Raw genomic sequence first — 47,939 nt, forward strand, 5'->3', positions numbered from 1 at the left:
ATCAGGATCGACTTGCCGGCGCCGGTTTCGCCGGAGAAAACGGTAAAGCCGCTGTCGAACTCTAGGTCGAGCGCGGCGACGATGACGAAGTCGCGTATCGAGAGGTGGCGAAGCATGGAAGTCGTCTGTGAGCTGGGTGTTCGGGTTTCACGTACGCGGGTTGCACGAGCGGCGCCGGGTTGCGGCGTCCCGCCGGTCAGGGCTTGGCGTCTTCCTCGTGCGACGGGTATTCGTTCCAGTGAAGCTTCTTGCGCAGCGTGGCGTAATAGCTGTAGCCGACCGGATGCAGCATCGGCACCGTATGGCGCGAGCGGCGCACCTCGATCGCGTCGCCGAGTTCGAGCGAGGTGAACGACTGCATGTCGAAATTGACGTTGACCTCGCGCCCGGACACGATCTGGATGCTGACCTTGGAGTCGTCCGGCAGCACGATGGGGCGGTTCGACAGCGCATGCGGGGCGATCGGCACGAGCACGATGCCCTGCAATTGCGGATGCAGAATCGGCCCCTGCGACGACAGCGCGTAAGCGGTCGAGCCGGTCGGCGTGGCAACGATCAGCCCGTCGGAGCGCTGGTTGTACATGAAGCGGCCGTCCACGGAAACATGCAGTTCCGCCATGCCCGAAAAGCCGCTGCGGTTGACCACGACGTCGTTGAATGCCAGAGCATGGTAGATCGGGTTGCCCTGGCGCATGATGCGCGCCTCGAGCAGCACCCGCTCCTCCCGCTCGAAATTGCCCGACAGCATTTGCGGCACGATCTCACTCATGTGCGAAATCGGGATGTCGGTAATGAAGCCCAGACGGCCGTGGTTGATGCCGATAAGCGGCGTGCGGTACGGCGCGAGTTGCCGGCCGATGCCGAGCATCGTGCCGTCGCCGCCGAGCACGATCGCCACGTCGGCACGCGCGCCGATCTCCGCCGGGCGCAGCGCCGGATAGTCGGTCACGCCGATTTCCGCCGCGGTGTCGGCTTCGAAAACGACTTCGAAGCCGCGCTTCGCGATGCACGAGGCGAGCGCGGTCAGCGGCTCGCCGATGCCCGGCGTATTGTTGCGCCCGACGAGCGCGACGGTCTTGAACTGGCTGGTTACTTGCATGCCGGCATTACACCATAGGTAGGGCCTGAAAAGAACCGCGCCCGGACCTTGCGGGTGGCCGGTCGCGGCAGGCCATGAGCGCAGTCCGGGATTATCGTTAGAATGGTGAAGCCTTGATGACATGCGCGCCGGGCAAACTGCACGGGCGCGCTGCCGGGCGGGCCGCCGGAAACAGGGCAGACGGCGCGCCGGACGAATTGCTGCGCGTGGCCCTGAAACGGGCGCAAGGCGCGGTCCCGCCGGACGGCCGGAATGCGGGCGGCGAGGGGCGCGCTGGGCGCTCGCGGTAGTCGCATCATTGAGCTAAAATTTTTCGCCATGCTAGATCCTCGTGCACAAACCCTCCTGAAAACCCTGATCGAGCGCTACATTGCCGAAGGTCAGCCGGTCGGCTCGCGCACGCTGTCGCGCTATTCCGGCCTGGAGCTGAGCCCGGCAACCATCCGCAACGTCATGTCGGATCTCGAGGATCTGGGGCTCGTGATCAGTCCGCACACTTCCGCCGGCCGCATTCCCACGCCGCGCGGCTACCGCCTTTTCGTCGACACGATGCTGACGGTCGAATCGTCCGCAGACGAGGAGGCGGTGACCCGTACCGTCAAGACTACGCTGCAGGCAGGCGAGCCGCAGAAAATCGTCGCGGCCGCGGCGAGCGTGCTCTCGAATCTGTCGCAGTTCGCCGGTGTGGTGCTCACGCCGCGGCGCAGCCACGTGTTCAAGCAGATCGAGTTCATGCGCCTGTCCGACAAGCGCATTCTGCTCATCATCGTGACGCCGGAAGGCGACGTGCAGAACCGTATGATGGCGACGCAGCGCGATTTTTCGCCGTCGGAACTGGTCGAGGCATCCAACTACATTAACGCCCACTTCGCAGGTCTGTCTTTCGACGAAGTGCGGCGCCGCCTGCGCGAAGAAATCGACCAGCTGCGCGGCGACATGACGACGCTGATGCACGCGGCCGTCACCGCGAGCACGGACGAATCGGACACCGGCGAGACGGTGCTGATTTCCGGCGAGCGTAATCTGCTGGAAGTGGCGGATCTTTCCTCCGACATGGCGCGCTTGCGCAAGCTGTTCGATGTGTTCGACCAAAAAACGAGCCTCCTTCAGTTGCTGGATGTGTCGAGCCATGCCGCGGGCGTGCAGATCTTCATAGGCGGCGAGTCCAACCTCGTGCCGATCGAAGAAATGAGCGTGGTCACCGCGCCGTACGAAGTGAACGGCAAGATCGTCGGCACGCTCGGCGTGATTGGCCCCACGCGCATGGCCTACAACCGCGTCATCCCGATTGTGGACATCACGGCGAGACTGCTGTCTCTCACGCTCAGTCAACAATGAGCCAGCCGTAGCGCGTGACTGCCGCCGCGGTCGATGCGGCACATCATGCGCGAGCGCGCGCCGCGTGCCAATCAGCCGAACGGCCAGGGGCGCTTCGGGCGCCCCGCGCAAGGGCGCGCCGCTATAATGAATTCCACCTTGTTCCACTGCCCGCCCCGAGCGGTTACTCCTGCCAGCCTATGCGCTTCGACCTCGAGCGGCCTTCGCAGAACGCCGCGTCGCACCGTGTTGCCGTGCTGCTGATCAATCTCGGCACGCCCGACGCGCCAACGCCGCGCGCGGTTCGCCGCTATCTCGCCCAGTTCCTGTCCGATCCGCGGGTGGTGGAGATTCCGGCGCTTTTGTGGCAGGTCATTCTGCGGCTGCTGATCTTGCCGTTCAGGGGGCGGGCGTCCGCGAGAAAATATGCGGCGGTGTGGATGCCGGAGGGCTCGCCGCTGCGCGTCTACACGGAAAAGCAGGTGGAGGGCTTGCGTCATCTGCTGCAGCTGAACGACTACACGGTGCTTGTCGACTACGCGATGCGTTACGGCACGCCCGGCATTCCCGCCATGCTGAATCAACTGAAGCTCGCGGGCGCCGAGCGCGTGCTGCTCATGCCCATGTACCCGCAATACTCGTCGTCGACCACGGCAACTGCTTTCGACGACGCCTTTTCCGCGCTCAAGCGCATGCGCAACCAGCCGGAAATCCGCACGGTGCGTCAATACGCCGATCATCCCGCGTACATTTCGGCACTTGCCGCGCAGGTGCATCAATACTGGCACCTCCACGGCAGGCCGGATTTTGCGGCGGGCGACAAGCTGATCTTGAGCTTTCATGGCGTGCCGAAGCGCACGCTCGATCTCGGCGACCCTTACCACGACCAATGCCAGAGCACGGGCGCACTGCTCATGCAGGCGCTTGGATTGACGCCGGTGGAATGCCGCATTACCTTCCAGTCGCGTTTCGGAAAGGCCGAATGGCTACAGCCCTATACGGCGCCCACGCTGAAGGAACTGGGTGCGGCAGGCGTACGGCGTGCTGATGTGTTTTGTCCGGGCTTTACTGCCGACTGCCTGGAGACAATTGAAGAAATCGGCATCGAAGTGCGCGACGAGTTCCTGCACGCCGGCGGCAAGGAGTTCCACCGCATTCCTTGCCTGAACGCGTCGCAGGCGTGGATTGCCGCGCTCGGCGAAATCGTCGCGCAAAACCTGCAAGGCTGGCCGGTGCAAGCGGTCCCCGTACCGCATAACACAGCGGCTTGACGAGACTGATGAATTACAGGATTTCAACCGAACCGGGCGCGAAGCTGCGCATCGACAAATGGCTCTGGGCGGCGCGCTTTTTCAAGACGCGCTCGCTCGCCGCGGATGCCGTCGAAAAAGGCCGGGTGCGCATCGGCGGGGCGAGTGTGAAGCCGGCCAAGGACGTGCGGGTCGGCGACCTCGTCGAAATCGAGATCGAGCGCCTGGTGTGGCAGGTGCAGGTACTGGGCGTGTGCGACGTGCGCGGCCCGGCGACCGTGGCGCAGACGCTCTATGCGGAAACCGCCGAAAGCCGCGCGAAGCGCGAAGCCGAACACGAGCGCCGCAAGACGTATCGCGAGCCGGCCGAGGCGCTGCACGGCCGGCCGACCAAGCGCGACCGCCGCATTATCGACAGATTTTCAGGTGGGGATTGAACAGTTGTTCGATGGTCGCGTTCACGCCGCCGTATTCGGTGGTGTGATCGTTGACCGCCCCGGACATACAGATGGTCGTGGTGCCCGCAACGAGTACCAGTGCGACCACCGAGATTGCAAAGGTCAGCTTCACGGTACCCCCTTTTTGGGATGGTGCAGAAAAGGAACGAGCTAGCCGGGTGGAAATTGCAAAGGGGCGGAAAGGATTACGTCAGATTAGGGTTAACGAGGTTTTTCCGCGCGTAACTGGAGCATAGGTCACTTGTTTGCTGCGCTCAATCTGAATCTGATTGCGTCGCGCTAATGGTTGTAACCGTGCATTTCCGCCAGCGGGCCGCCGCTTTGAAAATTTCTGGGGAGGCGCTTGAAACGGGCGTCCGCGGCCCCATCTGCCGTTCCAATACGTGGTGGCGCGTCTGAACTTCTGTCGCGATTTTGCAACGCACAAATCGCCTGCAGGCTCATGCTTCGCCGCCACCGTTGGCTTTTAAATTTTTAACGACTTTCAGCGACATGGAAAACACGCAAGAGAACCCGACGAGCCAGAATCCCACGCCCGCGGACGAGACCGCGCGCCCGGCCGCCGAGGCGGCCACGCCCGAGCAGGAAGCCGCAGCGAGCGTCGCCACGGACGCGCCGGCAGCGGGTGCCGAAGCTGCGTTGGCCGAAGCGGAGGCGAAGATCGCCGAATTGCAGGAGAGCTTCCTGCGCGCCAAAGCCGAGACCGAAAACGTGCGCCGTCGCGCGCAGGAAGACGTCGCGAAAGCGCATAAGTTCGCAATCGAGAGCTTCGCGGAACATCTGCTGCCGGTGGTCGACAGTCTGGAAGCTGCCGTTGCCCATTCTTCGGACGACCTCGTGAAAGTGCGCGAAGGCGTCGAACTCACGCTGCGCCAACTGACCGGCGCGCTGGAAAAGGGCCGCGTCGTCGCACTGAATCCGGTTGGCGAGAAGTTCGACCCGCACCGCCATCAGGCTATTTCGATGGTGCCGGCGGACCAGGAGCCCAACACCGTGGTCGCCGTCTTGCAAAAAGGCTTTGTGATCGCCGACCGCGTGCTGCGTCCGGCGCTCGTGACGGTGGCCGCGCCGAAGTAAGTTTGCAAACCCGTCAGGCTCGCCGCAGGCGTTCCGCCGTCAGATAGCAGCTGGGACTCCGTCAGCAGGTGAACACCGTCATGGCCAATGTTCCCGTCGACGCGACTGCGTTTTCGGTATTCGACATGAAGGAGCTGAGCGCCGAATCGTTCGACGCCGGCCTCGCCGAGGCTGGCGACGCGCTAGCGGTCGTGTTTTTCTGGGGCGTCGACTGCTTCAACTGCGAGGTCGCCAAGAAAGCCATGCTGGCGCAGCCGGAGGCGATTCGCGCGCTGGACCTGCGGTGGTTTCACAGCAATGTCTACGAGCACCGCGAGCTGGGCCGGCGCTTCATGCTTCACGGCGTGCCCACGTGGTTCTTCTTTTATCGCGGCAAACGGCTTGGCCGGGCGACCGGCTGGCATGGTCTGGGGCAGTTCGAGGCTGCGGTGGCCGCGGCGCGGGAGAAGATCCGGGCCGGCGCGACGCCCGGCGGCGTGTCTGGCAACGGCGCGCAGGCAGGCGGCGCGGCTCCGGCCAGGACTTCGGGCAAGGCTTCGGCTAAGACTTCGGGCGAGGGCTCGGCCGATTGAAAAAAATTAAAGACCGCATCGTAAAAGAGGTCTTGAAAACGATGCGGACGCACTTATGTTGAGTGCAGGTATGAATTCAGGGCGGATCGCCTTGCCGCCGAACCGGCAAACAGGGCGCTTCCCGCAGCGATCAAAGTCAGGAGATTAGTAAAAATGGGCAAAATCATCGGTATCGACCTCGGCACGACCAACTCGTGCGTGGCGATCATGGAAGGCAACACGACCAAGGTGATCGAGAACTCGGAAGGTGCGCGCACCACGCCGTCGATCATTGCTTACATGGAAGACGGCGAGATTCTCGTCGGCGCGCCTGCCAAGCGTCAGTCGGTCACCAACCCGAAGAACACGCTGTACGCGGTGAAGCGCCTGATCGGCCGCCGCTTTGAAGAAAAAGAAGTGCAGAAAGACATCGGTCTGATGCCGTATAAGATCATGAAGGCCGACAACGGCGACGCATGGATCGAAGTGCGCGACCAGAAGCTCGCTCCGCCGCAAATCTCGGCGGAAGTGCTGCGCAAGATGAAGAAGACCGCTGAAGACTACCTCGGCGAGCCGGTCACGGAAGCGGTGATCACGGTTCCCGCGTACTTCAATGACAGCCAGCGTCAGGCCACCAAAGATGCCGGCCGCATCGCCGGTCTGGAAGTGAAGCGCATCATCAACGAGCCGACCGCAGCGGCTCTGGCGTTCGGCCTCGACAAGAATGAGAAGGGCGACCGCAAGATCGCGGTGTATGACTTGGGCGGCGGTACGTTCGACATCTCGATCATCGAAATCGCGGACGTCGACGGCGAAAAGCAGTTCGAAGTGCTGTCCACGAACGGTGACACGTTCCTTGGCGGCGAAGACTTCGACCAGCGCATCATCGACTACATCATCGGCGAGTTCAAGAAAGAGCAGGGCGTCGATCTGTCGAAAGACGTGCTCGCGCTGCAGCGCCTGAAGGAATCGGCTGAAAAGGCCAAGATCGAGCTGTCGTCGAGCCAGCAGACCGAAATCAACCTGCCTTACATCACGGCTGACGCGTCGGGTCCGAAGCACCTGAACCTGAAAATCACGCGCGCCAAGCTGGAAGCGCTGGTTGAGGACCTGATCGAACGCACGATCGAACCGTGCCGCATGGCGATCAAGGACGCGGGCGTGAAGGTCGGCGAAATCGACGACGTGATTCTGGTCGGCGGTATGACCCGTATGCCGAAGGTGCAGGAGAAGGTGAAGGAATTCTTCGGCAAGGACCCGCGCCGCGACGTGAACCCGGACGAAGCCGTGGCGGTTGGCGCCGCGATTCAAGGTCAGGTCCTGTCGGGCGACCGCAAGGACGTTCTGCTGCTCGACGTGACCCCGCTGTCGCTCGGCATCGAAACGCTCGGCGGCGTGATGACGAAGATGATCAACAAGAACACCACGATCCCGACCAAGCACTCGCAGGTCTACTCGACGGCTGACGACAATCAGAGCGCCGTGACGATCAAGGTGTATCAGGGCGAACGCGAAATGGCAGCGGGCAACAAGCTGCTCGGCGAGTTCAACCTGGAAGGCATTCCGCCCGCACCGCGCGGCACGCCGCAGATCGAGGTGAGCTTCGACATCGACGCGAACGGCATTCTGCACGTCGGCGCGAAGGACAAGGCGACCGGCAAGGAAAACCGCATCACGATCAAGGCGAACTCGGGTCTGTCCGAAGCCGAAATCGAGAAGATGGTGAAGGACGCCGAAGCGAACGCGGAAGAAGATCATAAGCTGCGTGAGCTGGCCGACGCCCGCAATCAGGGTGACGCGCTCGTCCACAGCACGAAGAAGGCGCTCACGGAATACGGCGACAAGCTGGAAGCCGGCGAGAAGGAAAAGATCGAAACCGCGCTGAAGGAGCTGGAAGACACGCTCAAGAGCGGTTCGGCGGACAAGGCCGCGATCGAAGCGAAGATCGAAGCAGTCGCCACCGCCTCGCAGAAGATGGGCGAGAAGATGTACGCCGACATGCAGGCTTCGCAAGGCGCCGAAGCTGCGGCAGCAGGGGCGGCGGGCGCGAGCGCGGGTGCCTCGGCGGGTGGCGCGAGCCAGCAGCAGGACGACGTGGTCGACGCCGAGTTCAAGGAAGTCAAGAAAGACTAAAGCCAGGTCGCATTCCGACCGTAAAGCCGCACACGGATCATGTGTGCGGCCCGGCTGCACAAGGGACCGCGACCTTCCGGACGCGGGAACGTGCAAGAGCGGTTATCACGCCTGGCGAGCCTTTTAGGCTCTCCGGGCACATTTGTTTTATGGAGGGCGTTGTTTTTAGCCGCATTCAGGCGGCATGAGCAGCGGCCGGACGAGTCGTGAGACTCCAGCATTCAAGAGGAGCCACCGCGCGGCACTCTCGCGGGGGGCGTTGAACCGATATGGCGAAACGGGATTACTACGAGGTTCTGGGCGTCGCAAAGAACGCAAGCGACGACGAAATCAAGAAGGCTTATCGCAAGCTGGCGATGAAGCACCACCCCGACCGCAATCCGGGCAACAAGGATGCGGAAGAGCATTTCAAGGAGGTGAAGGAAGCCTACGAAATGCTCTCGGACTCGCAAAAGCGTGCCGCGTACGACCAGTATGGTCACGCGGGCGTCGATCCGAACATGGGCGGCGCCGGCGCGCAGGGCTTCGGCGGTTTTGCCGATGCCTTCGGCGATATTTTCGGCGACATCTTCGGTCAGGCGGCCGGCGGCGCGGCGCGCGGCGGCGGCCGTGCGGGCCCGCAGGTGTATCGCGGCGCGGACTTGCGCTACAGCATGGAAATCACGCTGGAACAGGCGGCGCATGGTTACGACACGCAGATCCGCGTGCCGAGCTGGGTGTCGTGCGAAGTCTGTCACGGGTCGGGCGCGAAGCCAGGCACCAAGCCGGAAACCTGTCCGACCTGCAGCGGCTCGGGCGCGGTGCGCATGTCGCAAGGCTTTTTCAGCATTCAGCAAACCTGTCCGAAGTGCCACGGCACCGGCACCTATATTCCTGAGCCGTGCGGCCACTGCCACGGCGCGGGCAAGGTGAAGGAAACCAAGACGCTCGAAGTCAAGATTCCGGCAGGTATCGACGACGGCATGCGCATCCGTTCCGCCGGCAATGGCGAGCCGGGCATCAACGGCGGGCCGTCGGGCGATCTGTACGTCGAGATTCACATCAAGCAGCACGCGGTGTTCGAGCGCGACGGCGACGACCTGCATTGCCAGATGCCCATTCCGTTCACCACGGCGGCTTTGGGCGGCGAAATCGAAGTACCGACGCTGGCGGGCCGCGCGAGCTTCACGGTGCCCGAAGGCACGCAGTCGGGCAAGACGTTCCGGCTGCGCGGCAAGGGCATCAAGGGACTGCGCTCGAGCATTGCCGGCGATCTGTACGTACACGTGCAGGTGGAAACGCCGGTCAAGCTCACCGAGTCGCAGCGCGACCTGCTCAAGCAGTTCGAGAAAGCACTGGTGGAAGGCGGCGCGCGGCATAGCCCGCAAAGCAAGAGCTGGTTCGACCGGGTGAAGAGCTTCTTCGATTAACGGCGGTTTGAAGTCGGCGGTAAGCATGACGGCAGAGGGGCGCGGCGCGGTGTTTGCATTGCTCGATGACTGCGACGCGTCCGCGGCGCGCCGCTTAAGCCGTCTTTACACGGGCTTCGTGCATGAGCGCGTGTGCGCGGACGCCGCGCAACTGGAAGCGGTTTGCGAAGCAGCGGCCGCCGACATGCAGGCGGGCCTCTATGCCATCGTGCTCGCCGACTACGAGCTCGGCCGGCATCTTCTCGACGGAGCATCGGCGCCGTCTTTCAAAACGCAGCATGGCGATGCCACGCTGCGCTTTTTATTGTTCGAACGCTGTGAAAAGCTTTCGCGCGATGAGGTCGAGACGTGGCTCGTGAGGCAGGACGGCGGACTCGCTGAGCCGTCGGTGGCGGGCACGGCCAATGTGCGTGAAAGCGTCGAGGCTGAAGAATTCAATGCGGCCATCGGCGCAATTCATGCCGCGTTGCGCGCAGGCGATTCCTATCAGGTCAATTACACCTACCGGCTCGGTTTCGACGTGTTCGGCTCGCCTGTCGCACTGTACCGGCGGCTGCGGGCCCGTCAGCCGGTTCGCTACGGCGCGCTGATCGCGCTGCCGGGCGGCGCGTGGGTGCTGTCGTGTTCGCCGGAGCTCTTCGTCGAGAAACACGGTGCTATGTTGCGCGCGCGTCCGATGAAAGGCACGGCGCCGCGCTCGGCGGATTCCGCAACCGACCGCGCCGCGGCCGAATTCCTCGGCAGCGATCCGAAAAATCGCGCCGAAAACGTGATGATCGTCGATCTGCTGCGCAACGACCTGTCACGCGTCGCGCAGACGGGATCGGTCAAGGTGCCGGCGTTGTTTTCCGTCGAGCCGTACGCCTCCGTTTGGCAGATGACCTCGACGGTCGAGGCGGCTTTGCGGCCCGGCACGTCATTCGCTGGCATACTGCGCGCGCTCTTTCCGTGCGGCTCGATCACCGGCGCGCCGAAGCATCGCACGATGCAGTTGATCGACGAACTGGAAAGCACGCCGCGCGGGCTGTACACGGGCGCGATCGGCTGGCTGGACGCGGCTTGCGAGCCGGCGGGCGCCGATCAGAATGCCGGCGGCGACTTCTGCATGTCCGTGGCCATCCGCACGCTGACGCTGAAACCGTCGGCGCAAGCGGACGTGTTGTGCGGCACGATGGGTGTGGGCGCGGGCATCGTGCTCGACAGCGTCGCGCAGGATGAACACGCCGAGTGTCGATTGAAAGCGCGCTTTCTGACGGGCGCGGAGCCCGGCTTCGAGCTCTTCGAAACCCTCTATGCGACGCGTGAAGAGGGCGTGCGCCATCTGCCGCGCCATCTCGCGAGACTGTCAGCGAGCGCCGCCACACTTGGTTTTCCATTCGATGCAAAAGCCATCGGCGCGCAGATTGCGGCACAGTGCGCGTCCTTGCCCGCGCAAACTGCCCACCGCATGCGTCTCGCGTTAGCCAAAAGCGGCGCGACGCAGATCACAACGGCGGTCCTGACGCCGCTGGCCGAGCCGACGGTCGGCGTGCTGCTTGCAAGCGACCATGATTTCGCGACCATGCAAGCCGGCGATCCGCTCTTGCGCCACAAGACCACGCGCCGCGCCGAGTACGACCGCGGCTGGCGCGAGGCGGAGGCGAAGGGCGCTTTCGATATGCTCTTCTTCAACGAACGCGGCGAGTTGACGGAAGGCGGCCGGTCGAATGTGTTCGTGAGGCTGGCGGGACGCTGGTGGACGCCGCCGCTTAGCTCCGGCGTGTTGCCGGGCGTGATGCGAGGGGTGTTGCTCGAGGAAGACACGAGCCTGCACGCGGCCGAGAGAGTGTTGACGCGGGCGGACGTAATGAATGCCGAAGCGCTGATGATCTGCAATGCGCTACGTGGGGCGCTGCCCGCGCGGGTTATTCGGTAGGGCACGGGTTATTCGGTAGGGCACGGGCCCATGCCTCCCGCGCCCGCTGGAAGCTCGAGGAATTCGACAACGCGCCCACAAGCCATCTCGGCGCCTCATTCTCAAAACGTGTGCTCAGGCCCAGGAAACGTCCCATCCTTCACCGCGCGCACATAAGCTTCCACCGCCGCGAGAATGCTCGGTTGTCCTTGCATGAAATCCTTCACGAAGCGCGGGCGTTTGCCGGGAAAAATCCCCAGCATGTCGTGCAGCACCAGCACCTGACCCGAGCAGTCGAGCCCCGCGCCGATGCCGATAGTCGGAATGCGCAACTGCTTTGTGACCTCGCCTGCGAGCAGCGTCGGTATGGCTTCCATCACGATGAGCTGCGCGCCTGCCGCCTGCATCGCCAGCGAGTCGCGCAGCAACTGGCTCGCGCCTTCCTCGGTCTTGCCTTGCACCTTGAAGCCGCCGAAGGCGTGCACCGATTGCGGCGTCAATCCAACGTGCGCGCACACCGGAATCGAGCGTTCGACCAGAAAGCGCACAGTGTCGCCGAGCCACTCGCCGCCTTCCAGCTTGACCATTTGCGCGCCGGCGCGCATCAATTCGACAGAGCTTCGATAGGCTTCTTCGCGCGTGCCGTAAGTGCCGAACGGCAAGTCGGCCACGATCAATGCCGACGGGCGCGCGCGCGCCACGCTGGCCGTGTGATAGGCAATGTCGGCGAGCGAAACCGGCAGCGTGGTCGCCTGCCCTTGCAACACATTGCCCAGCGAGTCGCCGATCAGCAGAACATCGACGCCCGCGCGATCGAGCAGCGCAGCGAAGCTGGCGTCGTAACAGGTGAGCATGGCGATTTTCTCGCCCGCGTCCCGCATTGCCTGCAGTTTCGGCACGGTGATCGCATTCCGGCTCGTTTCCTGCAAATAGGTCATGGGTCAATCCGTTGAAAGAGAAGCGCGCGCCGCTTAGAGCGACGTGCCTTTGACAAAGAATTCCTTGCGGCCGCGCATGGTTTCGATGCGTTCGGCGAGCAGCGCAAGGTCCGCGTCGGAGTCGAGCGGATTCAGATGTTCGGCGTTGACCGTGAGCACGGGCGTGCGGTCGTAGTGATAGAAAAACTCGTTGTACGCGTCGCAGAGCGCATGCAGATAGGCGTCGGAAATTTGCAGCTCCATCGGCACGGCGCGTTTCTGGATGCGCGAGAACAGCACCTCGGGACTTGCCTGCAGATACACGACGAAGTCCGGCGCCGGCGCGCTCACCTCGAGCCGCGCGGCGAGCGCGCGGTACAAATTCCACTCGTCTTCCTGCAGCGTGAGGCGCGCGAAGATGTCGTTCTTCTGCGTCATGAAGTCGGCGATGAGCGGCGTGCCCGCCACCTGCGCCGCGCTCACTTCCTGCGCCTGCTGCGCGCGTTGCAGCGCGAAATGCAATTGCGCGGGCAGCGCATAGCGTGCGGTGTCGCGATAAAAGCGTTCGAGGAAGGGATTGTCCTGCGGCCGCTCGAACAGTTCCTGCATCGACCAGCGTTGCGCGAGGCGCCGCGCGAGTGAAGTCTTGCCGACGCCGATCGGGCCTTCGATCGCCAGGTAGCCAAACGGAGGCCGCAATTGCGGCGCGGTGACGGTGAGCGGTGGTGAATTCATTCGCAGCGGCCCTTGCCGGCGTTGAGTGCATTGAGCGTCGGGCACTGGCACGGCCCTTTGACTTTTTCGATGCGCTGCTCGCGCACGCCCTCGAGCAGCGCGTCGGCGCGGCCGTGCCGCGGAATGACCAGCGCGGCGTCGATCTCGACGAGCGGCACCAGCGCAAACGCGCGTTCGACAAGGCGGGGATGCGGAACGATCAGATCGGCTTCGTCGATGGATTGATCGCCGTAGAGCAGGATGTCCAGATCGAGCGTTCGCGGCGCGTTCCGAAAGGGCCGCTCCCGGCCGAACTGATGCTCGATCTTATGGCACAGCGCGAGCAGATGGCGCACGGGGAGCGTCGTGTCGAGCTTCACCACGCAGTTGAAATAGTCGTCACCGCCCGCGTCGATCGGGGCAGTGCGATACAGGCTCGACTTGGCGAGCACGGTGATGGTGTGCTGTTGTGCGAGGCACACCACCGCGTCTTTCAGGGTCTGGCGCGCGTCCCCGAGATTCGCGCCCAAGCCGAGATAAGCAACCGTCATGGCATAACTTCCTGCAACTATCGTTCGACGGCTTCAGCAAACGCTGCGTCAGTCTTCATGCGGGCTGTCGTGGCCCGCTTCGGTATCCGCGCGTTCGGCTGGCGTGCCGCCCTCCATTCCGTCGCCCGATTTGCGGTTCCTGGCGCCACCGCCGCGCCGCCGTCGTTTTCTGGGGCTTCGGTCCTTCCCGCCTTGCGTGAGCAGTGCTTCACGCGCCGCGACGTCTCCTTCGATGAACTCCCTCCACCACGCTCCGACCGACTCGTCGAGTTCGCCCGATTCGCAGCGCAACAGGAGGAAATCATACCCCGCTCTAAATCTTTGGTGTTCCAGCAGCTTCAGCGCGCTCCTTCCCGAACGTTTTTCCAGACGAAGCTGCAAGCCCCAGATCTCGCGCATGTCGGACGAAAAACGCTTGTGGATGGCGAGCTTCTCGGTCTGCATGTCGAGCACTTCGTCCATCGCGCGATGCAGCGCGGGCACCGGATATTCGCCGTTCGCCTCGAATTTCTGCCAGCGCTGCTGCACGTCGTGCCAGAGCAGCGTGGCGAACAGGAAGCCGGGCGACACGGGTTTGCCGGCGCGCACGCGCGCGTCCGTATTGTTGAGCGCGAGGGTGATGAATTTCTCGCCGGTGGGCTGTTCGAGCACCACGTCGAGCAAAGGCAGAAGCCCGTGATGCAGGCCTTCCTGGCGCAGCCGCTTCAGACAGGCCAGCGCGTGGCCGGAGAGCATCAGCTTCAGCATTTCGTCGAAAAGACGCGCGGCCGGCACGTTGTTGATCAGGTCGGCCATTTTCGCGATGGGTGCGCGGGTCGCGTCGTCGATCTCGAAGTCGAGCTTGGCGGCGAAACGCACGACGCGCAGCATGCGCACCGGATCTTCGCGATAACGCGTGGCAGGATCGCCGATCATGCGCAACAGGCGCGCGCGCACGTCGGCCATGCCGTTGTGGTAGTCCAGCACGGTTTCCGTGGCCGGATCGTAGTACATCGCGTTGATCGTGAAGTCACGGCGCGTGGCGTCTTCGTGCTGCTCCCCCCACACGTTGTCGCGCAGCACGCGGCCGCTCGCGTCCACGGCGTGCGTACGGCGGTCGAGTTCGTCGCGCTTCAGACGGCGCGGCGGCGCCGCGTCCGCCGCGGGCGGATCGACGAGCGCGCGGAACGTCGAGGTTTCGATGATTTCCTGGCCGAACTGCACGTGCACGATCTGAAACCGGCGCCCGATAATGCGCGCGCGGCGGAACAGCTTCTGCACCTGCTCGGGCGTGGCGTCGGTGGCGACGTCGAAATCCTTCGGCTTGATGCCGAGCAGCAGATCGCGCACCGCGCCGCCGACGATAAATGCCCGGTGCCCCGCCTGTTGCAGCCCTTCGGTCACACGAATCGCGTTGCGCGAGATGAGCGTAGGGTCGATGCCGTGCACGTCGTGCGGAATGATGACCGGCACGTCGGGGTCGCGCACCGGCTTGGCTGCGGCGCTGCCGCGGGCCGGCTTGCGGCGCGCGCGGCCGGCCCCCGCGGCGCCCTGTGCATTGCGTGCCGGTGCGCTGCCGGTTTCGTCTGCGTCGGCTTCAGCCGGCAGCGTCTCGTCGGCGGATGCGGTGTCCTGGCCGAATAGCTTGCGAATGAGTTTTTTGATCACGTGGGTTGAAAGAGTTCGAGGATGCGCCAGCCTTTGGCCTGTGCATGGGCACGCAACGTGTCGTCGGGATTGGTCGCGATCGGGTCGGTGACCTTTTCGAGCAGCGGAATGTCGTTGTGCGAATCGCTGTAGAAAAAGCTGCGCTCAAAGTCGCTCCAGCTCTTGCCGAGCGACGCGAGCCATGCCTCAGTGCGCACGATCTTGCCTTCCTTGTAGCTCGGGGTGCCCGTGGGCCGGCCCGTGTAGGCCGAGTGCGGGTGGCCGTCGACGGTTTCCGCTTCGCAGGCGATGAGCGTATCCACGCCGAACGCGCTTGCAATGGGACGGGTGATGAATTCGTTGGTGGCGGTGACCACGCAGCACAGGTCGCCGGCTTCGCGGTGCCGCTTGACCAGTTCGACCGCCGCCGGGAGGATGGCCGGCGTAATCACCTCATGCATGTACTGCGCGTGAAAGTCCGCGAGTTGCGCGCGCGTGTATTTGGCGAGCGGCGTGAGCATGGCGATCAGATAGGCGTGGATGTCGAGCTTGCCGGCCTTGTAGTCGGCGTAGAAGCGGTCGTTGTCACGGGCGAAATTTTCGGCGTCGACCATGCCGTGTTTCACCATGAAGCGGCCCCATTCGTGGTCGCTGTCGGTGGGAATGAGCGTGTGATCGAGGTCGAAGAGTGCGAGATTAGCCATGGGGGTCTATTTTACTTGAAGCGGCGGACGACGCGGCGGGGCCCTCCTGGCCCGGCGAAGCCAGCATTGTGCGCAAAAGCGGCAGCGTCACCGCGCGCTTCTGTTCGAGCGAAAAGCGGTCGAGCGCGTCGAGAAGCGCCATCAGGCTCGGCATGTCGCGGCGAAAATGCGTGAGCAGATAGGCGGGGACGTCGTCGGCGAGCATGATGCCGCGCTCGCGCGCCGCGCGTTTCAACACGGCGGCCTTGGCTTCGTCCGGCAGCGGCGCGAGATGGAACACGAGGCCCCAGCCGAGCCGCGTGCGCAGGTCCTCGCGCACCGTCATGCCGATGGGCGGCGCGTTGCCGGCGGCGACGAGCGCGCTCGTCGGATGCGCGCGCACCTCGTTGAAGAGATTGAACACGGCGATCTGCTGCGCGGCGGAGAGGCCGTCGCAATCGTCGATCGCATAGAGCGCGATGCGCGGGTCGAAGCCGAACGCGGCGAGGCTGCTTTGCGGACCCGCGAAGCGCGCGTGGCCCGGCGGCGCTTCGTGCACGAGCGCCTGCAGCAGGTGCGTGCGGCCGCTGCCCGCTTCGCCCCAGATGTAGAAGGTACGATCGGCGACAGGACCGGCGGCGAGCGCGCTGTCGAGCTCGCGCAAGCGCGTGACGAGCTCGGCATTGGTGCCGGCGAAAAAATTCTCGAATGTCGATGGCGGCGGCGTGCCGAGATCGAGCGTCAGTTGACGAAGCACAGTAGGTGAATGCCGAAAGTAGAACTCGCGTCGCGAAGCGCCTTGCGAGCCGGAACTGCGAAGCGGAATGTCAATTGTTGTAGAGCGTGCTTTCCAGATAGCTTTGCCGCAACTCGCGCACGGCCACCGACAAAATCGCGCTGACCGGCAACGCGAGCAGCACGCCGAAAAAGCCGAACAGCTGCCCAAACGCGAGCAACGCGAAAATGACCGCCAGCGGGTGCAGGCCGATCCGCTCGCCGACGAGGCGCGGCGTGAGGAAAAAGCTCTCCACGATCTGGCCCACGCCGTAAATCACCGCGACCGCGCCGAAACCGTACCAGTTGCCGAATTGCAGCAGCGCGGCGAGCAGCGCGAGCGCAAGACCGGTCGCGAAGCCGACGTACGGAATGAACACCGCGAGTCCCGTGAAAATGCCGACCGGCAGCGCGATCTCGAAGCCGGCGAGGGTGAGCGCAACCGCGTAAAACACGGCGAGCACGCCCATCACCAGCAACTGGCCGCGCAGGTATTGCGACAGCATCTGATCCATGTCGCGCGCGAGTTGCAGCGTCTTGACGAGCCAGCGCCGCGGCACCACGGCCTGCGCGCGCAGCAGCATGCGGTTCCAGTCGTACAGCAGATAGAACAGCACGAGCGGCACCAGAATCAGATTGCCGATCACCGTCATCATGACGTTGCCGCTCGTCACGATCGAGGTCCACGCATAACGTGCTACCGTCTGCGCGCTGCCTTCGAGCTGTCCCATGACGAGGTCGCGCACGCTCGCGAAGTCGAGCGAATCGGCGAGGCCGAGCAGCGCGAGCTTGGGCTGCAGCCACGCGTTGATATGGGCGAACAGCACGGGCACCTGCTGCCGCAACTGCGGGCCTTCTTTCTGGACCACGGCGAACACGAGCAGCACGAGCAACGTCATGAGCAGCGTGAAGAGCAGCATCATCAGCAAGGCCGCGAGCGCGCGCGGCACGCGCCGGCGCACCAGCCACGCGACGCCCGGCTGCAGGATGTACGCGAGAATCGCGCCGAGCAGAAACGGTGTGAGAACCGGACTCAGCAGCCACAGCAGAATGCCGACGCCAAGCGCAATGGCGAGCCAGATGAAGGCGCGGCGCTGCACCGGCGTCAGTATCGAGGAGTTCTGTTGCAAAGTTGTTTCCCAGGTGTCGTCGCGGCATCGGGTAAAATCGCATTTTACCGACCTTCGAGCACTCCCCCCATGAATCAACCGAAATCCGCCCCGAATTCCACTGATTCGGCCCAAGGTTTGTCGTATCGCGACGCCGGCGTGGACATCGACGCGGGCGACGCTCTCGTCGACGCAATCAAGCCCTTTGCCAAAAAGACGATGCGCGACGGCGTGCTGGGCGGCATTGGCGGATTCGGCGCGCTGTTCGAAGTGCCGAAGCGGTACAAGGAACCTGTGCTGGTGTCGGGCACGGACGGCGTGGGCACCAAGCTGCGCCTCGCGTTTCAGTTGAACCGGCACGACACGGTGGGCCAGGATCTGGTCGCCATGAGCGTGAACGACATTCTCGTGCAAGGCGCCGAGCCGCTCTTTTTCCTCGACTACTTCGCGTGCGGCAAGCTGGACGTCGGCACGGCGGCCACGGTCGTGAAGGGCATCGCGCAGGGTTGCGAACTGGCGGGCTGCGCGCTGATCGGCGGGGAAACGGCTGAAATGCCGGGCATGTATCCGGACGGCGAATACGATCTGGCCGGCTTCGCGGTCGGCGCGGTCGAAAAGAGCAAGATTATCGACGGCAGCACGATCGCCCCCGGCGACGTGGTGCTGGGCCTTGCGTCGAGCGGCATCCATTCAAACGGTTTTTCGCTCGTACGCAAGATTATCGAGCGCGCGCAGCCCGATCTGAACGCCGACTTCGACGGCCGTTCGCTCGCCGACGCGCTCATGGCGCCCACGCACATCTACGTGAAGCCGCTCCTCGCGCTCATGCAGCAGATCGCGGTCAAGGGCATGGCGCACATCACGGGCGGCGGGCTCGTCGAAAACATTCCGCGCGTGCTGCGCGAAGGGCTGACCGCGGAGCTCGATCATCGCAGCTGGCCGCTGCCGCCGCTGTTCTCGTGGCTCCAGAAGCACGGCGGCGTCGCGGACGCGGAAATGCATCGCGTATTCAACTGCGGTATCGGCATGGCGGTCGTCGTATCGGCGGCGGATGCCGACGCGGCCATCGGTCTGTTGTCCGCAGCCGGCGAGCAGGTCTGGAAGATCGGTCTGATCCGCGAAAGCGCGGCCGGTGAAGCGCAGACGGTCGTCGTTTAATTGTTCTCTTCAGGCGCGCGGTAGAGCGCCGTAGCCTGCGCGGTGTGACGAGCAGTCGCCCACGCCGCGCGGGTTCCAGCATTGTCGCTGCGTCAGGCCTCGAGCAGCGCTTCGATCATCTCCAGCACGCGCGCCGTCGCGTGCGGATCGCAACAGTCCACCACCACCCGCTCGTTCATGCTGCGCAGCCATGTGAGCTGCCGCTTGCACAGTTGCCGGGTCGCGAAAACGCCCTTGTCCCGCATGGTCGAATAGTCGACGGCGCCGTCCAGATACTCCCAGACCTGCCGGTAGCCGACGCAACGCATGGAAGGCATGTCCGGCGTCAAGTCACCGCGTTCGCGCAGCTTCACCAATTCGTCGACAAAACCGTTGGCCAGCATCGCATCGAAACGTTGCTCGATGCGCGCGTGCAGCACGCTGCGGTCCGACGGCTCAAGCGCGATCGGCACGAAGTGCCATTGGGCGGCGGCTTCGTCGGTGCGCGCGGGGGCGGCGAGCAGCGCGGACATTGCTTCGCCGGTGAGCATGAACACTTCGAGCGCGCGCTGGATGCGCTGCGAATCGTTGGGCGCCAGGCGCGCCGCTGTCGCCGGATCCACCGCGGCAAGCCGCGCGTGCAGCGCGGGCCAGCCGTCGCGCGCCGCGTCGGCGTCCAGCTGCGCGCGCACCGTGGCGTCGGCGGCGGGCAGGTCGTTGAGTCCTTGCGTGAGCGCCCGGTAGTACAACATCGTTCCGCCGACGAGGAGCGGCAGCCGCCCGCGCGCGCTGATTTCGGCGGTGAGGCGCAACGCGTCGGCGCGAAATTGAGCTGCTGAATAGGCGTCGGCGGGATCGACGATATCGATCAGATGGTGCGGCGCCAGCGCGCGCTCCTCGGCGGTCGGCTTGGCGGTGCCAATGTCCATGTTGCGATAGACGAGCGCCGAATCGACGCTCACGATTTCAACCGGCCGCTGTGCCGCCAACGCGAGCGCGGCCGCGGTCTTGCCGGACGCAGTCGGGCCGAGCAGGCAGGGAATCGGCGTGGGGTTGCGTGCAGTCATCGGCGTGCTGGCGCGCGCGGATCGCGTCTCGGGAAGCGCACGGTCACTGTCCGCGCATGAACAGGCGGTCGAGATCGGAGAGCGTCAATTGATACCACGTTGGACGCCCGTGGTTGCATTGATCGGCGCGCTCGGTCGCTTCCATCTGGCGCAGCAGCGCGTTCATCTCATCGAGCGTCAGACGCCGGTTCGCGCGAACCGCGTGATGGCAGGCGAGCGTGCCGAGCAGTTCGTGCTGACGCTCGGTCAGCACGCGCGAGCCGCCGTATGCGTGCAGATCGGACAGCACCGCGCGCGCCAGCGCTTGCAGATCGGCGTCTTTCAGCAACGCCGGCACCGCGCGGATCGCGAGCGTGGTCGGCGACAGTACGGCGAGATCGAAGCCGAGCGCGTCGAGCGTCTCGCGCTCTTCCTCCACAGTGCCGATTTCGACGGGATCGGCCTGCATGGTCTGCGGAATCAGCAGCGGCTGGACGGCGATCGTGCGATCGGCGAGCGCGTTCTTGAATTGCTCGTACAGGATACGCTCGTGTGCCGCGTGCATGTCGACGATCACGAGCCCATGCGCGTTTTGCGCGAGCACGTAGATGCCGTGAATCTGGCCGAGCGCAAAGCCGAGCGGCTGGTCGTCGGCGGGATGGAAGGCGGGCGATGCATGCGGCGCCGACGCGTTGTATGGCGACGGACCTTCGGCGGCGGAATCGCGCGCTTCGAAAAGCGTCGCCCCTTGCGCCGTTGCCGCGCTGCTGTCTTTGCGGCCGAACAGCGCGTCGTAGAAGGCAAGCGGCTGCGCGACCGGCAGCGTGCCTTGCGTCATGCGCGACTGGCGCATCCACGTGTTGCCGGCCTGCGACGCGCTGAAGCCGCTGCCGCTCGAACCGCTCGACGCATTCGCACCGGAGCCGCCCGCGGCGTTCGCGCCGTTCATCGCACCTGATGCCGCGAAGCCCGCGCTCGCCGCAGGCGACGCGCCAAACGAAACCGCTCCATCCGCGGACGCCTGCAGGTGCGCCGCGTGGCCGCCCGCGGTCGTTTCCGGCGACGCGCCCGCGTGACGCGCCAGCGCGCGTTGCACCGCGTGGAAAACGAACTGATGAATCGAGCGCGAATCGCGAAAACGCACTTCGATTTTCGATGGATGCACGTTCACGTCCACCGCTTCGGGCGGCAGGTCGAGAAACAGCACATACGACGGATAACGGTCGCCGTGCAGCACGTCCTCGTAAGCGGCGCGGACGGCGTGCGTGAGCAGCTTGTCGCGCACGAAGCGGCCATTGACGAAGAAATACTGCTGGTCCGAGCGCCCGCGGCTCGCGGTCGGCAGCCCCGCGCAACCGTAGACGGCGAGCGGACCGGCGGACTCGTCGAGCGGTAGATGAGCCGTTGCGAAGGTTTCGCCGAGAATTTTCGCGACGCGGACCGGCGGTTCGCTCGCGTTCCAATGCTCGACTGCCTTGCCGTTGTGCAGGACCGAAATCGCGACATCAGGACGGGCCAGCGCGGCGCGACGGATCTGCTCGAGGCAATGGCCGAGCTCCGTCTGTTCGCTCTTCAGAAACTTGCGGCGCGCGGGCGTATTGAAATACAGCTCGCGGACTTCGATGGTGGTCCCTTGAGTGCCCGCCGCGGGACTCAGGACGCCCGTTTGCGCATCGACACGCACCGCATGCGGCGCGTCGGCCGTGCGGCTCGTGATCGTCATTTGCGCGACCGACGCGATGGAGGCCAGCGCCTCGCCGCGAAACCCGAGCGTCGCGACGGCCTCGAGTTCGGCGAGCGAGCGGATTTTGCTGGTCGCATGGCGCATCAGGGCGAGCGCCAGTTCGTTCTCGGGAATGCCGCAGCCGTCGTCGGTGATCGAGATGCGCTTGACACCGCCTTCATCGAGCATGATGCGCAGCGTACGCGCGCCGGCATCGAGGGCGTTTTCCAGCAATTCCTTGACGACCGAGGCCGGCCGTTCGACCACTTCGCCTGCGGCAATCTGGCTGATGAGCTGATCGGGCAGCGGCTGGATGGCGCGCGGCGGGCGCAGAGCCGCTGTGGCGGCTGTCGTGTCGGCGCGGGCGGGCGTTTCGGAGAATTCGGACATGGCGAAATTATAGCGATTCGGGGGCGGCAGCCCGGAAATGGCGGAAACATGCCGGAGATTTTCCCGGCTCGCTCGGGCACTTTCGGTATCATGACGCGGTCAATTCGCGGCGACGGGCGAGACTTCGCGCCATCGCCCGCCGGTCCGCCGGCGAACCTATCCGCCGCATTCAATCTCGCTTGATAAAGGACGCTTTTTGGACACTCTGCTACATCTCGTCAACCTTGTGCTGCACATCGACAAGTTCCTCGGAGAATTCATCCACGTGTACGGCGCGTGGGTGTATGCGGTCCTGTTCCTGATCGTGTTCTGCGAAACCGGGCTCGTGATTCTGCCGTTTCTGCCGGGCGATTCGCTGCTGTTCATCGGCGGGGCATTTTGTGCGTCTGGACAGATGAATCTGGGTCTGTTGATTTTGCTGCTGTTCGTCGCGGCAACCAGCGGCAATACCGTCAACTACATGATCGGACGAGCGATTGGTCCGAAGGTTTTCAATTCGCGCATTCCGGTGCTGGAGCGTTTTCTTGACCGGCGCGCGCTGCAAAGAACCCACGACTTCTATGAACGGCATGGCGGCAAGACCATCGTGCTCGCGCGCTTCATTCCGGTGGTGCGGACGTTTGCGCCGTTCGTCGCCGGTGCCTCGGAGATGACGGTCAGCCGGTTTCAGCTGTTCAATCTGGCGGGCGCGCTGTTTTGGGTATTGCTGCTTGTCCTGCTCGGCTATTTCTTCGGCAATATTCCGTTTATCCGTCAATATCTGAATGTGATCGTGCTCGTCGGCATTGGCGCGGCGATTGTGCCGGTCGTGCTCGGTGCGCTGTGGAAGATGATGCGCAAGAGCGCGTCGAAGCCGGGCTAACGGGTAAGAGGCATTGCGCGCACGGACTGCTGAGGTTTCCGCATAAGTTTCCGCACGAGTTGCCTATGAAAAAACGGCGTCGCGATTTTCGCGACGCCGTTTTTGTTTGCGGACCGCAACATGGACGGTGGCTCGCCGCTCACATCGGCAACTGAGATTCAGAGTAAGGCGAGGTCGGAATGACGAGCGCCTTGCCGGGCGCTGGCTTTGCCGGACGATGCCGGCGGCTGACGCCTTGCCAGGCAAACGCCGCAACGATTGCGAGCGCGTAGGCGGCGCTGCGCACACAAAACGCGGACGGCGTGCTGAATTGGCCGTAGCGCGTTCGGGCGTCGGCGAACACGAGAAAGGTGAGGGCGGCATCGAGCAGCGCAGCCGTGAGCGCGAGCGCGGCAAACACGCGCGAGCCGTTGAGCACAACGCCCGGTATCAGACGATTACACAACTGGCACGCCACGAGTACGATCGCCAGCAACGCAAGATTCGAGACGAGATCGAACAGAAAGTTGGTCATTTCAGTGGAATGAAAGCGCCGCGGGTTGCGGTGTTGCGAGAGCGTCTGTACCCGCTCATGCAGAGCGGCCGTGTCAGACGGCGGCGATCATTGCACGTCTTTATGTCTCAATAAATGCTCAGGTTCGCAGTCCGTAGTGTTGTCAGAATGCGTGAAGTTTGGCGGTCGAAAAGGCCGAAGGCGACGAGTGAAATTGCAGGGATTGATGAGGGCTGCTGCTTTCCGGCTTGTGGTTTTTCTTCCAGGAGAGAGGTAGCGGCCGCAGCAGATTCTGCGGCGCAAAAAGCTTATGACAAAGAAAAAGGGCTTACGACGCTAACGCGTGTAAGCCCTCGAATCTTTTGGTAGGCCGTACGGGATTCGAACCTGTGACCAACGGATTAAAAGTCCGCTGCTCTACCAGCTGAGCTAACGACCCAAAAGAGAAGCGAAATTATAGCGATGGCCGCAAGGGGCTGTCAACCGTTCCGCACGTCCGCCAACGACAGAAGGAAGCAATCCAGATAGTGAAAAGCCCGGGCATGAGGCCCGGGCTTTTCAGCGAGAGGCGCGCGTGACTATCTTTTCCGGCATTGCAGGCACTGCGCGTTACTGCAAACTACTCAAACAGACCTGCCGCAGCACGGCAACCGCTGCGCGGCTACTTGATTTGCGACAGCTTGCTCTGCGCCGACTGGGCGACGTCCGAGCCGCCATATTGCGCGAGGATCTGTTCGAGCGTCTTCCTGGCCGCAGCCTTCTGACCCTGCTCGAGCTGATTGTTCGCAATAGCCAGCAACGCCTCCGGCGCGCGCGGATGCTGCGGATATCTGGCCACGACGCCTTGCCAGGTCGCCGTCGAACCCTTGTAGTCGCGCAGCGCATACAGCGCGTTGCCGAGCCAGTACTGCGCGGTCGGCTGATAGGGGCTGTTCGGATACTTCGAGATGAAGCTGCGGAACGACGCCGCCGCATTCTTGAAGTCGCCGTTGCGGAACTGCTGGGAGGCCGCATTGAACGCATCCGTTTCGCCCGGCTGAACCTCGCCCTGGACGCCGTCCACCGTTTGTTGCTGCGGCTCGAATTTCTTCAGCCGCGTGTCCAGATCGGTGTAGTAGTCCTTCTGCTGTTTTTGCAGCGTGGCGAGCTGATTGCCCATGTCCTCGTTCTGCCCGCGCAGCGTCGCAACCTGCTGGTTGAGCTGGTCGAGACGGTTTGACTGATCGAGGATCGTGCGCTGCGCTGCCGACAACTGGCTCGACAGGCTGTCAGTCTTCGCCCGCAGATCGAGAATGGCCTGGCGGGCCTGATCGTCGTCGAAGATGCCCGCGTGCGCCGGCACAGCCGCGAGGACCGTGCCCGCGACGCAGGCCGCTGCGGCAATTCGCAGCGAGAAGAAACGATGCGTCATTCGGCTCATTACCCGTTACTTACTGTTGGTACACGAGGTCGGCGCGGCGGTTTTGTGCCCACGACGATTCGTCATGACCCGTGGCTTGCGGCTTTTCCTTGCCGAGGCTCACAGCTTCCATTTGCGAGTCCGTCACGCCCATCAGCGAAAGCGAACGACGCACCGCTTCAGCACGCTTCTGGCCGAGGGCCAGGTTGTACTCGCTCGTGCCGCGCTCGTCGGTGTTGCCCTGAATCAGGACGTGGCGTTGCGGATGGCTCTTCAGGTACTGCGCGTGTTGTTGCAGCAGCGACTGGTAGTCGTCCTTCACCGAGTAGCTGTCGAAATCGAAATAGATGCTGCGCTTAGCGAGCGGGCTGTTCGGGTCATTCAGCGGGTCGACGTTCACTTGCGCGACATCGTTGGGGTTCGGCTGCGTCGAGACAGCACCGCCCTTGTTCGCGTTTTCGTCGAGCTTCACGCCCGAATGACACGCGGCCAATGCACCGACCATCAGCACTGCAAATGCGAAGCGAAGTTTGGACATCATTTTTTACTCTCCTTGTGTTATTGCATCAACGTTATTGCATGAAAGGGCCCCAGGACGGCTCGCGTACGCTGCCCCCCTGCACAGACAGGACCTGCCGGGTGCGACCGTCAGTCGAAACCGCGGCCAATACGCCACGGCCGTTCACCTGGGTAGCGTAAAGAATGTACTGACCGTTCGCCGCGAAACTCGGCGATTCGTCATGTGTCGTGTCCGTCAGGCCCGTAGCGGTTCCGCCTTGCAGGTCCTGGATATACAGCTTGAAGGCGCCGCCGACGCGCGAAATATACGCGAGTTGCTTGCCGTCCGGGCTCACGCGCGGGCTGGTGTTGTAGCTGCCGGTGAACGTGACACGCTGCGCCGCTCCGGCGCTTTCGCCCTGCGCCGACATCTTGTAGATCTGCGGTTGGCCGCCGCGGTCGCTCGTGAAATAGATCGTCTGGCCGTCCGGCGAGAAGGTCGGCTCGGTGTCGATCGAGCTGCCCTGCGTGAGGCGGCGCAGGCCGGTGCCGTCCGCGTTGACCGCGAAAATCTGCGTGTTGCCCGTGCGCGAAAGTGCGACCGCGAGCGTGCGACCGTCCGGCGACCATGCGGGCGCGCTGTTGTTGCCCTTCTGATCCGACACGACGATGCGGCGGCCCGTGGGCAGATCGTGAATGTAGACGATCGGCTTTTTCTTCTCGAACGAAACGTAGGCGACCTTGGTGCCGTCAGGCGACCAGGCCGGCGAGATGATCGGCTCGGGGCTCGACAGCGCAATGTGTGCGTCCTGGCCATCCGAATCCGAAATCTGCAACTGATAACGGTTGCCCGTCTTGATGACATACGACAGCCGCGTGGCGAACACGCCGCGCCCGCCCATCAGCTTCGCGTAGATGTAGTCGGCCACTTTGTGGGCGCTCATGCGCAGGCCGCTTTCCGGGCTCACCAGCACGAGGCCGCCGAGGCTTTCGCCCTTAACCGTGTCGTAGAGCTTGAAACGCACTTCGTACTGGCCGTTCGGCAGGCGGTTCACGCTGCCGGCCACGAATGCGTTCGCCCCTTTTGCCTTCCAGCTGCCGAGATCGACCGAGGCCGTTTCCGGCACGGGCGCCGAACCGGCGTCGATATTGGTGAATTTGCCGCTGCGCTGCAGGTCCTGACGCACGATGGTGCTGACCTGCTGCGGCGAGTTCGCTTCATTGGCGAAATTCGCCGTTGCGATCGGAAACTGGGTGGACCCGACGCCCGTGACGAGCACGTTGAGTTGCGCGTTCGCGGCGCCGCCGACGGCGATCAGGCACGACGCTACAAGTGTCCGCAGGCCTAGCTTGGTCATCAAACTCATGCTGTATGGATTCCCCAAAAAACGGTTTTACTAAAGCTTCGCAACAGCAGACAGACCGGAAAAGCGCTATTTCGTTCCCGAGTGCGCCGCGCCGGGCGAAGCGCGCAGTCTGCTGTCAAGTTACTGTCAGGCTGCCCTCAACCTGCCGGCCGCAACGTAATTCTGAAGCTCGCCGGCGTCTTTCCGTCGATGTCCTGAGGCATCGGGTCGGAACGCTGAACGGCTCGCAGGGCCGCATCGTCCCAGGCCGGGTTGCCGCTGCTGTGCGCGATCGTCACGCTCAACAACGTGCCCGTCGGCGAGCAGCGAACGGCGATCACGGTTTCGAGGCCCTCGGTCTCGCCGCCCCACGAAATGTTCGGCCGGACCACGCGACGAACCTTGTCCGCATAACCGGGCGACGCCGCCGTGCCGCCGGAGCCGCTACCCGTTCCGCTCTTGCCGAGGCCATTGCCGGTCGAGCCCGGCGGCCCCGCCATGCCTTGCATTTGCGCAAGGCGCGCGCGACGTTCGGCGTCGAGCTTTTTCGCTTGCGCCGCCGCTTCCGCCTGAGCCTTGGCCTTCGCCGCCTTTTGCGCCTCCGCCTTCTTCTGCGCTTCGGCTTCGGCCTGTTTCTGCGCTTCGGCCTGCTTCTGCTGTTCCTCTTGTTGCTGCTTCAGTTGCTGCTGCTTCTTCTGCTCAGCGAGCTGCTGTTGGCGGAGCTTCTCCGCTTGCTGCTGTTGCTGCAGTTGTTTCTGCTTCGCCGCCGCCGCTTTCTGCGCGGCCTGTTCCGCCGCGAGTTCCTGCTGACGCTTCGCCTCGGCTTCCTGTTGAGCCCGTAACTTCTCCTGACGCTGCTGTTCGGCGAGCTGCGCCTCGCGCGCCGCTTCCTGCTGCTTACGCTTCTTTTCCTGCAGCGCGATGTCGGCCTGTTCGTCGCGCACCGGGGGAGCGGGGGCGACCGGCAAGGGCGGAGGAGGGGGCGTGACCGGGCGCGGGATCGCGCTGTCCGGCACTTCCGTCCATAGCTCCGCTTCTGCGCCTTCCGGCGTGCTGTTTTGCCACTGGATGCCGTGATACAGGAAGAACCCGAGCAGCGCATGCATCACCAGCGCGAACACAAAGGCTCGCCCGGTGCCGCGTTCACGCGGTGGCTGGAGCGGATAGTCGGTGTTCTTGCGGATCATTGCGATTTGACGAGCAATCCAACGCGTTTGACGCCCTGAGCCTTCAGCTCGGACATCACATTCATCACGGCTTCATACTTCACGGTCTTGTCGGCGGCGATAACGACCGGCTGATCGGGATGCGACTGCGCGCGGTCGGCGATAAAGCCGTTGAGGCCCGCTTTCGTCATGTCCTCCTGCTGCTGCGCGCCCGAGTCGTCCTTGTACTTCACGCTCATATTGCCGTCCGCGCGGATGTTGACGATCACGGGCGGCGTTTGCTGCTGCGGCGCTGCGCCCCCGACTGTCGGCAGATTGACGATGGACGGCGCGACGAGCGGCGCGGTCACCATGAAGATGACGAGCAGCACGAGCATCACGTCGATATACGGCACGACGTTGATGTCGGACATCGCGCGGCGCGAGCGGCCGCCGCGCATGCTGGAGGAGCGAGAGCCTGCCATCGTGGACTCCTTAGTGCGCCTGGCGCTGCAAGATGTTCGAGAACTCTTCGATGAAGGTCTCGAAGCGGATCGCCAGACGGTCGATGTCGTGCGCGTAGCGGTTGTACGCGACCACGGCAGGAATTGCGGCGAACAGGCCGATCGCGGTGGCGGTCAGCGCCTCGGCGATGCCCGGCGCGACGTTGGCCAGCGTAGCCTGCTGCACGTTCGCGAGTCCGCGAAACGCATTCATGATGCCCCACACCGTGCCAAACAGACCAATATACGGGCTCACCGAGCCGACCGACGCGAGAAACGCCAGGTTCGCTTCGAGCACATCCATTTCACGCTGGAACGCCGCGCGCATTGCACGGCGCGCGCCGTCGAGGATCGCGCCAGGATCGTTCAGGCGCTTTTCCTTACCCTTCAGAAATTCGCGCATGCCGGATTCGAAAATTCGCTCAAGCGCGCCGATGGTGTGACGGTTATTGGCGGCACTTTGATAAAGCGCCTGCAGGTCGCCGCCGGACCAGAAATCGCGTTCGAAACGCTCAGTTTGCGCGCGGGCGCGGCGGATCGCAAACCACTTGCGGAAGATAAAAGTCCACGACAGCAGGGACAGCAACAGCAGGAGCGCCATGACGGCCTGCGCCAGCAGGCTCGCATTGAGTACGAGAGAGACGATCGAAAGATCTTGTGTAGTGTTCATAAAGGTTCGTTTTAACGTCCCGAAAGGGGGCGTCCGGCTTTGCAAGGCCACACGAAGCTTGCCGTGAGCAAAACGGAAGCATCGGCGGTACCGCGAGCCGAACCATGCTTGGTGCTGCTTGATCGATGCGAGTTCACTGGCCCCGTAACAACGGGGCTCCGCCCGGGTTCGTTGACACGCCGCCGTCGCCCGCGCAGGGGCCGCGCCGCAAGGCAGCGAGAACCGGCGGAGGGATTGCAGCGGGGCGCAGCGCTGCGCGCTCGACGCAGCCGATCCGGATCGAGCCCTTAGCAAGCAGCGTGCCGTCGCGCCAGGCTTCCTGCGCAAAGTCGACGGACGCCTTGCCGAGGCGCTCGATGCGGCTCACCACCCGGACCACGTCGTCGAGACGTGCGGGCGCCAGATAGTCGACCGCCGTGCTGCGGACGATAAACATTGCGCCCGTTTCGTCGGCGAGCCGGTTCTGGTCGACCCCGCAGGCGCGCAGCCATTCGGTGCGCGCCCGTTCAAAGAACTTCAGGTAATTCGCGTAAAACACGATGCCGCCGGCGTCGGTATCTTCGTAATACACGCGGATGCTCCACGTGTGGCCGATCTCCGTGCCGGGCTGGCTTGTCGTCATATTCATGCGGCGCATTTTACCGGAACGCACACCGCGAGGTCTGTTTCAAGATGTGCGCGCGCTCTCGCGGGCGTTAGCCGCGATGAATGCTCAAACCGGCGAACGATTGCGCGACCGGCATCAGTTCGATCGTGTTGATATTGACGTGCGCCGGGCGCGTGGCAATCCAGTAGATCGAATCGGCGATGTCCTCGGCCGTGAGCGGCTGCACGTTTTCATAGACCTTGCCGGCTTTTTCGTCGTCGCCGCGGTAGCGCACGTTCGAGAATTCAGTGCCGCCGCACAGGCCCGGTTCGATGTCGGTCACACGCAACGCGGTGCCGGCAAGGTCGGCTCGCAGGTTCAGGCTGAACTGCCGCACGAACGCCTTGGTGGCGCCGTAGACGTTGCCGCCCGGGTAAGGCCAGTGGCCGGCCACCGAGCCCAGATTGAAGACGTGGCCGCGGTTGCGCTCCACCATGCCGGGCAGCAGCGCATGAGTCACCTGCACGAGGCCCTTGCAGTTCGTTTCGATCATCGTCTGCCATTCGTCGAGGCTTGCCTTGTGGGCCGGCTCGACGCCGAGCGCGAGGCCGGCGTTGTTGACCAGCACATCGACGGCGGCGAATTCCGCGGGCAAGGCTGCCGGGACGGCTTCGACGGCGGCACGGTCCCGCACGTCCAGTTCGTAGGGCAGAAGCGCGTCGCCCAGCTCGTCGGCGAGCGCTTGCAGGCGGTCCTTGCGGCGGGCGGTGGCGACGACGCGGTGGCCGCCCTTCACGAAGGCACGAGCGATGGCGGCGCCGAATCCTGCGGACGCCCCGGTGACGAACACGATCATTACGGTTTCCTGGTCGGTAGGAGGGAAAGGCCCCAAGCCTACTTCCAATGCGGCGCTGCGGCAAGGATGAACGAGGCGGATGAGCGGCGGCGCAAGGCGCGGGCAAGCGCCGCCGGACAAGCTGTTGGAAGCCGCTTCCGCCCAGTCTTGCCACCCTTGGCCGACCGCCTTCGGCGCGCCCTCGGAGGCGGCGGAAAGCCGGTTGCCTATTCGATCCTCTTCCAATAAACTAACGCGCTCATCCCTGCGTGACTGGCGATAGAACCGATCCAACCAATCGGATTCAAGGTGGAAAAACCCACCGTGAAGCGCGGGGTGCCGTTTTGCCGTTCGCCTGGGCAGCCGTGATCCGCGCGCATTCATCTGCGCTGACGGTGGCTGTCCTGCCTCGCGTGTGCGGCAATTCTCCTTCCGCCACGTCAGGGCCAGCCCAGCCGCCAGCAGCGCCGCGTACCCTCTACGCAAAATTCGGCGCACGATCCGGTCAACCTGAAAACACTCAACGGAATCCGTATGTTTGACAGAGCCCAAAGCACCATCGCCAACGTCGACCCTGAACTCTGGAAGGTGATCGAGCTGGAAAACCGCCGTCAGGAAGAGCACATCGAACTGATCGCGTCGGAAAACTACACGAGCCCGGCTGTGATGGCCGCGCAAGGCTCGCAACTGACCAATAAATACGCGGAAGGCTATCCCGGCAAGCGCTACTACGGCGGCTGCGAATATGTCGACGTGGCGGAACAGCTCGCCATCGACCGTGTCAAGCAGCTCTTCGGCGCCGAAGCGGCGAACGTGCAGCCGAACTCGGGCTCGCAGGCGAACCAGGGCGTCTTTTTCGCGATGCTGAAGCCGGGCGACACGATCATGGGCATGAGCCTCGCGCACGGCGGCCACCTGACGCACGGCTCGCCCGTCAACATGTCGGGTAAGTGGTTCAACGTGGTCAGCTACGGCCTGAACGAAGCCGAAGACATCGACTACGACGCTGCCGAAAAGCTCGCTCAGGAACACAAGCCGAAGCTGATCGTCGCAGGCGCGTCGGCTTTTGCGCTGCGCATCGACTTCGAGCGTCTCTCGAAGATTGCGAAGTCCGTCGGCGCATACTTCATGGTCGACATGGCGCATTACGCCGGCCTCGTCGCCGCGGGCGTCTACCCGAACCCCGTGCCGCACGCCGACTTTGTTACGACCACCACGCACAAGAGCCTGCGCGGCCCGCGCGGTGGCGTGATCCTGATGAAGGCCGAGTTCGAGAAGCAGATCAACTCGGCAATCTTCCCGGGCATTCAGGGCGGTCCGCTCATGCACGTGATCGCCGCAAAGGCTGTCGCGTTCAAGGAAGCGCTGTCGCCGGAATTCAAGGCTTATCAGCAGCAAGTCGTGGAAAACGCCCGCGTGCTCGCCGAAACGCTCGTCAAGCGCGGTCTGCGTATCGTCTCCGGGCGCACCGAGAGCCACGTCATGCTGGTCGATCTGCGCGCGAAGAAGATTACCGGCAAGGCTGCGGAAGCCGCGCTCGGCGCAGCTCACATCACGGTCAACAAGAACGCGATTCCGAACGACCCGGAAAAGCCGTTCGTGACGAGCGGCATCCGCCTCGGCTCGCCGGCCATGACCACGCGCGGCTTCGGCACGAAGGAAGCGGAGCAGGTGGGCAACCTGATTGCCGACGTGCTGGACAACCCGGAAGACGCCGCCACGATCGAACGCGTGCGCGGGCAAGTCGCCGAGCTGACGCAGCGCTTCCCGGTTTACCGCTAAGCCGCCATGCATTGCCCTTTCTGCCGTCACGCCGACACGCAGGTCGTCGACTCGCGTGTCTCCGAAGACGGTGCGACGATTCGCCGGCGCCGCCGCTGCCAGGCCTGCGACAAGCGTTTCACGACGTACGAGCGGGTCGAGCTGGCGTTGCCGGCGGTCGTCAAGAAAGACGGCAGCCGCACGGAATTCGATCGCCGCAAGATTCTCGCTAGCATGCAACTGGCGCTGCGCAAGCGCCCCGTTGCGGCCGACGCGATCGACGCGGCTGTCGCCCGCATCGAGTATCAGTTGCTTGGCAGCGGCGAGCGCGAGGTGCGTAGCGAGCGCCTCGGCGAGCTCGTCATGAACGAGTTGCGCGCGCTCGATACCATTGCCTACGTTCGTTTCGCCTCTGTCTACCGGCGCTTCGAAGACGTCTCCGAGTTCGAAGACGTGATCGAAGAGTTTCGCCGCGCCTCCTCTCCTCCCAAGCCTTCCCGCAAGCGCTAAACGGAAGCCCGCCGCCTGGCGCCTCCGACAGCTCACGTTTTGCCGTGCGGCCTGAACTGTTCGCATCTGCTGCTCCCGTTGTGTTCGTCGCGTGAATTCTGGCGCGCCATAACGTCTGAATGCCACCTGGCCATTCGGCCGATTGTTGGGCCGTCCGCGAATCGCTAGATTGGCTGCATTCGTTGCAAACGTTCAGGGATGCAGATGAAACAAGATGCAATCGCTTCGCCGCCGTGCGGCGCATTTACGCTTGTCGAAACATTGGTCGTCATCGCGCTCTTTGCGGTGATCGTTGTCATGGCGACGCCGTCGTTCGTAGCGTGGCACGTGCGCGATCAGGTCGATGTACGGGCAAAGGCACTGCTGTCGACGCTCTCGTACGCGCGCAGCGAGGCATTGCGCCGCGGCGCCCGCGTGACCGTATGCAGGACGGACGCTGCGCGGCACTGTCTCGCCGCCGGGCAGCCGTGCGGCAACGGCGTGACCGACTGGTCTTGCGGCTGGGCTGTATTAGCGGACCGCGGCGGCACGCCGACACTGCTGCGCGCACACGGCTCGCTTGCGGCGGTGAGTATCGTCGGCATTCAAACCAATCTGACTTTTACGCCGCCTGCCGGCCAACTGATCGGCACTTTTCGCAGTTTCGACATTGGGCCACGCGCGTCATCGAAGGCAACGCAAGGCGATAAATGGCGGCGCTGCATTCGCATTGCGGCGGGCGGCCGGACGCGGATGGTGGACGGCGCGTGTGGAGCGGCGTCATGAACTCGCTCACCGGGTGGTCTTTGCGGCGCGCGCGGTCGCGTCAGAACGGCACGAGGCACGTTGGAAGTTCGTTGATCGAAGTGATGCTCGCCGTGGCGGTGATGGCCGTGACTGCACTCGGGCTCATTGCCGGGCAGTTATGGACGGCGCGGGAGGCGCGCGCCATGGCGATGCGCGAACACGCTGCGTGGATTGCCGATTCGGTCGCTGAGGCGATGTCCGCGCCGTCAGCCAACGAAGCCGCGCTCAACGCGTGGCGCTCGCGAGCGGCGGCGCTGCTGCCGCGAGGCGACGCGTCGGTCGTTGGAGCGGGAGGCGTCTCGGTAGCGCGCGTGACATGGACGGCTTCGCGCAACATGCCGCGCGCCGACGATGTGATCGACAAGCCGGAGCCATGTGACGGAGTGGACGCGCCCGCGGGCTTCTCCTGCGTTGCACTGGCGTTCGTCAAATGATGTTGCCGGCGCAGCGTGGGCGCGGCCATACGTTGATCGAATTTGTGATCGCAGTTGCGCTCGGACTGGTGGTGACAACGGGCGTCGTCTCGCTTTACGCGACGCAGCGTGCAGCTTTCGACCACGCGAGCAATGCGCTGCGTATCCGCGATGCCGGCTTGACGGCGCTGACCGTCGTTGGCCAGCAATTGCAGATGGCCGGCTTCGTGCCCGCCGACGTCGCGCAATATCGCGCCCCAGCGCCCCTGTTCGGCTGTTCGGGCGGCCACCCCGCGGGCAGCGACGACAGCAGGCTGACGTGCGAGACGTTGACCGGCAAATCAGACGGCGTCGCGGTGCGGTACGTCGGCGACAGCGTGTCGACGTGGCCGTCGTCCACGGGACAGACAACGGATTGCCTCGGACAAGCCGTGACGGGCAGCAGCGCTGCGCTCGGCGACCGCGGCGTGCCGGTGGTCAATCGCTTTTATGCCAAGGCGAGCAGTTCGACTGGCGAGCCGGAGCTCTATTGCGAAGGCAACGGCAAGACCGGGTCTGCGCAGCCGCTGGTCGAAGGCGTCGAACGCCTGCGCCTCAGGTACTGGCTTGCGGGCGCGACCAGTGCAGTGGACGCCGCCGCGGTGACAGCGGATCAGTGGGCGACCGTCGTCGCGGTCGATCTGTGCGTTCTGGTGCGGGGCGCGCCGCAGGGGCAGCGCTTCCGTTATGTCGACTGCGACGGCGTGAGTGGCGTGGCGACGGACTTCCGTCCGCGGCAAGCGTTCTGGCGACGCGTCGCGCTGCGCAATGAAGCGGAGGGCGTGTCGTGATCCAAAGACGTGGCAGAGCAGAGTGCAGTGGGATCCGCGAACCTTGGGGCGGCCGTGAATCGCAATGGCCGAAGCGCTGCTGCGGCCGCGCTCGCGGTCCCCGCAGTAGGCACGTCGCCCGCCCGCGCCAGCGCGGCGCCGTGCTGGCGATCGTCCTGTTGTTGTCGGCGATGCTGCTGGTGACGTCCGCGGCGTGGTTCGAAGCATCGCTCGCGGCGGCGCGCAGCGCAGTCAACGTCCGCGACTACTTGCAGGCGTTTCACGCCGCGGATTCGGCATTGACCTTGTGTGCCCGCAGCGTCATCGGATCCGCGGGTGTGGATGTGATCGCGTCGCAAGCTGCCCGTGAACCGGCGCAGTGGAAGCTCGAAACCGCGTTCGAAGCAGCCGCCGCGACGCCCATTGCGCAATGGCCGGGGTCCGTTCGCGCGCCGCAATGCGTGGTGGAAGAGTGGCGCATCGCCGGCCGCCCCGATGCGCGCGCGTATCTGCTCACCGCGCGCGGATTCGGCAAGAACAGGGAGTCGCAAGTGTGGCTGCAGATGCAGTTGGTTCTCGACGGCAACGTAGTGGAACGCCATTGGCGGCGGGTCGCTGCGAGGCCCTTTTAACGAGGTGTTGATGAGAAGGCTGCAGATATCCGCATTCACCTTGCTCGAACTGGTGATCACGCTCGCGATAGTCGCTGTGCTCGCATTGTTCGCCGTACCTGCCTATCGCAGCCAGGTCGCGCGTGCGCATAGAGTCGACGCGGCCTCCGCATTGTTGCGAGCGGCGCAATTCGTCGAGGGCGCGGCAAGCGACAGCATGCTTGCACTGCCGCCCGGCTTTAACCAGGCTCCGCAGTTGGGCGCGGCTGTGTATCGCCTGCGCGTGTTGCCCGCGGACGACGCCAACGGCGGCTATGCGATCGAAGCAGCCCCCGATGAATCGGGACCGATGCGAGACGACGCATGCGGCGTCTTTACACTCGACGCGACCGGGATGCGAGGTAACAGGAGCGCGGCGAACGGTTCGGTGCCGCCCAGCGCGGAATGTTGGGGCACGAGCTAGCGAGTGCGAGAACATGCCATGAAGCGTATGCCACCAAGCCTATGCGATGCGCCTCAGCCCTCGTCGCGGGAAGCGCGGGAAGCGCCGGAAGCCCGCGACTCGCCTTTGATCTGCTGCCACACGCGGTACGCTTCCCACGCGGCGAACGCAAGGCTGCCCCACTTGAGTGCGGGCTTCGCACCCGCAGCGACCGTCGCGCGCAGTGGTTTCGCCAGCACGAGCGACACGAGAGAACTGATGACCGGGTATTGCTTGAGAAGCGCGCCAATCGTGCCTGCATTCAGAAAGCTCGCTTTGGAGCCGCTGCCCATGCGCAGCCCGCCGAAGCCCGGCACGATAAATTTGAGCCAGCTGAAGTGGGTGACGGCCTCGCGCAGTTCCAGCGTGGCCTCTGCGAGCTCCATGCGCTCGACGTCCGCGCGCACGAGCAACAGTTCCTTGCGCAGTGCTCGCAGGTGGGGTGCGCTCAGGTCTCGCGCCGGCTGGCGCTTGTTACGGTATGCGGTATTCGAGTAGCTATGGCTCATGGCGTGTCGGCAGTGAGGGAGCAGGAAACGGCGCAACGAACGACTCAGCTAACCATCGCAGCAACGGCGGACCTGGCAATGCGTCGCAATACTTCACAAGCGTCGCAGCAGGCGAACCGCGCTGCAGGCCTTCACGTCGCTACGGTCTGCGAAAGACGTCGCGGTCTTTCTCGAATTCGGCGATGGTAGCCTCGAACACCATGGGCGCATTGCGCAGGCCGCTGCGCGCCTTGAGCGCGCACAACAGTCCGGCAATCGCGTACACGAGCGTGATTCCGGCGAGCGCCTGCCAGCGGTAGGTGTCCCAGAACGCAATGGCGATCAACGCGGTCAGTGCGATCAGCGCCATGGTGGTCAGCATCATCGCGGCAAGGCCGAGAAAGAGCACGCCGAGAAGGCGATCCTTTTCCTCGGCGAGTTCAATGCCGACCAGCTCAAGGCGCGTTTGCAGAATGGCGGACACCGAACTGATGATGCGGCGTAACGGACTGTGTTGTTCGCGCTGCGAGTGTGTGTCGATCGTCATGGCTGTGGGCGTTGCGCGGATGGGCTAAGCGACGCTCGAGAAACGTGCGCGCCGGGACAAGCGGGCCAGCCGGACATGCGCCGGTCCACTCTATTTGGTCGCATGCCGGACGGGAGCCGTCCGGCCATGTGCAGTGTTACTTGCGGTTGATCAGGAGACCCAGCAGCACGCCGGCGCCCGCGGCGATGCCAATGGATGCCCACGGGTGCTCGTGGACGTAGTCGTCGGTTGCGCGAGCAGCCTTTTTGCCTTTCTCGACCACGACGACTTGCACGTCCGCCGCTTTTTCCCTGGCTTGCTTGAGACGGGACAGCGCCGTTTCGCGCAGTTCCGAAGCGCGCTCGCCCGTTGCGCTTGCGGCCTGTTTCAGCAGGTCTTCCGCGTCCGCGAGGACCGTTTTGATATCCGACATCAATCTCTCCTTGTTGACTTCCGACATTGACAGCTCCCCTTCGTCTCACGCCACGCGTGAATCGTAACCAAAGAAACGGCGACTGGCGAGCGCACGCCCAATTCACCTCGGCGAATGCACGAACCGTTCCTGGCAAGGCGAAACTCCACTCAACACCCACTGCCTAACCTCGCAGATGATGTTAACGCAGGATGGAGTTGATCTGTCCCGCAAAGTTTCCACTAAATCGGCGAAAATTACAAAACCGCATAAAGTAGTGAGCCGAAGTTAGTTCGGCATAGGCGATCGCTGCCGTATGCTTTATCTTTTCGAGACTTGGCCGGCAGAAGCCCGCGCCAGTTGTCCGATAGCTTCCAGATACCTAAAGGAGATGCACATGAGTCTACGTCTTGGCGATATCGCACCGGATTTCGAGCAGGAGTCGAGTATCGGCCGCATCAAGTTTCACGAGTGGCTCGGCGACAGCTGGGGCGTGCTGTTCTCGCATCCCGCCGACTTCACGCCGGTCTGCACCACCGAACTCGGTCTGACCGCCAAGCTCGCCGACGAATTTGCGAAGCGCAACGTCAAGACCATCGCATTGTCGGTGGACAGCGCCGAGTCGCATAAGGAATGGATCAAGGACATCAATGAAACGCAGGCAGCCAACGTCGGATTCCCGATCCTGGCCGATGGCGACCGCAAAGTGTCCGAGTTGTACGACATGATTCACCCGAACGCGAACGAAACGCTCACGGTGCGCTCGCTGTTCGTGATCGATCCGAAGAAGAAGGTGCGTCTCATCATCACGTATCCGGCAAGCACGGGGCGCAACTTCGACGAAGTGCTGCGCGTCATCGATTCGCTGCAACTCACCGACAACCATTCGGTGGCCACGCCCGGCAACTGGAAGCAGGGCGACGACGTCGTGATCGTGCCTTCGCTGAAAGACGAAGAGGTGATCAAACAGAAGTTCCCGAAGGGCTACAAGGCACTGCGTCCGTATCTGCGTATGACGCCGCAGCCGAACAAGTAAGCGCGGCGAGCGCGTCGGGAAAACGGCGGGTCCTCAACCCTCAACCCTCAACCCTCAACGCGCAACCTGTGAATGAAAGAAGGCCGGTTCATCCCGAACCGGCCTTCTTTTTTACCGCTTGCGGGCGGAACGCGCGGCCGTCGACCTCACAGGCGGCGCCCCGTCAAAACGTCAGAAAAACGCCTGAATGCCCGTTTGCGCGCGGCCGAGGATCAGCGCGTGAATATCGTGCGTGCCTTCGTACGTGTTGACCACTTCCAGATTCACCAGATGCCGTGCAATGCCGAATTCGTCGGAGATGCCGTTGCCGCCCAGCATGTCCCGCGCGAGCCGGGCGATGTCGAGCGCCTTGCCGCACGAATTGCGCTTCATGATCGAGGTGATTTCGACGGCCGCCGTGCCTTCGTCCTTCATGCGGCCAAGGCGTAGCACGCCTTGCAGTCCGAGCGTGATCTCGGTCTGCATGTCGGCGAGCTTTTTCTGAATCAGCTGGTTGGCCGCGAGCGGCCGGCCGAACTGCTTGCGATCGAGCACATACTGACGCGCGGTGTGCCAGCACGCCTCCGCCGCGCCGAGCGCGCCCCACGCAATGCCATAGCGCGCCGAGTTCAGGCACGTGAACGGACCGCGCAGGCCGCTTACTTCCGGAAAGCGGTTTTCCTCCGGCACGAACACTTCGTCGAGCACGATTTCGCCGGTGATCGACGCCCGCAGGCCGACCTTGCTATGGATGGTCGGCGCCGACAATCCTTTCCAGCCCTTCTCGAGAATGAAGCCGCGAATCGTGTCCTTGCCGTTCTCTTCGAGCTTCGCCCACACGACAAAGACATCGGCGATGGGCGAATTGGTAATCCACATTTTCGAGCCCGACAGCGAATAGCCGCCGTCGACCTTCTTCGCGCGCGTCACCATGCTGCCCGGGTCGGAGCCGTGGTTCGGCTCCGTGAGCCCGAAGCAGCCGATCCATTCGCCCGTGGCCAGCTTCGGCAGGTACTTCTGTTTCTGCGCCTCCGAGCCGAATTCGTAGATGGGCACCATCACGAGCGACGACTGCACCGACATCATCGAGCGGTAGCCGGAATCCACGCGCTCAACTTCCCGCGCAATCAGGCCATACGCCACGTAGTTGAGCCCCGGCCCGCCGTATTGCTCGGGGATGGTCGGGCCGAGCAGGCCGAGCTCGCCCATTTCGCGGAAGATTTCGATATCCGTCTTCTCGTGGCGGAACGCTTCGAGCACGCGCGGCTGCAGCTTGTCCTGCGCATACGCCGCGGCGGCGTCGCGCACCATACGTTCGTCTTCAGTGAGCTGCTGATCCAGCAGCAGCGGGTCTTCCCAGTGAAACTGCGCGGCCTCGGCCATGACGTATCTCCTGATGCTTGTGTGATTCAAGCTTGACTAGAGTTCCGCTATGCGAAACAATGTTTTGCAAACGACACCCGAGTGTATCACCCCATGACGCCCGCAGCCACTCTCACCGACCCGCTCGACGAGCGCAAATTCGTCGTCGCCCTGGCCCGCGGGCTCGATCTGCTGCGCGCATTCAAACCCGGCGAAACGATGCTCGGCAACCGCGATTTCGTCGAACGGACGGGTTTGCCGAAGGCCACCGTCAACCGACTCGCCTATACGCTGACGGTGCTCGGCTATCTCCGGCTCGACGAGGCGCTCGGCAAATACGCGCTGGACGCCGGCGTGCTGTCGTTGGGGTTCGCGCTGCTCTCGGGCACCGACACGCTGGAACTCGCGCGCCCGCACATGCGCGCATTTGCGCGCGAGGTGGGCGCGGCGGTCTCGCTCGGCTGCCGCGACGGTCTCGACATGATCTATCTGGACACGATCCGCAGCGAGACGGCGCTGACGCTCGGCCTCGCGCCGGGCTCCAGACTGTCGATGCTGACGAGCTCCATGGGCCGCGCCTACCTCGCCGTGCAGCCCGCGGACGTACGCGACGCGCTGCTCGCCGAGCTGAAGAAAGCGGCGGGCAAGGGCGGGGCGGCGCAGGTGGCCGACGCCGTGAAGGAAATCGCCGCGTTCGGCACAGAGCGGTGCTGCTATTCGTTTCGGGCGTGGCACGACGACGTGAACGCCGTGGCGGTGCCGTTTCGCGAGCCGCGCGAGGGACGCTGGCTCGTGCTGAGTTGCAGCGGGCCGGCTTCGTCGATGGGAGAAGAGGTGTTTCGCGGCAAAGTGGCGCCGCGGCTGAAGGCGTTGGCGCGGCGCCTCGGGGACGCCGGCTGACGCGCGGCGCAGATCAGGCCGCGCGGTCGTGGTAATGCGCGTTAAAGAGCGGCCCTTGCACAAAGCGCACATCGTATTGCTGCAACGCCTCGAACTGCGGTTCGTCCATCACGCGATTGAAAATGAGCGGAATCCGCAGCCGGCTCGCGTAGCCGACTAGCGGCTTGACGGTCGCATCGCGCAACGCAATGGCTGCGTCCATTTTCAGAAAATCGAGCCGCGCGGTGTCCGATACCGACAGAATCTGCCCCGCGTTCGACAGATTGCCCGCCACCTTGAAGCCGTAGTGCTGGTAACTCTTCGTCAGATAGCCAAGAAAGGTCTTATGCGCGACGGCTGCCGCCGGCAGTTCGATCACGATTCGCGACGGATTCAGGCCGAACGACATCAACACGGTCGAGAAATGCCGGCCGTGGTCGTACTTCACGCTCTTCAGGAGCCGCTCGTGCACGCGCAGAAACAGCAGGCCGTGGCGTTGCGCGCCGAAGAAATTGATTGCATGCAGCGCGCGCGACATGCGGTCGAGGGCGACGAGTTCCTGGTCGTCGGCAATGCGGTCGAAGGCCTCGAACATATCGAACGGCGCGTCGTCGAGCCGCTGCGTGACTGCCTGGAAGCCGAGTTCGTCGCCGAAACGATCCACATTCTCCGCATCCGACGAAAGCGACTGCGCCAACGCGTGCACGCTGATGTCGAAGATCGGCTCATAGGCGCTCGTCAGCTCGAAGTCGGTCAAGCGCGCAAGCGCGACGTCTCCATGTGCGCCGCGCGCCATTGTCAGATGCTTGCCGAGAAAAGGATGCCCGGAGGCGCGCGCAACGAGATCGGGGATGGTCGGCGGAATCATTTAGGCGAATGGATCACTTGGGTGGCGCGTTCGGCACCGGAACAAAGGCGCGTGCGCCGCATGCTTCGATGGTAGCAGTCCAGGCTGCAGCGAAATGAACAAAATGCTCATAACCATATCCCGCCAAAGCGGGCCGGGACGGGCTGCGGCGCGTCACGGCCCGCGCTTCCAGGGTATACGTTAATTTCACTTAACGTAATTCGTTTTACTATTCGTAAATGCGCCACCGACCAGGGCAGCGGCGAACTCGTGCCGCGAAGGGAATCGCATGCTGCGGGCGGTGGCCGTGCGGCGCTGACTCGCGTAGCCGCGAGGCGCCCGCCGCCCCTCGGCGCGCCGACGCGGCCGCGCAGCCACGCCCGCACCAAAAACCGCGTGAGCCAAACCCTTGAGACAACCCCTTGAGACAAACCGGGCACAACGAAACGAGCATCAACGGAGAACCATGCATGGACACCTCAACACGTCAGCCGGATACGGCCGGCTCGCGGCTCGAGATCGAGCCTGGCTATCAGTCCGGCTTTGCTAACGAATTCGCGACGGAGGCTCTGCCGGGCGCGCTGCCCGTAGGGCGCAATTCGCCGCAGCGCGCGGCCTATGGTTTGTATGCGGAGCAACTGTCGGGCACCGCGTTCACCGCGCCGCGCGGACATAACCGGCGTTCGTGGCTGTACCGCATCCGCCCGGCGGCAGTGCACGAGCCGTTCACGCCGCTGCCCTCCGCGCGGCTCGTCGCCAACTTCGCGGAAGTCCCGCCGACGCCGCCCAACCAGTTGCGCTGGGACGCTTTACCGATGCCGGCCGAGCCGACCGATTTCATCGACGGCTGGGTGACGATGGCGGGCAACGGCGCGGCCGAATCGATGAGCGGCTGTGCGATCCACCTGTACGCGGCGAATCGCTCGATGCAGGACCGCTTCTTCTACAACGCGGACGGCGAATTGCTGATCGTGCCGCAGGAAGGCCGCCTCGACATCGCAACCGAAATGGGCCGGCTCGAAGTGACGCCGTTCGAGATCGTGGTGATTCCGCGCGGCGTGCGCTTTGCAGTGAGCCTGCCGGACGGCGCGGCGCGCGGTTACATCTGCGAAAACTTCGGCGCCTTGCTGCGCTTGCCGGATCTTGGTCCGATCGGCTCCAACGGTCTCGCCAATCCGCGCGACTTCCTCACGCCGCATGCCGCGTACGAAGACCGCGAGGGCGATTTCGAGCTCGTCGCGAAGATGAACGGCAACCTGTGGCGCGCGGACATCGGCCATTCGCCGCTCGACGTCGTGGCGTGGCACGGCAATTACGCGCCGTACAAATATGACTTGCGGCGCTTCAACACGATCGGCTCGATCAGCTTCGACCATCCGGATCCGTCTATCTTTCTCGTGCTGCAATCGCAAAGCGACACGCCCGGCGTCGATACGATCGACTTTGTGATCTTCCCGCCGCGCTGGCTCGCCGCGGAAGATACGTTCCGCCCGCCCTGGTTCCATCGCAATGTGGCGAGCGAGTTCATGGGCCTCGTGCATGGCGTGTACGACGCCAAGGCCGAGGGCTTCGTGCCGGGCGGCGCGAGCCTGCATAACTGCATGTCAGGCCATGGCCCCGACGCCGAGATCTTCGAGAAAGCGTCCCACAGCGATACGTCCAGGCCGAACAAGGTGGGCGACACAATGGCCTTCATGTTCGAAACCCGCACGCTGATCAAGCCGACCCGTTTCGCGCTCGAAACCGCGCAGTTGCAGGCGCACTACTATGAGTGCTGGCAGGGTCTCAAGAAACACTTCAATCCGGAGCAACGATGAGCGCAGTGAGCGATCTTCAGGCAACGCTCGATCCGTCGCGCAAGAGCTGGGTCGAGTCGGCGAACCAGCCGGCCAACGATTTTTCGATCCAGAACCTGCCGTTCGGCATTTTCAGCGACAGCACGAACGTGGCGCGCCGCGCAGGCGTGGCGATAGGCGATGAAATCGTCGACCTCGTCGCATTGCAGGCGGCGGGGCTGCTGACGGTGCCGTCGAATGCCGACGTGTTTGCACGCGATACGCTGAACGACTTCATCGCCCTTGGCCGCGACGCATGGCGCAGCGTGCGCATCCAGTTGAGCGCGCTGCTGTCACGCGATACCGCCACTTTGCGCGACGACACGGCGCTGCGCGCGAAGGCGCTGGTGCGCCAAGCCGATGCGCGGCTCCATCTGCCGGTAGATATTCCAGGCTACACCGATTTTTACTCGTCGAAAGAACACGCGACCAATGTCGGCTGCATGTTCCGCGATCCGAAGAACGCACTGCTGCCGAACTGGTCCGAGATGCCGATCGGCTACAACGGGCGCGCGTCGTCGGTCGTGCTGAGCGGCACGCCGGTGCGTCGACCCAACGGTCAACTCAAGCTGCCCGATCACGAGCGGCCGGTGTTCGGCGCCTGCCGCAAGCTCGACATCGAACTGGAGACGGGCTTTGTGATCGGCGGCGGCAACGCGTTGGGCGAGCCGATTGCGTGCGCCGATGCCGAAGCGCACATCTTCGGCATGGTGTTGCTGAACGACTGGAGCGCGCGCGACATCCAGCAGTGGGAATACGTGCCGCTCGGGCCGTTCAATTCGAAGGGCTTTGCGACGACCATCTCGCCGTGGATCGTCACGCTCGACGCGCTCGGGCCTTTTCGCGTCGCGCAGCCGGTGCAGGAGCCGCAGCCGCTCGAGTATCTGCGGCACGCGGGCGACCATGCATTCGACATCGCGCTCGAAGTCACGCTGCGGCCGCACGGTGCAAAACAGGCGACCACCATTGCGCGGACCAACTTCAAATACATGTACTGGACGATGGCGCAGCAACTCGCGCATCACACGGTGGCGGGCTGCAACACGCGCGTGGGCGATCTGATGGGCTCCGGCACGATCAGCGGTCCGACCGACGATTCCTACGGCAGCCTGCTCGAACTGACGTGGAACGGCAAGAAGCCCCTGGAGCTGAAAGAGGGCGGCACGCGCAGTTTCATCGAAGACGGCGATGAATTGACATTGGCCGGCTGGTGCCAGGGCGAGGGGTATCGCGTGGGCTTCGGCGCGTGCGTCGGGGAAATCTTGCCGGCGCGGAACTGAGCGCCGAGGGAGGGCGCCGGTCGTCGCGCGAAGCCGGTCGGCGCCGCGGGCCCCCGGCCCCCCCCGCCCTTGAGCCGCCCGCCTTGAGCCTTAAGCCGCTCGGCAGCGGCGTTTAGCCTGCCATCGCCACCCGCTGCGCGCGCCGGTCGATGGACACCGACCACAGCGTCAGCAGCAGCGCGCCAATCGACGTCGCCACGCCGACCCACGGCAGCATCGTCAACGGCGCGCCCGCGCCGATTGCCATACCGCCGAGCCATGCGCCCGTCGCATTGCCGAGGTTGAACGCGCCCTGATTCAGCGTCGACGCGAGATTGGGCGCGTGACTCGCACGGTCGACGATCAGCATCTGCAGCGGCGGCACGATTGCAAAGGCGAGAACGCCCCACGCGAAAATCGTGATCATTGCCGGAATTTCAGCGTGCATGGTGCCGGCGAAAATCGTCAGTATCACGACGATCGCGAGCAGGAACGCCACCAGCGAGGGCATCAGGCGCCAGTCGGCGAGCTTGCCGCCAAGCGTGCTGCCCACCGTCAGTCCAAGCCCGAACAGCAGCAGCACGAGCGTGACGGCGTGCGGCGTAAAGCCGGTCACGTCTTCGAGAATCGGCGTGATGTACGTGAAAGTGGAGAACAGGCTGGCCGACGCCAGCACGCTGATGCCGAGCACCATTAGCACCTGCGGATTCTTCAGCACGCTGAATTCGCGCACGAGGCTCGCCTTCTGCATTTCGATCTTCGCCGGCAGGCAAACGGCGAGCGCGACGGCCGCGGCAATGCCGATGCCCGTCACCGCCCAGAAGGTCGCGCGCCAGCCGGCTGCCTGGCCGAGCGCCGTGCCGAGCGGCACGCCCAATACATTGGCGAGCGTGAGGCCGGTGAACATCAGCGCGATGGCCTGCGCGCGGCGGTTCGGCGCGACGAGCCCGGCTGCCACCACGGAACCGATGCCGAAAAACGCGCCATGGCAGAACGCGGTGACGATGCGCGCGGCCATTAGCACGGCATAGCCGGGCGCGAGCGCGCACAGCAGATTGCCGACGATGAACACGCCGATCAGGCTCATCAGCGCTTTTTTGCGCGGCATGTTGGCAACCGCGATTGCGACGATGGGCGCGCCGATGGTCACGCCGAGCGCATACGCCGAGACCAGCATGCCGGCCGCCGGGATCGAGACGGACAGGTCGCGGGCGACGTTGGGCAAGAGCCCCATGATGACGAATTCGGTGGTGCCGATGCCAAAGGCGGCGACGGCAAGAGCAAGCAGGGGCAAAGGCATGGCGACGGACTGTGAATCGGCGCGGCGCAAGGCGTCGCGCGGCCGGCGCGCGTTTTCGGGGCGAGAGCGCGGGCGCCGTGCGTGAGCAAAACAGTCAGGGATTCTACCTAAGTCGAAACGATAGTGCTGCCGGCGGTGCGGCTGTTGTTCGCGGGTGTTGTTTTTAGCCGCGCGTTTTGCCGTGCCGTCCCGCGCCTTGTGCAAAGCGGGCGGCGCCTGCGATACCTTCGTCCACGACCGCCCGGTATCCGCCGGCGCCTTCGCGCCGCAGTGCCTCGGCGAAATCGTCCAGCATGCTGTTTTCGAGAACCGAGCGGCGGTCGGCCAGCAGCGCGGCCTGCGGGAACGCGGCCAGTTCGGCTGCGAGTTGCTCCGCGCCGGCCCGCGCACCGCCCTTGGGCACGATCCGGTTGGCGAGCCCGAAATCGAGCGCTTCCTGCGCGCTGACGGCGCGGCCGGTGAGTATGAGATCGAGCGCGCGCGACACGCCGATCAGCCGCGGCAGACGAATCGTCCCGCCATCGATCAACGGAATGCCGACGCGGCGGCAAAACACGCCGAGCACCGCATCTTCTTCGACGACACGCAGGTCGCACATCGCCGCGAGTTCCAGGCCGCCAGCGACCGCATAGCCTGCAATTGCCGCCACGACCGGCTTGGTGAGATTCATGCGCGTTGGGCCCATGGGTCCGGGGCCGCTGCCGTCCGCGTGGATTTCGTTGCGGCGCGTTTCGTCGGCGAGCGCGCTCAGGTCTGCCCCCGCGCAGAAGGTGCCGCCCGCGCCGAACAGCACGGCGGCGCGCCAAGCCGGCTCCGTTTCGAAGCATTGGAAGGCGGCGCCGAGCGCGTCGGCGACATGGCGGTCGACGGCATTACGACGCTCGGCACGCTCAAGCACGATCGTTGCTACGCCGTTATCGTAGTTAGCCTCGATGCGCACATATTCGTTGAAATTTCGGGTGTCTGTCATCGTCGTGTCCTTGAAGGTCCGCGTCCGCCCGTTGAGTCGGGCGGTTGTGCAGCGCTCATGCAGAGCAGTTAATACCGTGGCTTGACATGCTTCTTTCACAATCGACTCGTAGCGTTAGCGATCTCTTAACGCGCTGGCGAAACCCGGCCAGCATATCGAGCCTGCCTTTGCCTCTATCGAATTCATCGTCCGCGGGTGCGCCGGCCTGCGCGGAGACAGTCTGGATCGTGCCGCTTCAGCAGCATTCATGGTACGACCATGTGCGGTTAAAACGCGTCTTTGTCGCCGACGGCACGCGGCACCAGGTGGTGCTGATCGACGTGCGCAAGCTGCTTGCATGCGCCGATCGCGACAACACCGACTATGTGCTGAAGCCCGTCGCCGAGTGGCATGCGGGGAAGGTGCGCGGCATTCGCGAGTTTCTCGATCCGGACAATCCGCGCATTCCGCAAATGCCGTACGTGACCATCTCGACGCGTCGCGCGCCGGGCGTACTCGGCTGGTTCGGTATCGAGCGCGAGGGCGTGGTGGCGTTTCGCAACGGCCAGCATCGCGCGCGCTATCTCGCCGAGGCTGGCGCGCGCTGGTTCCCGGTGGAAGTGCACGAGCGCGAGGCGGCCTTACTGCGCGAGATGTGCGGCGCGCCGGACGACGCGCGCACGGCGATTCGCCCGGTTTTGCTGAACGCGGGCGGCGTTTGAAGGCGGCCGCGTTCAGCGAAACCGGGGACTGAGAAGCCCGATCGAGCGGTGGGGCGCGGCGCGTTGCCAGGCGCGCCGGCTTCTCACGCGGCTGGGTCCACGACTGTCCTCTACGCGATCTTGTTTGTCGTCTCGTGTCGACGGCCGGTCGCGCACTTCATCGCCTTGCACTGGAACCGCCGTTTCGCTTGGCTGTTTCGTTTTAAAGGCGCGAATGGGCGAATTCAGGTCATGGCGATAAGCGGGATTCGCGTGAACGAAGCCGTCAAAATCACTATTAAAAAAGATGATTAAACCGCATGCAAAGCGATTTTTACTTAGGTCCATCAATTAGAAAGTCAAGGTTTAATGCCTGAAAAAAGGGCGTTGACACACCCGCTGAATTTACTTAATTTAAAAAAGCGCGCGATCAACCGGCCCCAATGCAGGCGCGTGGCTTCCTGAGTCGTGCGCGGAATCCGGTGCACTGCACTTTGCTTAACGACGCTTAGCGGAATGATTATGTCCGGAATCGACCCACATCAAATTACAGAAAAATCATTCGGCTGGATTCGATTGCGAACTGACGAGCGCTGCAATCGGCTATTCGATTCGATCTTAATTCGTTCCCATTATCGACCGTGGGCGCGCTGACCCGTCTCGCCGGCGAGCGAGGCTAAGCAGTCCGACGGCAATGTCCCAGGCGTAGTTGAAGGTTGAAGGCGGCGGTTCGCCAGTGGAATCCGAGAGAATCGGGTTTCCAGGACCAACCTCCCGAACAGGGAACCAAGGAGAACCGC

Annotated in this window: 50 protein-coding genes, 1 tRNA gene and 1 riboswitch (1 of these 52 only partly in view); of the genes, 22 read left to right on the forward strand and 29 right to left on the reverse strand. The window is 64.0% G+C overall.

Going from position 1 to position 47,939, the window contains the following annotated elements:
• Positions 1–116: the start of a DNA repair protein RecN gene (recN, locus tag HV711_RS21680; protein ID WP_035480127.1), read on the reverse strand. It extends 1,555 nt beyond the left edge of the window; only the first 116 of its 1,671 coding nucleotides appear in the window; it begins with the start codon at positions 114–116; its stop codon lies beyond the left edge, outside the window.
• An 80-nt stretch (positions 117–196) separates the two neighbouring features.
• Positions 197–1,099: an NAD kinase gene (locus HV711_RS21685; protein WP_013587175.1), complete on the reverse strand. Its 903-nt coding sequence runs from the start codon at positions 1,097–1,099 to the stop codon at positions 197–199.
• Positions 1,100–1,417: 318 nt separating this feature from the next.
• Between HV711_RS21685 and hrcA the strand changes: the two genes are divergently transcribed.
• The 3 genes from hrcA (at position 1,418) to HV711_RS21700 (ending at position 4,103) form a co-directional block, all read left to right on the forward strand.
• Positions 1,418–2,437, forward strand: a complete 1,020-nt coding sequence (gene hrcA / locus HV711_RS21690) for a heat-inducible transcriptional repressor HrcA (protein WP_015001661.1) — start codon at positions 1,418–1,420, stop codon at positions 2,435–2,437.
• Positions 2,438–2,616: 179 nt separating this feature from the next.
• On the forward strand, positions 2,617–3,687 hold the full coding sequence (gene hemH / locus HV711_RS21695) for a ferrochelatase (protein WP_035480126.1): 1,071 nt from the start codon (positions 2,617–2,619) through the stop codon (positions 3,685–3,687).
• 8 nt (positions 3,688–3,695) lie between these two features.
• Entirely contained in the window at positions 3,696–4,103 is a 408-nt protein-coding gene (locus tag HV711_RS21700) for an RNA-binding S4 domain-containing protein (RefSeq protein ID WP_013587178.1), read from the forward strand.
• On the opposite strand, the gene HV711_RS21705 is transcribed toward HV711_RS21700, so the two are convergent.
• Positions 4,075–4,236 carry a hypothetical protein gene (locus tag HV711_RS21705; protein WP_013587179.1) on the reverse strand — a complete coding sequence of 54 codons (162 nt, stop codon included), beginning with the start codon at positions 4,234–4,236 and terminating at the stop codon, positions 4,075–4,077. The genes HV711_RS21700 and HV711_RS21705 overlap by 29 nt on opposite strands.
• A gap of 380 nt (positions 4,237–4,616) precedes the next feature.
• On the opposite strand from HV711_RS21705, the gene grpE reads away from it, so the two are divergent.
• From grpE to pabB, 5 genes are all read left to right on the forward strand, one after another.
• A complete protein-coding gene (gene grpE / locus HV711_RS21710) occupies positions 4,617–5,201 on the forward strand; it encodes a nucleotide exchange factor GrpE (protein ID WP_013587180.1) in 585 nt (194 codons plus the stop codon).
• 80 nt (positions 5,202–5,281) lie between these two features.
• Positions 5,282–5,773, forward strand: a complete 492-nt coding sequence (locus HV711_RS21715) for a thioredoxin family protein (protein WP_035480125.1) — start codon at positions 5,282–5,284, stop codon at positions 5,771–5,773.
• 153 nt (positions 5,774–5,926) lie between these two features.
• Positions 5,927–7,885: a molecular chaperone DnaK gene (dnaK, locus tag HV711_RS21720; protein ID WP_028361822.1), complete on the forward strand. Its 1,959-nt coding sequence runs from the start codon at positions 5,927–5,929 to the stop codon at positions 7,883–7,885.
• A 269-nt stretch (positions 7,886–8,154) separates the two neighbouring features.
• A complete protein-coding gene (dnaJ, locus tag HV711_RS21725; protein WP_013587183.1) occupies positions 8,155–9,294 on the forward strand; it encodes a molecular chaperone DnaJ in 1,140 nt (379 codons plus the stop codon).
• Positions 9,295–9,319: 25 nt separating this feature from the next.
• On the forward strand, positions 9,320–11,209 hold the full coding sequence (gene pabB, locus HV711_RS21730) for an aminodeoxychorismate synthase component I (protein WP_035480123.1): 1,890 nt from the start codon (positions 9,320–9,322) through the stop codon (positions 11,207–11,209).
• 101 nt (positions 11,210–11,310) lie between these two features.
• Here pabB and panB read toward each other — a convergent pair whose 3' ends face one another.
• The 7 genes from panB to HV711_RS21765 form a co-directional block, all read right to left on the reverse strand.
• The gene (gene panB / locus HV711_RS21735; protein WP_013587185.1) at positions 11,311–12,126 is read right to left on the reverse strand and encodes a 3-methyl-2-oxobutanoate hydroxymethyltransferase; all 816 of its coding nucleotides are present in this window, start codon (positions 12,124–12,126) and stop codon (positions 11,311–11,313) included.
• A 33-nt stretch (positions 12,127–12,159) separates the two neighbouring features.
• Positions 12,160–12,840, reverse strand: coding sequence for a deoxynucleoside kinase (locus HV711_RS21740; RefSeq protein ID WP_013587186.1), 681 nt, complete (start codon positions 12,838–12,840; stop codon positions 12,160–12,162).
• Positions 12,837–13,370, reverse strand: a complete 534-nt coding sequence (gene folK, locus HV711_RS21745; RefSeq protein ID WP_013587187.1) for a 2-amino-4-hydroxy-6-hydroxymethyldihydropteridine diphosphokinase — start codon at positions 13,368–13,370, stop codon at positions 12,837–12,839. The genes HV711_RS21740 and folK overlap by 4 nt, the downstream gene beginning before the upstream one ends.
• 48 nt (positions 13,371–13,418) lie before the next feature.
• Positions 13,419–15,017 (reverse strand): polynucleotide adenylyltransferase PcnB, encoded by a 1,599-nt coding sequence (pcnB, locus tag HV711_RS21750; protein WP_028361825.1) that lies wholly within the window; start codon positions 15,015–15,017, stop codon positions 13,419–13,421.
• Positions 15,014–15,700, reverse strand: coding sequence for a histidinol-phosphatase (locus tag HV711_RS21755; RefSeq protein ID WP_013587189.1), 687 nt, complete (start codon positions 15,698–15,700; stop codon positions 15,014–15,016). The genes pcnB and HV711_RS21755 overlap by 4 nt, the downstream gene beginning before the upstream one ends.
• Positions 15,693–16,436, reverse strand: coding sequence for a DnaA regulatory inactivator Hda (gene hda / locus HV711_RS21760; protein WP_013587190.1), 744 nt, complete (start codon positions 16,434–16,436; stop codon positions 15,693–15,695). The genes HV711_RS21755 and hda overlap by 8 nt, the downstream gene beginning before the upstream one ends.
• Positions 16,437–16,506: 70 nt before the next feature.
• Positions 16,507–17,583, reverse strand: coding sequence for an AI-2E family transporter (locus HV711_RS21765; protein ID WP_035480122.1), 1,077 nt, complete (start codon positions 17,581–17,583; stop codon positions 16,507–16,509).
• Between the two features lie 69 nt (positions 17,584–17,652).
• On the opposite strand from HV711_RS21765, the gene purM reads away from it, so the two are divergent.
• Positions 17,653–18,720, forward strand: a complete 1,068-nt coding sequence (gene purM, locus HV711_RS21770) for a phosphoribosylformylglycinamidine cyclo-ligase (protein WP_013587192.1) — start codon at positions 17,653–17,655, stop codon at positions 18,718–18,720.
• 92 nt (positions 18,721–18,812) lie between these two features.
• Here the strand turns inward: purM and miaA are convergent, their stop codons facing one another.
• The gene (miaA, locus tag HV711_RS21775) at positions 18,813–19,766 is read right to left on the reverse strand and encodes a tRNA (adenosine(37)-N6)-dimethylallyltransferase MiaA (protein WP_035480120.1); all 954 of its coding nucleotides are present in this window, start codon (positions 19,764–19,766) and stop codon (positions 18,813–18,815) included.
• 43 nt (positions 19,767–19,809) lie between these two features.
• Complete coding sequence (gene mutL / locus HV711_RS21780; protein WP_035480119.1) at positions 19,810–21,858, reverse strand: DNA mismatch repair endonuclease MutL; 2,049 nt, start codon at positions 21,856–21,858, stop codon at positions 19,810–19,812.
• A gap of 196 nt (positions 21,859–22,054) precedes the next feature.
• Here mutL and HV711_RS21785 point away from each other — a divergent pair, with 196 nt between their 5' ends.
• A complete protein-coding gene (locus tag HV711_RS21785; RefSeq protein WP_013587195.1) occupies positions 22,055–22,720 on the forward strand; it encodes a VTT domain-containing protein in 666 nt (221 codons plus the stop codon).
• A gap of 139 nt (positions 22,721–22,859) precedes the next feature.
• Here HV711_RS21785 and HV711_RS21790 read toward each other — a convergent pair whose 3' ends face one another.
• From HV711_RS21790 to ydfG, 10 genes are all read right to left on the reverse strand, one after another.
• Positions 22,860–23,234, reverse strand: coding sequence for a hypothetical protein (locus HV711_RS21790; RefSeq protein ID WP_035480117.1), 375 nt, complete (start codon positions 23,232–23,234; stop codon positions 22,860–22,862).
• Between the two features lie 342 nt (positions 23,235–23,576).
• Positions 23,577–23,652 (reverse strand) — tRNA-Lys (locus HV711_RS21795).
• Positions 23,653–23,874: 222 nt separating this feature from the next.
• Complete coding sequence (gene ybgF, locus HV711_RS21800) at positions 23,875–24,624, reverse strand: tol-pal system protein YbgF (protein ID WP_013587197.1); 750 nt, start codon at positions 24,622–24,624, stop codon at positions 23,875–23,877.
• A gap of 19 nt (positions 24,625–24,643) precedes the next feature.
• Positions 24,644–25,153 (reverse strand): peptidoglycan-associated lipoprotein Pal, encoded by a 510-nt coding sequence (pal, locus tag HV711_RS21805; protein ID WP_013338115.1) that lies wholly within the window; start codon positions 25,151–25,153, stop codon positions 24,644–24,646.
• Between the two features lie 31 nt (positions 25,154–25,184).
• On the reverse strand, positions 25,185–26,477 hold the full coding sequence (tolB, locus tag HV711_RS21810; RefSeq protein WP_013587198.1) for a Tol-Pal system beta propeller repeat protein TolB: 1,293 nt from the start codon (positions 26,475–26,477) through the stop codon (positions 25,185–25,187).
• Between the two features lie 137 nt (positions 26,478–26,614).
• Positions 26,615–27,643, reverse strand: a complete 1,029-nt coding sequence (gene tolA / locus HV711_RS21815) for a cell envelope integrity protein TolA (protein ID WP_035480115.1) — start codon at positions 27,641–27,643, stop codon at positions 26,615–26,617.
• Positions 27,640–28,086, reverse strand: coding sequence for a protein TolR (tolR, locus tag HV711_RS21820; protein WP_013338118.1), 447 nt, complete (start codon positions 28,084–28,086; stop codon positions 27,640–27,642). The genes tolA and tolR overlap by 4 nt, the downstream gene beginning before the upstream one ends.
• A gap of 10 nt (positions 28,087–28,096) precedes the next feature.
• On the reverse strand, positions 28,097–28,774 hold the full coding sequence (gene tolQ, locus HV711_RS21825; protein ID WP_006047860.1) for a protein TolQ: 678 nt from the start codon (positions 28,772–28,774) through the stop codon (positions 28,097–28,099).
• 133 nt (positions 28,775–28,907) lie between these two features.
• Complete coding sequence (ybgC, locus tag HV711_RS21830; protein ID WP_028361831.1) at positions 28,908–29,411, reverse strand: tol-pal system-associated acyl-CoA thioesterase; 504 nt, start codon at positions 29,409–29,411, stop codon at positions 28,908–28,910.
• A 58-nt stretch (positions 29,412–29,469) separates the two neighbouring features.
• Positions 29,470–30,216: a bifunctional NADP-dependent 3-hydroxy acid dehydrogenase/3-hydroxypropionate dehydrogenase YdfG gene (ydfG, locus tag HV711_RS21835; protein ID WP_035480113.1), complete on the reverse strand. Its 747-nt coding sequence runs from the start codon at positions 30,214–30,216 to the stop codon at positions 29,470–29,472.
• A 238-nt stretch (positions 30,217–30,454) separates the two neighbouring features.
• Positions 30,455–30,563: riboswitch (ZMP/ZTP riboswitch) on the forward strand.
• Positions 30,564–30,729: 166 nt separating this feature from the next.
• On the opposite strand from ydfG, the gene glyA reads away from it, so the two are divergent.
• From glyA to HV711_RS21875, 7 genes are all read left to right on the forward strand, one after another.
• Positions 30,730–31,977, forward strand: a complete 1,248-nt coding sequence (glyA, locus tag HV711_RS21845) for a serine hydroxymethyltransferase (protein WP_015001680.1) — start codon at positions 30,730–30,732, stop codon at positions 31,975–31,977.
• A gap of 6 nt (positions 31,978–31,983) precedes the next feature.
• Entirely contained in the window at positions 31,984–32,466 is a 483-nt protein-coding gene (gene nrdR / locus HV711_RS21850) for a transcriptional regulator NrdR (protein ID WP_035480111.1), read from the forward strand.
• A 204-nt stretch (positions 32,467–32,670) separates the two neighbouring features.
• Positions 32,671–33,231: a GspH/FimT family pseudopilin gene (locus HV711_RS21855; RefSeq protein WP_175145241.1), complete on the forward strand. Its 561-nt coding sequence runs from the start codon at positions 32,671–32,673 to the stop codon at positions 33,229–33,231.
• Positions 33,228–33,686: a type IV pilus modification PilV family protein gene (locus HV711_RS21860; protein ID WP_035480107.1), complete on the forward strand. Its 459-nt coding sequence runs from the start codon at positions 33,228–33,230 to the stop codon at positions 33,684–33,686. Before HV711_RS21855 ends, HV711_RS21860 begins: the two co-directional genes overlap by 4 nt.
• Positions 33,683–34,495, forward strand: a complete 813-nt coding sequence (locus HV711_RS21865) for a PilW family protein (RefSeq protein ID WP_013587206.1) — start codon at positions 33,683–33,685, stop codon at positions 34,493–34,495. Before HV711_RS21860 ends, HV711_RS21865 begins: the two co-directional genes overlap by 4 nt.
• Complete coding sequence (locus HV711_RS21870; RefSeq protein WP_175145243.1) at positions 34,492–35,106, forward strand: pilus assembly PilX family protein; 615 nt, start codon at positions 34,492–34,494, stop codon at positions 35,104–35,106. Before HV711_RS21865 ends, HV711_RS21870 begins: the two co-directional genes overlap by 4 nt.
• A gap of 10 nt (positions 35,107–35,116) precedes the next feature.
• A complete protein-coding gene (locus HV711_RS21875) occupies positions 35,117–35,548 on the forward strand; it encodes a type IV pilin protein (protein ID WP_028361837.1) in 432 nt (143 codons plus the stop codon).
• 53 nt (positions 35,549–35,601) lie between these two features.
• On the opposite strand, the gene HV711_RS21880 is transcribed toward HV711_RS21875, so the two are convergent.
• The 3 genes from HV711_RS21880 to HV711_RS21890 form a co-directional block, all read right to left on the reverse strand.
• On the reverse strand, positions 35,602–36,075 hold the full coding sequence (locus tag HV711_RS21880; protein WP_028361838.1) for a DUF3318 domain-containing protein: 474 nt from the start codon (positions 36,073–36,075) through the stop codon (positions 35,602–35,604).
• 139 nt (positions 36,076–36,214) lie between these two features.
• Positions 36,215–36,601, reverse strand: coding sequence for a phage holin family protein (locus tag HV711_RS21885; RefSeq protein WP_013587210.1), 387 nt, complete (start codon positions 36,599–36,601; stop codon positions 36,215–36,217).
• 136 nt (positions 36,602–36,737) lie between these two features.
• Entirely contained in the window at positions 36,738–37,040 is a 303-nt protein-coding gene (locus tag HV711_RS21890; RefSeq protein WP_006047848.1) for an ElaB/YgaM/YqjD family protein, read from the reverse strand.
• 349 nt (positions 37,041–37,389) lie between these two features.
• Here HV711_RS21890 and HV711_RS21895 point away from each other — a divergent pair, with 349 nt between their 5' ends.
• Entirely contained in the window at positions 37,390–38,028 is a 639-nt protein-coding gene (locus HV711_RS21895; protein WP_013587211.1) for a peroxiredoxin, read from the forward strand.
• 171 nt (positions 38,029–38,199) lie between these two features.
• On the opposite strand, the gene HV711_RS21900 is transcribed toward HV711_RS21895, so the two are convergent.
• A complete protein-coding gene (locus tag HV711_RS21900) occupies positions 38,200–39,390 on the reverse strand; it encodes an acyl-CoA dehydrogenase (protein ID WP_013587212.1) in 1,191 nt (396 codons plus the stop codon).
• Positions 39,391–39,483: 93 nt separating this feature from the next.
• Between HV711_RS21900 and HV711_RS21905 the strand changes: the two genes are divergently transcribed.
• Positions 39,484–40,269 (forward strand): IclR family transcriptional regulator, encoded by a 786-nt coding sequence (locus HV711_RS21905; protein ID WP_028361840.1) that lies wholly within the window; start codon positions 39,484–39,486, stop codon positions 40,267–40,269.
• 13 nt (positions 40,270–40,282) lie between these two features.
• On the opposite strand, the gene HV711_RS21910 is transcribed toward HV711_RS21905, so the two are convergent.
• Positions 40,283–41,116, reverse strand: coding sequence for an EAL domain-containing protein (locus tag HV711_RS21910; protein ID WP_028361841.1), 834 nt, complete (start codon positions 41,114–41,116; stop codon positions 40,283–40,285).
• A gap of 449 nt (positions 41,117–41,565) precedes the next feature.
• On the opposite strand from HV711_RS21910, the gene hmgA reads away from it, so the two are divergent.
• Together hmgA and fahA are read left to right on the forward strand one after the other, a co-directional pair.
• Positions 41,566–42,912, forward strand: a complete 1,347-nt coding sequence (gene hmgA, locus HV711_RS21915) for a homogentisate 1,2-dioxygenase (RefSeq protein WP_035480104.1) — start codon at positions 41,566–41,568, stop codon at positions 42,910–42,912.
• A complete protein-coding gene (fahA, locus tag HV711_RS21920; RefSeq protein ID WP_035480101.1) occupies positions 42,909–44,210 on the forward strand; it encodes a fumarylacetoacetase in 1,302 nt (433 codons plus the stop codon). Before hmgA ends, fahA begins: the two co-directional genes overlap by 4 nt.
• 112 nt (positions 44,211–44,322) lie before the next feature.
• Here fahA and HV711_RS21925 read toward each other — a convergent pair whose 3' ends face one another.
• Positions 44,323–45,489, reverse strand: a complete 1,167-nt coding sequence (locus HV711_RS21925; protein ID WP_013587217.1) for an MFS transporter — start codon at positions 45,487–45,489, stop codon at positions 44,323–44,325.
• Positions 45,490–45,652: 163 nt separating this feature from the next.
• Positions 45,653–46,459 carry a crotonase/enoyl-CoA hydratase family protein gene (locus HV711_RS21930; RefSeq protein WP_013587218.1) on the reverse strand — a complete coding sequence of 269 codons (807 nt, stop codon included), beginning with the start codon at positions 46,457–46,459 and terminating at the stop codon, positions 45,653–45,655.
• Between the two features lie 86 nt (positions 46,460–46,545).
• On the opposite strand from HV711_RS21930, the gene HV711_RS21935 reads away from it, so the two are divergent.
• On the forward strand, positions 46,546–47,160 hold the full coding sequence (locus HV711_RS21935) for a plasmid fertility inhibition factor family protein (RefSeq protein ID WP_013587219.1): 615 nt from the start codon (positions 46,546–46,548) through the stop codon (positions 47,158–47,160).
• Positions 47,161–47,939 lie beyond the last annotated feature (779 nt).

Origin of the sequence: Paraburkholderia phenoliruptrix, assembly GCF_902859825.1 — a bacterium.
Classification (GTDB): Bacteria; Pseudomonadota; Gammaproteobacteria; order Burkholderiales; family Burkholderiaceae; genus Paraburkholderia; species Paraburkholderia phenoliruptrix.

Excerpts from the sequence above, each read along its gene's own strand:
- HV711_RS21685 (WP_013587175.1), bottom strand. The coding sequence starts at position 1,099 with ATGCAAGTAACCAGCCAGTTCAAGACCGTCGCGCTCGTCGGGCGCAAC.
- hrcA (WP_015001661.1), top strand. The coding sequence starts at position 1,418 with ATGCTAGATCCTCGTGCACAAACCCTCCTGAAAACCCTGATCGAGCGC.
- hemH (WP_035480126.1), top strand. The coding sequence starts at position 2,617 with ATGCGCTTCGACCTCGAGCGGCCTTCGCAGAACGCCGCGTCGCACCGT.
- HV711_RS21700 (WP_013587178.1), top strand. The coding sequence starts at position 3,696 with ATGAATTACAGGATTTCAACCGAACCGGGCGCGAAGCTGCGCATCGAC.
- grpE (WP_013587180.1), top strand. The coding sequence starts at position 4,617 with ATGGAAAACACGCAAGAGAACCCGACGAGCCAGAATCCCACGCCCGCG.
- HV711_RS21715 (WP_035480125.1), top strand. The coding sequence starts at position 5,282 with ATGGCCAATGTTCCCGTCGACGCGACTGCGTTTTCGGTATTCGACATG.
- dnaK (WP_028361822.1), top strand. The coding sequence starts at position 5,927 with ATGGGCAAAATCATCGGTATCGACCTCGGCACGACCAACTCGTGCGTG.
- dnaJ (WP_013587183.1), top strand. The coding sequence starts at position 8,155 with ATGGCGAAACGGGATTACTACGAGGTTCTGGGCGTCGCAAAGAACGCA.
- pabB (WP_035480123.1), top strand. The coding sequence starts at position 9,320 with ATGACGGCAGAGGGGCGCGGCGCGGTGTTTGCATTGCTCGATGACTGC.
- panB (WP_013587185.1), bottom strand. The coding sequence starts at position 12,126 with ATGACCTATTTGCAGGAAACGAGCCGGAATGCGATCACCGTGCCGAAA.
- HV711_RS21740 (WP_013587186.1), bottom strand. The coding sequence starts at position 12,840 with ATGAATTCACCACCGCTCACCGTCACCGCGCCGCAATTGCGGCCTCCG.
- folK (WP_013587187.1), bottom strand. The coding sequence starts at position 13,370 with ATGACGGTTGCTTATCTCGGCTTGGGCGCGAATCTCGGGGACGCGCGC.
- HV711_RS21755 (WP_013587189.1), bottom strand. The coding sequence starts at position 15,700 with ATGGCTAATCTCGCACTCTTCGACCTCGATCACACGCTCATTCCCACC.
- purM (WP_013587192.1), top strand. The coding sequence starts at position 17,653 with ATGAATCAACCGAAATCCGCCCCGAATTCCACTGATTCGGCCCAAGGT.
- miaA (WP_035480120.1), bottom strand. The coding sequence starts at position 19,766 with ATGACTGCACGCAACCCCACGCCGATTCCCTGCCTGCTCGGCCCGACT.
- mutL (WP_035480119.1), bottom strand. The coding sequence starts at position 21,858 with ATGTCCGAATTCTCCGAAACGCCCGCCCGCGCCGACACGACAGCCGCC.
- HV711_RS21790 (WP_035480117.1), bottom strand. The coding sequence starts at position 23,234 with ATGACCAACTTTCTGTTCGATCTCGTCTCGAATCTTGCGTTGCTGGCG.
- ybgF (WP_013587197.1), bottom strand. The coding sequence starts at position 24,624 with ATGACGCATCGTTTCTTCTCGCTGCGAATTGCCGCAGCGGCCTGCGTC.
- pal (WP_013338115.1), bottom strand. The coding sequence starts at position 25,153 with ATGATGTCCAAACTTCGCTTCGCATTTGCAGTGCTGATGGTCGGTGCA.
- tolB (WP_013587198.1), bottom strand. The coding sequence starts at position 26,477 with ATGAGTTTGATGACCAAGCTAGGCCTGCGGACACTTGTAGCGTCGTGC.
- tolA (WP_035480115.1), bottom strand. The coding sequence starts at position 27,643 with ATGATCCGCAAGAACACCGACTATCCGCTCCAGCCACCGCGTGAACGC.
- tolR (WP_013338118.1), bottom strand. The coding sequence starts at position 28,086 with ATGGCAGGCTCTCGCTCCTCCAGCATGCGCGGCGGCCGCTCGCGCCGC.
- tolQ (WP_006047860.1), bottom strand. The coding sequence starts at position 28,774 with ATGAACACTACACAAGATCTTTCGATCGTCTCTCTCGTACTCAATGCG.
- ybgC (WP_028361831.1), bottom strand. The coding sequence starts at position 29,411 with ATGCGCCGCATGAATATGACGACAAGCCAGCCCGGCACGGAGATCGGC.
- ydfG (WP_035480113.1), bottom strand. The coding sequence starts at position 30,216 with ATGATCGTGTTCGTCACCGGGGCGTCCGCAGGATTCGGCGCCGCCATC.
- glyA (WP_015001680.1), top strand. The coding sequence starts at position 30,730 with ATGTTTGACAGAGCCCAAAGCACCATCGCCAACGTCGACCCTGAACTC.
- nrdR (WP_035480111.1), top strand. The coding sequence starts at position 31,984 with ATGCATTGCCCTTTCTGCCGTCACGCCGACACGCAGGTCGTCGACTCG.
- HV711_RS21855 (WP_175145241.1), top strand. The coding sequence starts at position 32,671 with ATGAAACAAGATGCAATCGCTTCGCCGCCGTGCGGCGCATTTACGCTT.
- HV711_RS21860 (WP_035480107.1), top strand. The coding sequence starts at position 33,228 with ATGAACTCGCTCACCGGGTGGTCTTTGCGGCGCGCGCGGTCGCGTCAG.
- HV711_RS21865 (WP_013587206.1), top strand. The coding sequence starts at position 33,683 with ATGATGTTGCCGGCGCAGCGTGGGCGCGGCCATACGTTGATCGAATTT.
- HV711_RS21875 (WP_028361837.1), top strand. The coding sequence starts at position 35,117 with ATGAGAAGGCTGCAGATATCCGCATTCACCTTGCTCGAACTGGTGATC.
- HV711_RS21880 (WP_028361838.1), bottom strand. The coding sequence starts at position 36,075 with ATGAGCCATAGCTACTCGAATACCGCATACCGTAACAAGCGCCAGCCG.
- HV711_RS21885 (WP_013587210.1), bottom strand. The coding sequence starts at position 36,601 with ATGACGATCGACACACACTCGCAGCGCGAACAACACAGTCCGTTACGC.
- HV711_RS21890 (WP_006047848.1), bottom strand. The coding sequence starts at position 37,040 with ATGTCGGAAGTCAACAAGGAGAGATTGATGTCGGATATCAAAACGGTC.
- HV711_RS21895 (WP_013587211.1), top strand. The coding sequence starts at position 37,390 with ATGAGTCTACGTCTTGGCGATATCGCACCGGATTTCGAGCAGGAGTCG.
- HV711_RS21900 (WP_013587212.1), bottom strand. The coding sequence starts at position 39,390 with ATGGCCGAGGCCGCGCAGTTTCACTGGGAAGACCCGCTGCTGCTGGAT.
- HV711_RS21905 (WP_028361840.1), top strand. The coding sequence starts at position 39,484 with ATGACGCCCGCAGCCACTCTCACCGACCCGCTCGACGAGCGCAAATTC.
- HV711_RS21910 (WP_028361841.1), bottom strand. The coding sequence starts at position 41,116 with ATGATTCCGCCGACCATCCCCGATCTCGTTGCGCGCGCCTCCGGGCAT.
- hmgA (WP_035480104.1), top strand. The coding sequence starts at position 41,566 with ATGGACACCTCAACACGTCAGCCGGATACGGCCGGCTCGCGGCTCGAG.
- fahA (WP_035480101.1), top strand. The coding sequence starts at position 42,909 with ATGAGCGCAGTGAGCGATCTTCAGGCAACGCTCGATCCGTCGCGCAAG.
- HV711_RS21925 (WP_013587217.1), bottom strand. The coding sequence starts at position 45,489 with ATGCCTTTGCCCCTGCTTGCTCTTGCCGTCGCCGCCTTTGGCATCGGC.
- HV711_RS21930 (WP_013587218.1), bottom strand. The coding sequence starts at position 46,459 with ATGACAGACACCCGAAATTTCAACGAATATGTGCGCATCGAGGCTAAC.
- HV711_RS21935 (WP_013587219.1), top strand. The coding sequence starts at position 46,546 with ATGCTTCTTTCACAATCGACTCGTAGCGTTAGCGATCTCTTAACGCGC.